52 protein-coding genes and 2 tRNA genes (2 of these 54 running past the window's edge) are annotated in these 56,541 nt (G+C 69.6%); 19 read left to right on the top strand and 35 right to left on the bottom strand.

Features of this window, described 5'->3' with window-relative positions:
- Window positions 1-1,427 carry the 3' portion of a Stk1 family PASTA domain-containing Ser/Thr kinase gene (gene pknB / locus LZP97_RS20655; RefSeq protein WP_010595472.1) on the top strand. Its footprint begins 487 nt before the window's first position, so 1,427 of the gene's 1,914 nt are visible here — the last part of the coding sequence; the start codon falls outside the window, past its left edge; its stop codon occupies window positions 1,425-1,427.
- 28 nt (window positions 1,428-1,455) lie between these two features.
- On the opposite strand, the gene LZP97_RS20650 is transcribed toward pknB, so the two are convergent.
- Both LZP97_RS20650 and LZP97_RS20645 read right to left on the bottom strand, forming a co-directional pair.
- Complete coding sequence (locus LZP97_RS20650; protein ID WP_010595471.1) at window positions 1,456-2,112, bottom strand: aminodeoxychorismate/anthranilate synthase component II; 657 nt, start codon at window positions 2,110-2,112, stop codon at window positions 1,456-1,458.
- A gap of 20 nt (window positions 2,113-2,132) precedes the next feature.
- A complete protein-coding gene (locus LZP97_RS20645) occupies window positions 2,133-2,858 on the bottom strand; it encodes a DUF881 domain-containing protein (RefSeq protein WP_010595470.1) in 726 nt (241 codons plus the stop codon).
- Window positions 2,859-2,987: 129 nt separating this feature from the next.
- Here LZP97_RS20645 and crgA point away from each other — a divergent pair, with 129 nt between their 5' ends.
- Window positions 2,988-3,251 (top strand): cell division protein CrgA, encoded by a 264-nt coding sequence (crgA, locus tag LZP97_RS20640; RefSeq protein WP_003936616.1) that lies wholly within the window; start codon window positions 2,988-2,990, stop codon window positions 3,249-3,251.
- 66 nt (window positions 3,252-3,317) lie between these two features.
- A complete protein-coding gene (locus tag LZP97_RS20635; RefSeq protein WP_040273133.1) occupies window positions 3,318-3,770 on the top strand; it encodes a PH domain-containing protein in 453 nt (150 codons plus the stop codon).
- Here the strand turns inward: LZP97_RS20635 and LZP97_RS20630 are convergent.
- On the bottom strand, window positions 3,755-4,681 hold the full coding sequence (locus LZP97_RS20630) for a rhomboid family intramembrane serine protease (protein WP_040273131.1): 927 nt from the start codon (window positions 4,679-4,681) through the stop codon (window positions 3,755-3,757). The genes LZP97_RS20635 and LZP97_RS20630 overlap by 16 nt on opposite strands.
- Before the next feature lie 12 nt (window positions 4,682-4,693).
- Complete coding sequence (locus LZP97_RS20625; RefSeq protein WP_017682271.1) at window positions 4,694-5,221, bottom strand: peptidylprolyl isomerase; 528 nt, start codon at window positions 5,219-5,221, stop codon at window positions 4,694-4,696.
- Between the two features lie 89 nt (window positions 5,222-5,310).
- Between LZP97_RS20625 and LZP97_RS20620 the strand changes: the two genes are divergently transcribed.
- Complete coding sequence (locus LZP97_RS20620; RefSeq protein WP_230831590.1) at window positions 5,311-6,183, top strand: alginate biosynthesis protein AlgP; 873 nt, start codon at window positions 5,311-5,313, stop codon at window positions 6,181-6,183.
- Between the two features lie 12 nt (window positions 6,184-6,195).
- On the opposite strand, the gene LZP97_RS20615 is transcribed toward LZP97_RS20620, so the two are convergent.
- Window positions 6,196-6,363: a hypothetical protein gene (locus LZP97_RS20615; RefSeq protein ID WP_172603563.1), complete on the bottom strand. Its 168-nt coding sequence runs from the start codon at window positions 6,361-6,363 to the stop codon at window positions 6,196-6,198.
- Between the two features lie 237 nt (window positions 6,364-6,600).
- Here LZP97_RS20615 and LZP97_RS20610 point away from each other — a divergent pair, with 237 nt between their 5' ends.
- Window positions 6,601-8,544: an acyl-CoA dehydrogenase family protein gene (locus LZP97_RS20610; protein ID WP_040273126.1), complete on the top strand. Its 1,944-nt coding sequence runs from the start codon at window positions 6,601-6,603 to the stop codon at window positions 8,542-8,544.
- A gap of 92 nt (window positions 8,545-8,636) precedes the next feature.
- Here the strand turns inward: LZP97_RS20610 and LZP97_RS20605 are convergent, their stop codons facing one another.
- The gene (locus tag LZP97_RS20605; protein ID WP_152692998.1) at window positions 8,637-9,929 is read right to left on the bottom strand and encodes a lipase family protein; all 1,293 of its coding nucleotides are present in this window, start codon (window positions 9,927-9,929) and stop codon (window positions 8,637-8,639) included.
- A 180-nt stretch (window positions 9,930-10,109) separates the two neighbouring features.
- Between LZP97_RS20605 and LZP97_RS20600 the strand changes: the two genes are divergently transcribed.
- A complete protein-coding gene (locus LZP97_RS20600; protein ID WP_010595463.1) occupies window positions 10,110-10,790 on the top strand; it encodes a hypothetical protein in 681 nt (226 codons plus the stop codon).
- 205 nt (window positions 10,791-10,995) lie between these two features.
- Window positions 10,996-12,177, top strand: a complete 1,182-nt coding sequence (locus tag LZP97_RS20595) for a hypothetical protein (RefSeq protein ID WP_010595462.1) — start codon at window positions 10,996-10,998, stop codon at window positions 12,175-12,177.
- Between the two features lie 9 nt (window positions 12,178-12,186).
- Here the strand turns inward: LZP97_RS20595 and LZP97_RS20590 are convergent, their stop codons facing one another.
- The 4 genes from LZP97_RS20590 to LZP97_RS20575 all read right to left on the bottom strand — a co-directional run bounded on the left by LZP97_RS20590 (window position 12,187) and on the right by LZP97_RS20575 (window position 15,560).
- A complete protein-coding gene (locus tag LZP97_RS20590; RefSeq protein ID WP_010595461.1) occupies window positions 12,187-13,146 on the bottom strand; it encodes a R2-like ligand-binding oxidase in 960 nt (319 codons plus the stop codon).
- A gap of 147 nt (window positions 13,147-13,293) precedes the next feature.
- Window positions 13,294-14,478, bottom strand: a complete 1,185-nt coding sequence (locus LZP97_RS20585) for a Dyp-type peroxidase (RefSeq protein ID WP_040273121.1) — start codon at window positions 14,476-14,478, stop codon at window positions 13,294-13,296.
- Window positions 14,471-14,980, bottom strand: a complete 510-nt coding sequence (locus LZP97_RS20580) for a copper chaperone PCu(A)C (protein ID WP_010595459.1) — start codon at window positions 14,978-14,980, stop codon at window positions 14,471-14,473. Before LZP97_RS20580 ends, LZP97_RS20585 begins: the two co-directional genes overlap by 8 nt.
- Window positions 14,981-15,059: 79 nt before the next feature.
- Window positions 15,060-15,560 carry a hypothetical protein gene (locus LZP97_RS20575; RefSeq protein ID WP_040273119.1) on the bottom strand — a complete coding sequence of 167 codons (501 nt, stop codon included), beginning with the start codon at window positions 15,558-15,560 and terminating at the stop codon, window positions 15,060-15,062.
- A 191-nt stretch (window positions 15,561-15,751) separates the two neighbouring features.
- Here LZP97_RS20575 and LZP97_RS20570 point away from each other — a divergent pair, with 191 nt between their 5' ends.
- Window positions 15,752-16,363, top strand: coding sequence for a type 1 glutamine amidotransferase family protein (locus tag LZP97_RS20570; protein ID WP_040273117.1), 612 nt, complete (start codon window positions 15,752-15,754; stop codon window positions 16,361-16,363).
- The gene (locus LZP97_RS20565) at window positions 16,360-16,812 is read left to right on the top strand and encodes a MarR family winged helix-turn-helix transcriptional regulator (RefSeq protein ID WP_040273115.1); all 453 of its coding nucleotides are present in this window, start codon (window positions 16,360-16,362) and stop codon (window positions 16,810-16,812) included. Before LZP97_RS20570 ends, LZP97_RS20565 begins: the two co-directional genes overlap by 4 nt.
- A gap of 58 nt (window positions 16,813-16,870) precedes the next feature.
- Here the strand turns inward: LZP97_RS20565 and LZP97_RS20560 are convergent.
- The 18 genes from LZP97_RS20560 to dnaA all read right to left on the bottom strand — a co-directional run bounded on the left by LZP97_RS20560 (window position 16,871) and on the right by dnaA (window position 39,274).
- Window positions 16,871-16,943 (bottom strand) — tRNA-Ala (locus tag LZP97_RS20560).
- A 138-nt stretch (window positions 16,944-17,081) separates the two neighbouring features.
- A tRNA-Ile gene (locus LZP97_RS20555) sits at window positions 17,082-17,155 on the bottom strand.
- A 75-nt stretch (window positions 17,156-17,230) separates the two neighbouring features.
- Window positions 17,231-18,382, bottom strand: a complete 1,152-nt coding sequence (locus LZP97_RS20550) for a DUF3566 domain-containing protein (RefSeq protein ID WP_082061302.1) — start codon at window positions 18,380-18,382, stop codon at window positions 17,231-17,233.
- The gene (gyrA, locus tag LZP97_RS20545; RefSeq protein ID WP_040273113.1) at window positions 18,383-22,168 is read right to left on the bottom strand and encodes an intein-containing DNA gyrase subunit A; all 3,786 of its coding nucleotides are present in this window, start codon (window positions 22,166-22,168) and stop codon (window positions 18,383-18,385) included.
- Window positions 22,169-22,318: 150 nt separating this feature from the next.
- Window positions 22,319-23,251, bottom strand: coding sequence for an MHYT domain-containing protein (locus LZP97_RS20540; RefSeq protein ID WP_017681012.1), 933 nt, complete (start codon window positions 23,249-23,251; stop codon window positions 22,319-22,321).
- Between the two features lie 40 nt (window positions 23,252-23,291).
- Window positions 23,292-24,128 carry an MHYT domain-containing protein gene (locus LZP97_RS20535; protein ID WP_017681013.1) on the bottom strand — a complete coding sequence of 279 codons (837 nt, stop codon included), beginning with the start codon at window positions 24,126-24,128 and terminating at the stop codon, window positions 23,292-23,294.
- On the bottom strand, window positions 24,128-24,682 hold the full coding sequence (locus LZP97_RS20530) for a GTP-binding protein (RefSeq protein WP_003936635.1): 555 nt from the start codon (window positions 24,680-24,682) through the stop codon (window positions 24,128-24,130). The genes LZP97_RS20535 and LZP97_RS20530 overlap by 1 nt, the downstream gene beginning before the upstream one ends.
- 13 nt (window positions 24,683-24,695) lie before the next feature.
- The gene (locus tag LZP97_RS20525) at window positions 24,696-25,070 is read right to left on the bottom strand and encodes a DUF742 domain-containing protein (RefSeq protein ID WP_003936636.1); all 375 of its coding nucleotides are present in this window, start codon (window positions 25,068-25,070) and stop codon (window positions 24,696-24,698) included.
- Window positions 25,071-25,083: 13 nt separating this feature from the next.
- Window positions 25,084-25,500 carry a roadblock/LC7 domain-containing protein gene (locus tag LZP97_RS20520; protein WP_003936637.1) on the bottom strand — a complete coding sequence of 139 codons (417 nt, stop codon included), beginning with the start codon at window positions 25,498-25,500 and terminating at the stop codon, window positions 25,084-25,086.
- A complete protein-coding gene (locus LZP97_RS20515) occupies window positions 25,497-28,556 on the bottom strand; it encodes a sensor histidine kinase (RefSeq protein WP_200903440.1) in 3,060 nt (1,019 codons plus the stop codon). Before LZP97_RS20515 ends, LZP97_RS20520 begins: the two co-directional genes overlap by 4 nt.
- Before the next feature lie 338 nt (window positions 28,557-28,894).
- Window positions 28,895-30,928 (bottom strand): DNA topoisomerase (ATP-hydrolyzing) subunit B, encoded by a 2,034-nt coding sequence (gene gyrB, locus LZP97_RS20510; protein ID WP_010595447.1) that lies wholly within the window; start codon window positions 30,926-30,928, stop codon window positions 28,895-28,897.
- Between the two features lie 163 nt (window positions 30,929-31,091).
- Window positions 31,092-31,994 carry an alpha/beta fold hydrolase gene (locus tag LZP97_RS20505; protein ID WP_040273107.1) on the bottom strand — a complete coding sequence of 301 codons (903 nt, stop codon included), beginning with the start codon at window positions 31,992-31,994 and terminating at the stop codon, window positions 31,092-31,094.
- A 9-nt stretch (window positions 31,995-32,003) separates the two neighbouring features.
- Complete coding sequence (locus LZP97_RS20500; RefSeq protein WP_040273105.1) at window positions 32,004-33,092, bottom strand: PDR/VanB family oxidoreductase; 1,089 nt, start codon at window positions 33,090-33,092, stop codon at window positions 32,004-32,006.
- Window positions 33,089-33,979, bottom strand: coding sequence for a metal-dependent hydrolase (locus LZP97_RS20495; RefSeq protein WP_010595444.1), 891 nt, complete (start codon window positions 33,977-33,979; stop codon window positions 33,089-33,091). The genes LZP97_RS20500 and LZP97_RS20495 overlap by 4 nt, the downstream gene beginning before the upstream one ends.
- Before the next feature lie 88 nt (window positions 33,980-34,067).
- Window positions 34,068-34,616: a DUF721 family protein gene (locus LZP97_RS20490; RefSeq protein ID WP_010595443.1), complete on the bottom strand. Its 549-nt coding sequence runs from the start codon at window positions 34,614-34,616 to the stop codon at window positions 34,068-34,070.
- Entirely contained in the window at window positions 34,613-35,866 is a 1,254-nt protein-coding gene (gene recF, locus LZP97_RS20485; RefSeq protein WP_040273103.1) for a DNA replication/repair protein RecF, read from the bottom strand. Before recF ends, LZP97_RS20490 begins: the two co-directional genes overlap by 4 nt.
- Before the next feature lie 25 nt (window positions 35,867-35,891).
- Window positions 35,892-37,076 (bottom strand): DNA polymerase III subunit beta, encoded by a 1,185-nt coding sequence (dnaN, locus tag LZP97_RS20480; RefSeq protein WP_010595441.1) that lies wholly within the window; start codon window positions 37,074-37,076, stop codon window positions 35,892-35,894.
- 536 nt (window positions 37,077-37,612) lie between these two features.
- The gene (gene dnaA / locus LZP97_RS20475) at window positions 37,613-39,274 is read right to left on the bottom strand and encodes a chromosomal replication initiator protein DnaA (protein WP_017681018.1); all 1,662 of its coding nucleotides are present in this window, start codon (window positions 39,272-39,274) and stop codon (window positions 37,613-37,615) included.
- A gap of 605 nt (window positions 39,275-39,879) precedes the next feature.
- Between dnaA and rpmH the strand changes: the two genes are divergently transcribed.
- From rpmH to LZP97_RS20430, 9 genes are all read left to right on the top strand, one after another.
- Window positions 39,880-40,023: a 50S ribosomal protein L34 gene (gene rpmH / locus LZP97_RS20470; protein WP_006934459.1), complete on the top strand. Its 144-nt coding sequence runs from the start codon at window positions 39,880-39,882 to the stop codon at window positions 40,021-40,023.
- A 21-nt stretch (window positions 40,024-40,044) separates the two neighbouring features.
- Window positions 40,045-40,422 carry a ribonuclease P protein component gene (gene rnpA, locus LZP97_RS20465; RefSeq protein ID WP_026137831.1) on the top strand — a complete coding sequence of 126 codons (378 nt, stop codon included), beginning with the start codon at window positions 40,045-40,047 and terminating at the stop codon, window positions 40,420-40,422.
- Window positions 40,419-40,700, top strand: a complete 282-nt coding sequence (gene yidD, locus LZP97_RS20460; protein ID WP_010595438.1) for a membrane protein insertion efficiency factor YidD — start codon at window positions 40,419-40,421, stop codon at window positions 40,698-40,700. Before rnpA ends, yidD begins: the two co-directional genes overlap by 4 nt.
- Before the next feature lie 70 nt (window positions 40,701-40,770).
- Window positions 40,771-41,877, top strand: a complete 1,107-nt coding sequence (yidC, locus tag LZP97_RS20455) for a membrane protein insertase YidC (protein ID WP_010595437.1) — start codon at window positions 40,771-40,773, stop codon at window positions 41,875-41,877.
- 21 nt (window positions 41,878-41,898) lie between these two features.
- The gene (locus LZP97_RS20450) at window positions 41,899-42,444 is read left to right on the top strand and encodes a Jag family protein (RefSeq protein WP_010595436.1); all 546 of its coding nucleotides are present in this window, start codon (window positions 41,899-41,901) and stop codon (window positions 42,442-42,444) included.
- Between the two features lie 101 nt (window positions 42,445-42,545).
- Window positions 42,546-43,226, top strand: a complete 681-nt coding sequence (gene rsmG / locus LZP97_RS20445; RefSeq protein WP_048771175.1) for a 16S rRNA (guanine(527)-N(7))-methyltransferase RsmG — start codon at window positions 42,546-42,548, stop codon at window positions 43,224-43,226.
- 838 nt (window positions 43,227-44,064) lie between these two features.
- Complete coding sequence (locus tag LZP97_RS20440; RefSeq protein ID WP_010595434.1) at window positions 44,065-45,069, top strand: ParA family protein; 1,005 nt, start codon at window positions 44,065-44,067, stop codon at window positions 45,067-45,069.
- Window positions 45,066-46,139 (top strand): ParB/RepB/Spo0J family partition protein, encoded by a 1,074-nt coding sequence (locus LZP97_RS20435; RefSeq protein ID WP_010595433.1) that lies wholly within the window; start codon window positions 45,066-45,068, stop codon window positions 46,137-46,139. The genes LZP97_RS20440 and LZP97_RS20435 overlap by 4 nt, the downstream gene beginning before the upstream one ends.
- Before the next feature lie 57 nt (window positions 46,140-46,196).
- Window positions 46,197-46,886: a hypothetical protein gene (locus tag LZP97_RS20430; RefSeq protein WP_026137832.1), complete on the top strand. Its 690-nt coding sequence runs from the start codon at window positions 46,197-46,199 to the stop codon at window positions 46,884-46,886.
- Window positions 46,887-46,895: 9 nt separating this feature from the next.
- On the opposite strand, the gene LZP97_RS20425 is transcribed toward LZP97_RS20430, so the two are convergent.
- From LZP97_RS20425 to LZP97_RS20410, 4 genes are all read right to left on the bottom strand, one after another.
- Window positions 46,896-48,080: an N-acetylmuramoyl-L-alanine amidase gene (locus tag LZP97_RS20425; protein WP_010595431.1), complete on the bottom strand. Its 1,185-nt coding sequence runs from the start codon at window positions 48,078-48,080 to the stop codon at window positions 46,896-46,898.
- 128 nt (window positions 48,081-48,208) lie between these two features.
- Window positions 48,209-48,538 (bottom strand): thioredoxin, encoded by a 330-nt coding sequence (trxA, locus tag LZP97_RS20420; protein WP_003936658.1) that lies wholly within the window; start codon window positions 48,536-48,538, stop codon window positions 48,209-48,211.
- 31 nt (window positions 48,539-48,569) lie between these two features.
- Entirely contained in the window at window positions 48,570-49,538 is a 969-nt protein-coding gene (gene trxB, locus LZP97_RS20415) for a thioredoxin-disulfide reductase (RefSeq protein WP_010595430.1), read from the bottom strand.
- 589 nt (window positions 49,539-50,127) lie between these two features.
- Window positions 50,128-51,327: an NADH:flavin oxidoreductase gene (locus LZP97_RS20410; RefSeq protein WP_017681023.1), complete on the bottom strand. Its 1,200-nt coding sequence runs from the start codon at window positions 51,325-51,327 to the stop codon at window positions 50,128-50,130.
- Window positions 51,328-51,408: 81 nt separating this feature from the next.
- On the opposite strand from LZP97_RS20410, the gene LZP97_RS20405 reads away from it, so the two are divergent.
- A complete protein-coding gene (locus LZP97_RS20405; protein WP_010595428.1) occupies window positions 51,409-51,978 on the top strand; it encodes a TetR/AcrR family transcriptional regulator in 570 nt (189 codons plus the stop codon).
- A 12-nt stretch (window positions 51,979-51,990) separates the two neighbouring features.
- On the opposite strand, the gene LZP97_RS20400 is transcribed toward LZP97_RS20405, so the two are convergent.
- The 3 genes from LZP97_RS20400 to murJ form a co-directional block, all read right to left on the bottom strand.
- Window positions 51,991-52,689, bottom strand: a complete 699-nt coding sequence (locus tag LZP97_RS20400) for a hypothetical protein (RefSeq protein ID WP_010595427.1) — start codon at window positions 52,687-52,689, stop codon at window positions 51,991-51,993.
- 51 nt (window positions 52,690-52,740) lie between these two features.
- Complete coding sequence (gene sigM / locus LZP97_RS20395) at window positions 52,741-53,286, bottom strand: RNA polymerase sigma factor SigM (RefSeq protein ID WP_010595426.1); 546 nt, start codon at window positions 53,284-53,286, stop codon at window positions 52,741-52,743.
- A gap of 83 nt (window positions 53,287-53,369) precedes the next feature.
- Window positions 53,370-56,541, bottom strand: the 3' portion of a protein-coding gene (murJ, locus tag LZP97_RS20390) for a murein biosynthesis integral membrane protein MurJ (RefSeq protein ID WP_010595425.1). 653 nt of this gene lie beyond the right edge of the window; 3,172 of the gene's 3,825 nt are visible here — the last part of the coding sequence; its start codon lies beyond the right edge, outside the window — the gene reads right to left on this strand; its stop codon occupies window positions 53,370-53,372.

Genomic DNA, 56,541 nt, shown 5'->3' with positions numbered 1-56,541 from the left:
TCTCCGACGCCGCGAGCCCGATGACGCAGACCGCCGCGGTGATCGGCACCGCCCAGTACCTGTCGCCGGAACAGGCCCGCGGCGAGCAGGTGGACGCCCGTTCCGACGTGTACTCGGTCGGCTGCGTCCTGTTCGAGATCCTCACCGGCAAGCCGCCGTTCCAGGGTGATTCCCCCGTGGCCGTCGCGTACCAGCACGTCCGCGAGGACCCGCCGCTGCCGTCGTCGGTGAACTCCGCCGTCCCGCCGGAGCTGGACTCGGTGATCCTCAAGGCGATGGCGAAGAACCCCGCCAACCGGTACCAGAGTGCCGCCGAGATGCGCAGCGACCTGATCCGCGTGCTGAGCGGCCAGAAGCCCAGCGCACCGATGGTGATGACCGACGAGGACCGCACCACCATCCTCGGGGCCGTCGACGGTGCCGGGACACCCCGCAACGGCGCGGACCGCGGTCCCGCCGGAGCCGCTGCCGGCGGGACCGTGGCGACGCCTCAGCGCTCCCGGGTCCTGCGCAACACCTTGCTGGGCCTGGCGGCGGTCGTGATCGTCGGCATCGTCGGGGTGTTCCTGTGGACGTCGGGCCCGGGATCGAGCGCCGCGCAGATCCCCGTCCCCGACGTGCGCAACCTTGCCGCGGAGATCGCGGAGAGCAGGCTGCAGGATGCCGGGTTCGAGGTCTCGGTGCAGATGAAACCCGACGCCGTGGTCGCCTCCGGGAACGTCGTCAACACCCGGCCGGTCGCCGGAGTCCAGGCCGAGGAGGGCAGCACCGTCACCCTCGAGGTCTCGAGCGGCCCCGAACAGGTGCAGATCCCGCGGCTGGCGGGCATGAACCAGCAGGAGGCGCTGCAGGCCCTGACCGACGCCGGACTGCGCCTCGATCCGAACGTGGCCCGCGCACCGTCGTCGTCGGCCGAACGCGACACCGTCGTCGACCAGAGCCCCGCTCCGGGAGCCGACGCCGACCGCGACAGCGCGGTGCGGGTGACGCTCGGCAGCGGACCCGAGCAGATCCGCGTGCCCAACGTCGTGGGTCAGGCCACCGAGGTGGCGCGCGACAACATCGAGGCCGCCGGTTTCACCGTCGTGGTCGACGAGATCGACTCGAGCCAGCCGGCCGGGACGGTGGTGTCGAGCAGCCCGGCGGGCGGCACCAGCGCGACGGAGGGCGACACGGTCACCATCCAGGTGTCCAACGGCAACCGCATCGAGATGCCCGCGTTGACGAACAGGACGGTGTCCGAGGCACTGGCGGAACTGCGGGCGGCCGGCTGGACGGGCTCGCCGGCCCAGCTCGTGCAGAACCGCGAGGCCACCCTCGACCCGGAGCTGGTGGGTAAGGTCATCGCCCAGCAGCAGCCGCCGGGGTCGGAGATCTCCAAGTCGGAGACCCTCACCGTGGGTGTGGGCGTGCTGGGTATCCGCTGAGCTGCGGCTCGGGTGCCGTGCGGACGGCTCAGGCGACGCCCCCGGCGAGCGCCTGAGCCACTTCCGCCTCGAGACGGGCGACCAGCTGTTCGTCCGGCGCCTCGCCGCACACGCCGAGCCAGTTCGCGAGCATCCGGTGGCCGCCCTGCGTGAGGACCGATTCCGGGTGGAACTGGACGCCGTGGATGGGCAGCTCGCGATGCCGGAGGGCCATGACGATGCCGCTCTCGGTGAATCCGGTGGGGACGAGCTCGTCCGGCAGCGTGTTGGGCAGCACCGTGAGCGAGTGGTAGCGCGTCGCGGTGAACGGATCCGGCAGGCCGGCCAGCACACCGGTGCCGTCGTGCCAGACCGAGCTGGTCTTGCCGTGCAGCAGCTCGGGGGCCCGGTCCACGGTCGCACCGAAGGCGGCACCGATCGCCTGATGGCCGAGGCAGACCCCGAGCAGCGGCGTGCCCGCGTCGGCGCAGGCCCGCACGAGGTCCATGCTCGCACCGGCGCGCTGCGGCGTGCCCGGCCCGGGGCTCAGGAGGATGCCGTCGAACTCGGCCGCGATCCGGTCCGCGGCACCGGTGAGTCGCTCGTCGTCGTTGCGCCAGACTTCGGCCCGCGTCCCGAGCTGCCCCAGGTACTGCACGAGATTGAAGACGAAGCTGTCGTAGTTGTCGACGACGAGGATGCGCATGCGGAAAGGGTACCGACCCGTCAACGCAGCGTTGCTCCGCCCGTGTAGGCCGGTACCGACAACGACTCCGACGACTGCTGCGTGTAGCCCAGCCCGTAGCGCGCCGCGTACTGCTTGTACACGCGGATGCCCGGCTCGGCCGCCAGGGCGGCCTCGAGTCGCGCCGGGTCGCCCAGCGCGGTGATCACGTACGGCGGAGAGTAGGTACGGCCGTGCAGCAACAGGGTGTTGCCGATGCAGCGCGGTGCCGACGTCGCCACGAGCCGCTGATCCTGCATCGCGATCGCCTCGGCCCCGCCGGCCCACATCGCGTTGAGCACGCTCTGCACGTCCTGCTGGTGCACCACGAGATCGTCGGGCGACGCATCCGTCGGATACCTGCCGTCGGCGCCGCGCGGCGCATCGGTGAGGCTCACGGTGACCCCGGGGCCACGCCGTGCGGTCAGGCCGGCCGGATCCTCGAGAGCGACGGTGTCGGCGAGCACCGCGGCGACGTCGTCGTCGGTGGCCGCGGCCTGCGCCTGCAACTCGGTGACGCGTCCCGCGAGGTCGTCGCGGGTGGCGGCGAGCTCGTCCGACTTGGCCTGCGCTGCCCGCACGAGGTCGGACAGCCGCGCGGAGTCGCTCACGCGCAGTTCCTCGCCGTCGGAGACCCCGCGGGTGGTGCCGAGCAGCAAACCGGCGAGCAGGCACACGGCCAGCGCGGCGGCAGTCCACCCGAGCGCGCGGGCCCGGCCGTCCGACACGTGGACCCTCCGTTCCGGATTCTGCGTTAGCGTGTACTCACACTGGTAGTACACGCACTGGTAGTACACGCCAGGTAGCTGCCCAACCTACCTGTCCGCCCCGCGCGGTACCGCACAAACGAGGACGTCATGCCCAAGTCGAAGGTCCGGAAGAAGACCGACTACACGATCAACCCGGTGAGCCGCACCCCCGTGAAGGTGAAGGCGGGACCGTCGAGCACCTGGTACGTCGCGGTGATGCTCGGCTTCATGCTGATCGGCCTGGCCTGGCTGGTGGTCTACTACCTCGCGGCCGAGCAGATCTCGTGGATGAACGACCTCGGCGCGTACAACTTCCTCATCGGTTTCGGGTTCATGATCGTCGGCCTGATCATGACCATGAGGTGGCGGTGAGGTTACAGGAGTGTAGTTCATCCCCACCTGTGGACAAACCTGTGGACGAACTGGGGAAAGCTCCCCGTGTCCGGTGAACAACCCCTGCGCTGGTCCACGCCCCCGCTCGCGATCGTCGCGCTGGCGGTGGGCGGCGTCGTGCTCGCGGTGGCCGCGGCGACGACTCCCGATCCTGCCGGCCGCACCCTCGTCGGGCTCGCGGCCGCGATCGCACTCGTCGTCGCGGCACTCGCGGCCCGGCAGCGCCCGCGGCTCGAGGTGCTTCCCGAAGGCGCCGGACTGGCCGTCACCCGCCTGACGGGACGACGCGAGCTGCCCCGCGCAGCCCTGACGCGGGTACGGATCGTCGCGTATCCGCGGCTCGGCCGGCGGGTCCCCATGCTGGAGATCGACGTGCGCGACACCCAGGGCGACGAGCAACTGCTCATCTTCGGGCGCTGGGACCTGGGTACCGATCCCCGCACGGTGTACGACGCACTCGCGGTGCGGGGACTGGCGCCGGATCAGACGCCGAGCTGAGCCCGCAGGCGCAGGACGGCCAGGGCGAGGACCAGCACGGTGACCACCGTGACGCCCCCCAGCGCGAGCCATCCCGTCCGGACGAAGCGGGCGCGGTCGTCGCCCGCGCCCAGTGCGCGCGGGGCGAACAACAGTGCCGCCGTCGCCGCCGCACCCGCGGCCAGGCCGCCGAGGTGTCCCCACAGGGAGATGCCGGGGATGGTGATGCTGATGACGACGTTGAGGACGACGATCGCCAGCACCGGCGCGGGGCTGCGCCGCAGCCGCATCAGGATCACCGCCTGCGCTCCCAGCAGGCCGAACACGGCGCCGGAGGCGCCGGCAGTGACGGCGCCGGTCTCGAGCAGCATCACTGCCGCGGATCCGCCGAGGATCGACACCAGGTAGACGGCCAGGTACCGGAGCCGGCCGAGGACGAGTTCGGTGTCCCGTCCGATCACGTACAGCGCGAACATGTTGACCGCGAGGTGCAGCACCCCGAAGTGCAGGAATCCGCTGCCCAGCACCCGGATGTACTCGTCGCGAGCGGCGATCATCGGCGGCCACAGCGCCCACTCGAAGAACAGGCTCGACGAGCGCTCGTTGTTCATCACGCTGCCGGACTGGGCCGCGGTGATCGCGAAGATTGCGGTGTTCAGCGCGATCAGGATGTACGTCACGAGCGGGGTGTTCGCCTGCGACCGGACGGGCGCGCCCGCGACGGTGCGGGCCTGCGGGACATCACGTCGAGCGGCCCCGACGCAATCGACGCACTGCTGACCCACCGCGGCGGACCGCAGGCAGTCGGGGCAGGCCGGTCGTCCGCATCGGCTGCACGAGAGCAGGGTCGGGCGATCGGGATGCCGGACGCACCGCGGCTGGGGCGGGTGGCCGCCCCCGCCGGCCGCGTGGCCCCAGCCGGGGTTCGTCATGTTCGGTCTCTCTCAGGAAATGGTGATGCTGTCGATGACGACCGGCTCGACCGGACGGTCCGCACGGTCCGTCGCCGTCGTGGCGATCGCGTCGACGACCTTCCTCGACGCGTCGTCGGTGACCTCACCGAAGATCGTGTGGCGCCGGTTCAGGTGCGGGGTCGGTCCGACGGTGATGAAGAACTGCGAACCGTTGGTGCCCGGTCCGGCGTTGGCCATCGCGAGCAGGTAGCCGCGGTCGAACTGCAGCTCGGGGTGGAACTCGTCGCCGAACTGGTAACCCGGGCCGCCGCGGCCGGTGCCGGTCGGGTCGCCGCCCTGGATCATGAAGCCGTCGATGACGCGGTGGAAGACCGCACCGTCGTAGAACGGGCCGCTGGTCTCGCCCTTGGCGTTCTCGGTCTTGTACTCCTTGGTGCCGTTCGCGAGGCCGACGAAGTTCTCGACGGTCTTCGGGGCGTGGTTGCCGAAGAGCTCGATCACGATGTCGCCGCGGTTGGTGTGCAGAGTCGCGGTTGCAGTCTTTTGAGGTGAAGTCACTCCTCCATCGTGCCATCCGGGTCCGCGACACCGGAGCGGTCCGTCTCTCATACCCCAGGAGTGAGGTTTCGCTGTGCAAAAGTGGGTACATGACGAGTGTGAGCGAGTCCAGAACCAAGAGCGGGTCCGGCACCGGAAGCGAACTCGTGTGCCCCCCGAAGGAATCCAAGGGTGCCGGCGGCTACCTGAAGCTGGCAGGTCAAGGCGCGACGGCCCTGGCGCGGGGGCCGCTTGTCACCGGACTGTTCGTCGCCCGGAAGGGTCTCGACGTCGCCCGGAACATGGCTGGAAACCGGGAGTGCCGCCGCGCACAGGCCGCAGCGACGATCGAGTCCGGTTCCCGAGGCCGGGGCCGCAGGCTCCTGGTGACGGTCGGCGCGCTCGGCGTCGTCGCCGCGGGTGGAGTGGTGTTCTACCGCAGCCGGCTCGGTGATCACCCGCCCGTCGCGCCGGAGCCGCCGCGGATCGAGTCGGTTCCGCCCGTGCCGGTCGCAGCGCCCGAGGCCGTCGCCCCGAAGACCGAAGCACCGAAGACCGAAGCGCCCGCCCCGAAGCCGGCGGAAACACCGAAGACGACGCCCCAGCCGGCTGCGACGCCCGAAGCCGCCGCACCGAAGACCGACGCACCGAAGACCGAAGCGCCGAAGACCGACGCCGCCACACCGAAGCCGGCGTCACCGGCAAAGGCGAAGCCCGAACCGGCCGCGACGCCCGAGGCGGTGGCTCCGAAGCCCACGCCGGCCCCGAAGCCCACGCCGGCGGCCGACACGGCGCCGAAGAGCACAGACGCGGCACCGAAGGGCACGGCCGATGCGGCCCCGACCGGAAAGCATGCGGCCAAGGAGGAACCGGCTCGCAAGCCGGCCCCCGAGCCGAAGAACGCGGCTGCCGGTGGCAAGGGAACCTCCGCGAAGCCGCAGCCGCCGAGTGGTCCTGCCGGGGGACCGAAGAAGCAGGACTGAGGTCCGCCGGGATCACGGGACGGAATCGGATCCGGGGCAGGTCGCGTCGCGCGCGGCCTGCCCTTCTTCGAGCAGTTGTCGTTCGGTGACGCGTAGTTCCAGATCGACGATCCGGCCGGCGACAACGTAGATCAGGACTGTCAGCAGTAGTACGACAGGTACGGACGCAAGGAATTCCATGTCGGCCTCCAGCGGTGGTCCGCGTAGGCGGGAAGGTGGAGGTGCTCGGGTGCGTCGTCGGTGACCACTCCAGCGTACGGACCCGCACGGGGTGCCTGTCGGGACGGCCACCGCGCCGCTCCGTGATCTGTCGCACACCCTCGGGTTACTCGCCGGTACCGATCCGGCGAATATCGTGATGCACGTCACAAAACGGGTGGATACTCGCCGGTAGCAGTCCTATCGGGGAGGCATCACATGGCACAGCAGATACACGCCAGCGAGGAACAGTCGCGCGCTCTCGCAGAGGAGTCCCGCGAGACCAGCTGGCACAAGCCGTCGTTCGCAAAGGAGTTGTTTCTCGGGCGTCTGACCCTCGACCTCATCCATCCGTTCCCGCGGCCCACCCCCGACGAGGAGGCCCGGACCGAAGGGTTCCTGGCAGAGCTTCGCCGCTTCTGCGAGGGTGTGGACGGCAGCCGCATCGAGCGCGAGGCCCGGATTCCTGACGAATACGTCGCCGGATTGGCCGAGCTCGGCTGCTTCGGCATGAAGATCTCCCAGGAGTACGGCGGCCTGGGACTGTCGCAGGTGGCCTACAACCGCGCGCTGATGCTCGTGGCCAGCGCCCACCCGAGCCTCGGCGTCCTGTTGTCGGCGCATCAGTCCATCGGAGTGCCCGAACCCTTGAAGCTGGCCGGGACACCCGAACAGAAGCGCGCTTTCCTCCCGCGGTGTGCGCGGGGGGCGATTTCGGCCTTCCTGCTGACCGAGCCCGACGTGGGTTCCGATCCCGCCCGTCTCGCCTCGACGGCGGTGCCGGTGGAGAACGGCGACGCGTACGAACTCGACGGCGTGAAGCTGTGGACCACCAACGGAGTGGTCGCCGAACTGCTGGTGGTGATGGCGCGGGTGCCGCGCAGCGAGGGCCACCGCGGCGGCATCTCGGCGTTCGTCGTCGAGGCGAACACCCCGGGCATCACCGTCGAACGCCGCAACTCGTTCCTGGGCCTGAAGGGGATCGAGAACGGCCTCACCCGGCTGTACAAGGTGCGGGTGCCGAAGGAGAATCTCATCGGCCGCGAGGGTGACGGCCTGAAGATCGCCCTGACCACCCTCAACGCCGGCCGGCTCGCGATCCCGTCGATGTGCGCCGGTGCCGGCAAGTGGGCGCTCAAGATCGCCCGGGAATGGTCCGGCGCCCGTGTCCAGTGGGGTCGCCCGGTGGGTCGGCACGATGCGATTGCCGGCAAGATCGGATACATCGCGGCCACCACGTTCGCCCTCGAAGCCGTGGTGGAACTGACCGGCCAGATGTGCGACGAGGACCGCAACGACATCCGCATCGAGGCGGCTCTGGCCAAGCTGTGGTCGAGCGAGGTGGCCTGCGAGATCGCCGACGAGTTGATGCAGATCCGAGGGGGACGCGGCTACGAGACGGCGGCGTCGCTCGCGGCCCGGGGGGAGCGGATGGTGCCCGCCGAGCAGCTCCTGCGGGACCTGCGGATCAACCGGATCTTCGAGGGCTCGAGCGAGATCATGCGGCTCTTCGTCGCCCGCGAAGCCGTGGATGCCCACCTGCGGGTGGCGGGTGAGCTGGCCGATCCGAAAGCCACTCTGGACACGAAGGCCCGGGCCGCCGCCAAGGCGAGTGGCTTCTACGCCAAGTGGCTGCCCCAGTTGGTGGCGGGCAAGGGCCAGCTGCCCACCTCCTACGGCGAATTCGGTCCCGTGGCACACCATCTGCGCTACGTGGAGCGGTGTTCGCGCAAGCTCGCTCGGTCCACGTTCTACGGCATGGCCCGGTGGCAGGGTGGTCTGGAGAAGCGGCAGAATTTCCTGGGGCGGCTCGTCGACATCGGCGCGGAACTGTTCGCCATGTCGGCAAGTTGCGTACGGGCGCAGATGTACCACACCGACGGTCACCCCGAGACGGATGCGGCCTACGAACTCGCCGACGTCTTCTGCCTCCAGGCGAAGCTCCGCGTGGACTCGCTGTTCGCCGCGTTGTGGACGCACACCGACGATGCCGACCGGCAGCTCACGGCCGACGTCCTCGACGGCCGCTACACCTGGCTGGAAAAGGGCGTGATCGATCCCAGCGAGGGCACGGGCCCGTGGATCGCCGAATGGTCGCCCGGGCCGTCGGTGGAGCAGAACCTCGCCCGCAGATTCCTCGGCGCCGACCATCCGGTGGTGTGAACGGGCCGCCGGCCGCGCGCGCCCTGGTCAGCCGCGACAGCAATCGCTGTCGCGGCTGACCGTCCTGTCCGCGGATCCCACGCGGCCGTCGGTCAGAAGGCGCCGCAGTTGGACGGTGCGGGCCGCCCGGCGAACCGGTCGTTCAGGTAGGCGACCGCTTCGGGCATGCCCGCGACCAGCGGCAGCGCGTGATTGACGGCCAGGCCCGGCAGGATCGGCGGGGTGGTGTTCGTGGAGAACTGGACAGTGGCGCCGAGGGCGCACCAGTCCGTCGCGAGCCGGTGACCCTGGCCGTAGGGCACGATGTCGTCCATCGTTCCGTGCTGCACGAGTACCGGCACCGACGGCTGCAGGCGTCCGATCCGCTGCGCGGCGATGGCTTCCTTCGCCTCCGGCAACCGGTCGACGACCACGCTCAGCGGCTCGCCCGTGCGGGTGTAGTCGTTCGTGCGCTGGAAGCCGTAGCGGAAGATCGTCTCCGGGGCGCACTGGTTCGCCACCGACTGCAGCATCTCGCGTCCCCGGTCGTTGATCTCGGCGTCGATGAGATCCCGGAGCTCGGGGTAGGCCTCGCCCAGGCCGTTGATCGTGTAGCCGATCACGCCGGTCAGTGCCGTTCCGTCGACCTGGTTCAGCGTGGCCTCGAGGTCCGCGGGCGGCGCACCGGCATAGACGCCCACCAGGTTCAACTCGGGTGCGTAGGTCGGCTGCAGTTCGGCGGCCGCCGACACGGCACCCCCGCCCTGGGAGTACCCCCACAGGCCGACCGGCCCGTCGGGGGTGACGGACGCGGCGGGCAGGCTCTGGGCCGCCCGGACCGCATCGAGCACCGCGTGCGCCTCCGCGAGGCGGTTGACGTAGGTGTGGTGGCCCGGCGTCCCGAGACCGTCGTAGTCGGTGACGACGACGGCGATGCCCTGCAGCAGCATGGTGTTGATCGACAGCAGTTCGTACTCGGTGAACAGGTCGAGCGGCGGGGTGTAGGACACGAGCGAGTTCAGCTGCTTGGACGGCGCACACTGGTCGCCCTGGCCCTGGGTGCCCGGCGCGATCGCGACGAGCGGCCGCGGACCGGGACCGTTCCAGGGCAGCGACGGCTCGAGGTAGGTGCCGCCGACGGCGTTGGGGTCGCCGTTCGCATCGTGGCTGCGGTAGAGCAGCCGGGTGCCCTGTGCCGGGAACACGCCCTGCGGCGTCGGGACGCGGACGGCGAGGTCGGACGGTCCGCTGCGGAGTACGGCGCCGGAGGCGCCGGCCAGGTCGAGCGGAGGATCGTAGAAGTTCGCGTCCGCGCCCGCCGTCGCCGGCGCCGCGAGCATCGTTCCCGTCAGCGCCGCGGCCGTCGCCGCGGCGCCGACCCATCGTCGGGCGCGCCCCATCCCCATCCCCATCCCCACGGTCCCTTCACAGGTCGATGTCCGTGTGTCGGACGACACAAGCGGTACGCACTGTAACAGCTAACTTGCCGGCGCGTAAGTGCGCATTTCGCATCTTGTGACCCGCACACGAGGTCGCGATCCGTCGTTTGTGCCCCCGCATCGCCGCTGGTCGGAGACAATCCGGGCATGACCGCGGAGCGCAGCGAACCGCACCTGCACCGGCTGACCACCCCGCACGCCGCCGCCGCCGTCGGGATCGTGTTCGCGGTCCTGTTCACGACGAGCATCGTCCTGATCCGTCAGGCGATCCCGGCGGACCCCTTCGGCACGACCGAGTGGCTGGACGCCGGCCGCTCACGGCTCACCGTCGCACTGATGCTGTCCCAGTTCGCCTGCATCGCGTTCCTGTGGTTCATCGGTGCGCTCCGGCACCGGCTGGGCGACCTCGAGGACCAGTTCTTCTCGACGGTCTTCGTCGGCAGCGGCCTGTTGTTCCTGGCGCTCATCCTCGTCACGATGGCCAGTGCCGGCGGTCTGCTCCTGGCGGACCAGGCGGCGGCCGTCCCTGCCCAGGAGTCGGCCGCCTTCGCGCACGCGCTGATCCTGCAGATCAGCAACGTCTACTCGATCCGGATGGCCGCGGTCTTCATGATCTCGCTGGCCACCATCTGGATGCGCACCGGGCTGATGCCCCGATGGCTGGTCGCCCCCACCTACCTACTCGCTCTCGTCCTGCTGTTCGCGGTGACCGAGGCGCTGTGGCTCACCCTGGTCTTCCCGGCCTGGGTGGCCGTGATCAGCCTGTTCCTGCTGACCCACGCCCGGCAGGCGTTCCCGCCCCGGCGGACGATCCGGCCGAGAACCTGACAGGTGCCACCCCCGCCGGATGCGAGAGTATCCGTCCGCAACTGCCGCAGCCTCGAGACCCTGGGTGCGCACGGGCGGTGCTGATCTCACGCGCGAATCCTAGTGGTCCCTGCAAGATCCCGCGCGATGCTACGGCGCGGCTTCCCCGGCCGTAGCCGAGTCGGTAGCAAGATGTACGCCGATCGTTGTCTACAGGAGGTTTGACATGGCTGTGGGAGTCGGTCTCCGGATCGGGAGCGTGGTGTCCACCGCGGTCCTCGCTTCCAACGACCCCGGCAGTCCCGATCCTGTCGTCATAGCCCGGGACACCGTCCTGCACATCGACTCCGACGGCACCACCGTCCTCGGCGGCGCCCCGCATCCGGCCGGCGAGGCCCGCTACCTGTCGGGATTCCTCGGCCGGGTCGGCGATCCCGCCGGCGTCACCGCCAGCGACGGACGCATCTACCGGGCCGAGGACTCGATGGCCACGGCAATCGCCTGCCTGCTGCACGAATGCCCCCCGCTGCCACCGGACAGCGGACCCGACGGCGGCCTGCCGAGCGTCACCGCCACCTACCCGTCACGGTGGGACCAGTCCACCGTGGCCGCACTGCGGGCCGCGCTCGACTATGCGGACCTGCGGCACATCGCCCTCGTGTCGGACGCCGAGGCGGCCGCGACGTGGTACGCCTCGGAGATCTCGGAGACCCCGGGACAGCTCGTCGGCATCTTCCACGTCGACGACGGCGGCTCGACCGTCAACCTCGTGCGTTCCGGCGTCTCGGCCGGCAAGGCGTTCCGGTTCGCCGCCAAGAGCGCCCCGTCCCCCGCGGCCCAGCTGGCCACCGCCCTCGGCGCCTTCGGCTGGCTTTCGCACAATCTGGACGCCGTCGTGGTGATGGGCGACGGGTTCGTCGCGCGCGACCGCTCGCACGTGCAGTCCATCGCGGACAGCCTCGCCGCGAAACTCGGGGTACGCACCCTCGTCGGACCCGGTCCCGAGCAGACCGCCGCCCTCGGGGCCGCCATCCTCGCGGCCGGCTTCACACCCGCACGCGTGGTCAAGGCGCGGATCGGACTGCCCCCGTCGTACGACGTCACCGATGTTCTCACCGGTGGCATTCCGCGCATCCGTGAACTCGAGGCGGCCGAGCGTGCCCGGGCCGAAGCGGCGGCCGAACGAGACAGGGCAGCGGGCGCACCCGCGAGCCCCGCACCCGTTCCCGCGACGACCGGCGCCGACCACCGATCCGGCGACGCGCGGCCCGAGGACGGCGACGCCGACGACACCGCCGGCGCGACGCTCACCTCCACCGCGACGCCGCCGAGCCGCAACTACTCGGCGATCGGAGCCGTGGTCGCGGTGATCCTGTTGCTGGCCTTCGCGGCCGTCGCGCTGCTCTGACCGCCCGGTTCAGTTCTCCGCGAGGCTGGTCAGCACCGCGGCATCCTCCGCACCGAACTTGTCCTCGAGGACCTCGGGGCTGTAGTCGAGATCGATCTCCTCGACGGGCCGGCCCCGGGCGGATTCGATGGCCCCGAGCCGTCGCTGGGCGCGGTCGGCGGCGTAGGAGACGAACTCGTCGGGATCGAGACCGAAGGGCTGTTCTTCGAACTGGTCGTTGACCCACTGGATCATGCCGAGCGCGAGCGGCAGCAACTCCCCCATGCGCTGCTGCACGACATCCCAGTTCGAGTCGTCGGCGGCGACGTGGCGGCGGCACGTGAAGGTTCCCCATGCCATGTGCCGGCGTTCGTCGTCGCCGATCCGGCGCACGAGTTCCTGCATCCCGGGCAGGATCCCGCGTTTCGTGCACACCTTCTGCCAGGCGTAGTACCCGGTGAGGGCGAGGCTGCCCTCGATGACGTGGTTGTAGGTGACGCTGGCGCGGACCTGGCTGGCGGGGCTCGGATCGGTCTCGAGGACACGCAACGAGTGGGGCAGTTCCTCGTAGAACAGCTGCCGGTAGTAGGGGTTGTCCGCGACGTAGGGGTGCAGGTCCGCGGTCAGGCCCACCGCGTCCATCCACAGCCGGAAGACCTGGGTGTGCTTGGCCTCCTCGAAGCAGAACTGGGTCAGGTACATCTCGTCGCCGAGACGGCCCTCGGCGGCCATCGCCCGCAGGAACGGCTGGATGTCCTGGGTGACGGCTTCCTCACCGGCCACGAACTGTGCGACGAGATAGGTGGCGCTGCGGTGCTGCTCGCTGTTGAGCTCGTTCCAGTCGGCGGCGTCGCGGCTGAAGTCCAGATCGAGCGGATCCCAGAACTTCGCGTTGCCCTTCGCGAACAGCCGCAGCGGGAAGGCGTCCCAGTGCAGTCCCCCCGCGCGCAGGGTTCCGAAGCCCTGACGTTCCGGCAGTGCTGTAGTCATGAGCGTGCCGCCTTTCCTCGACCCGGATGGACGCGTGTCCTGACGGTAGCGCCATTTCGGCCGGGTGTGACGGGAACCATACAAACTGTAGGTACGGCGGTGCCCCGGCCGGGATCCCACGCGGATCCCGGCCGGGAGCAGGCTCCGTCAGCCCTCGAACAGGGTGTCACCCGGGTATCCCCCGGGACCGAATCCGGGTGGGACGGCGAACACCGCCGACCCGACCGGGGTGATCCACGGGTTCAGCGCGTCGTGCTCGGCGAGCCGCTGTTGCACCGGGACGAACTGCGCGTCCACGTCGGCCTGGTACGCCGCGAACAACAGTCCGGCGCCGTCCGGGTCGTCGTAGTTGTAGCCGCGTCGCAGGAACTGCTCGTTCGCGTTCCGGGGCCGCGCCCGGGCGACGTGCGATTCCGGAGGGATCACCGGAATGCCGTGGACGTCGGTGGCGGCGAAGTCCGGATCGTCGTGCTCCCGGCTGCCGGTCAGCGGCGCCCCGGCGGCCAGGTCCCGGCCCACCGCGAGCTCCCGGGCGGGCCGGTCGAGCTCGTCCCACGTGTCGAGTTCCATGCGGATTCGCCGCAACACCAGGGACGTGCCCCCGGCCAGCCAGGCCGGGGCGCCGGGATTCCACACCTGCCGGTCGAAGTCCGTGCTTCCCGCGGCCGGGTTGACGGTGCCGTCGACCTGACCCATCAGGTTGCGCATCGTGGTCCCGGTGGGCTTGGTGCCCACCGCGTTGCGGAATCCGCGCTGGATCCAGCGCACCGTGGCCAGCGATCGCACGCTCTTGGCGAGCGTGCGAGTCGCATGCGAGACGGTGACCGGGTCGTCGGCACATACCTGCAGCAGGAGGTCACCGCCCGACCAGCGCTCCTCGAGGCGATCGATCGAGAACGCCGGCAGCGGCCGCAGCCACTCCGGCCGCTGCGCCTCGAGACCGGCCGCGTCGAACACGGCAGGGCCGAATCCGACCGTCACGGTCAGCCGCGCGGGATCGAGGGCGAGTTCGGGCTCGGTGTCGCCGAGGGCGGGACTGCCCCCGGCCAGCCGGCGACCGTCCTCGGCCCACACCTTCATGATCCCGACCAGCGCGCGACGGTCGAGTCCCGGACGCAGATCCAGCGCGACGAAGGCGGCGAAGGCCTGCGGGTCGGTGTCGATGCCGGCCTGGTGCACGCCGTGGAAGGCGACCGTGCGCCCACCGGTGGGCTCGGGCTCCCGCGTGGCGGCGTACCCGAGACCCGTCCCGACTCCGGCCGCGCCGATGCCGGCGGCGCCCAGGACGGCGGCGCCGCCACCGAGGAGACGCCGCCGGCTCAGCTCAGCCACCGTGGTTCGCCCCCGCGCCGGCGCTCGGCTGGTAGTTCTCCTGCGCGCCGGAGAAGTCGCGGACCTGTGCGGTGAACTCGGTCGTCGAGCCGTCCTCGAAGGTCAGCTCGAAGGTCACTTCGGTACCGGGCAGGACCGGCTCGACGAGGTCCATCAGCATCAGATGGTCGTTGCCGGGGGCGAGCGAATGGGTGCTGTGGGCGGGAATGACCAGTCCGTCCGCCTTCTCGCGCATCACCATGGCGCCGCCGTCGCCGGCCGCCATCTCGTGGATCTCGGTCCGGGCCGAACTGGGGCTGGCAGCGGAGACGATGTGGATGTCGGTGTCGCCGGTGTTCTCGAGTTCGGCGAATGCACCGGTCATGCCGGATTCGGCGGCCTTCGCCCACGCCGAGGAGACGGTGAGCGAGTCCGCGGACGCGGCGGCGGGCTCGTCGGACGAGCATCCGGCGGCGAGCAGGGTCGCGGCCGCGGCGGCAGCGAGGAACAGGGTCTTCTTCATGGGGATTCTCCGTTATCGGTCCGAGGGCGCACGGGTGCGCGCGGTCACCGCGGGGCGCGGTGACCGAGAGGGGTCGGGTTCAGACCGTGACGGGAGGGCCGCGAGTGCCGAGACCGGCGGCGACGAGCAGTCCCCGGCGGAGCCGGGGACGGTGGACGACGGGCGTCCACGCGGGGACGGCGACGGGCGCCGGCGCGAACGACATGGGGACGACGCGGACGAGGGCGGCCAGCCCGACCCGGCAACCGTGTTCGGCACCGTGGACGAGTAGCGCCGCGACGACGATTGCCCCGGCGTGCGCGGCGAGCATGCCCGGACCGGGGACGTGGACGTGCCCCGCATCGAGGGAGAGGGCGCCGTGACCGACCACCTGACCGGCGGCGAGCACGCCGACGATCGGCACGCGAGTGCCCGCGGCGAGCAGGCCCACCGTCATGGCGGCCGCGAGCAGCAGGACCGCCGGCGCCTGCCCCGGGACGGAACCGCCGGCGAGGGCATGGGCGGCGATGCTCACCGCACCCGACATGCCGCCGACGAAGGCACCGCGCACGCGCGCGACGACTTCGTTCTCGGCAGACATGCAGCCAGGATACGCGCCCGTTACTACGGGGAGTAGTAACAACGCTCACAAGGGGGCGCCCGCCAGGGAGTCCGACCCGACCCGCGGAGAGCCCGGCGGTGCACGCGGTGCGTGGCTCGTCGTTTCACGTGAAACCAGCCGGCGCACAGTCGCCTATTGACAATATGCTGTCATATTGACAGCATATTGTCATGACTGAGACCGTGCATGTGGCCGTGTACAACACCTTCGCCGATTGGGAGGTCGGCCACGCGATCGCCCATATCAACAAGCCTCTCTGGCACAAACACCCCGGCCGGTACACCGTCGCCACGGTCGGCACCACGCTCGAACCCGTCACCACCATGGGCGGAATCCGCATCCTTCCCGACACCACCCTGGACGAGGTGCGGCCCGACAACAGCGCGATGCTCGTCCTGGCGGGCAACGACATCTGGAACACCGAGCAGTTCACCCCCTTCGCCGACCGGGCGCGTGAGTTCCTCGAGGCCGGGGTTCCGGTGGCCGCGATCTGCGGGGCCACGGGCGGGCTCGCCCTCGCCGGCCTGCTCGACGACCGCGCGCACACGAGCAACGCCGCCGAGTTCCTGGCCGGGCTGGGGTACGCCGGCGGCGACCTCTACCGCGACGAACCGGCCGTCACCGATCGGAATCTGATCACCGCGAGCGCCACCGCCCCCGTCGAGTTCGCCCGCGCGATCCTCGAACGCCTGGAGGTGTTCGAACCGCACGTCCTCGAATCCTGGTTCAAGCTCTACGGCCGACGCGACCCCGCCGGCTTCTACGAACTCATGGCCGGATGAGCGAGCGCCCGGAACAGGAACTGCTCAGCGGCCTCGCCCTGACGTCGTTCCGGCTCAACGGTCAGTTCCTCGAGGTGGCCGAGACGCTGGCACGTCCGTCCGGTCTCACGGCGGCGTGGTGGCAGGTCCTCGGTGCCGTGCTGCACGATCCCCTGCCGGTCGCCGGCATCGCCCGGGCGATGGGGATCACCCGTCAGAGCGTGCAGCGGATCGCCGACCTGCTGGTCGAGCGCAGCCTCGCCGAGTACCTGCCCAACCCCGCCCATCGGCGCGCCAAGCTCGTCACGCCGACCCCCGCGGGCCGTGCGGCGGTGACCGGGATCGATCCGGCGCACGCCGCCTTCGCCCGGCGCCTGGCCGATGCCGTGGGCGAGGAAGGTCTGGCCGCCACGCTCACCGCGATGCGGCAGCTCTCGGCGGTCCTCGACGAACTCACCGAGCAGGTGTGAGCACAGACGACGGCAGGCCCGGACATCGGTGCTGTCCGGGCCTGCCGTCGAATCGTTGTGGAGCCTAGGAGATTCGAACTCCTGACATCTGCCTTGCAAAGGCAGCGCTCTACCAACTGAGCTAAGGCCCCGTCTGCCGCCTCAGCGGGCGGTGACCTCGTGCCATTCGTCCTCGCTCCGCAACATCCGGGCGAGTCCGACGGTCACCAGCACCACGGTTCCCACAAGGAGAAGAACCTTCATGCTCGCTGCCCTTTCGGCACGGGGAGTGGGCCTAGGAGGACTTGAACCTCCGACCTCTTCGTTATCAGCGAAGCGCTCTAACCGCCTGAGCTATAGGCCCTCGAACCGAGTTGGAACACTACCCCACCGAGCCGGGAAGTCCAAAATCGGCTCGGTGGGGACTCGTTTCCCCAGCTCAGTCCGGGTCCGCGAGGGTCACCTGCACGCCGCCGACGAGGTCGGTGCACAGGTTGTAGATGAAGGCCCCCAGAGTGGCCAGGGCCGTGAACAGGATCGTGTTGACCAGCCCGATCACCGTCGCGTACCCGAAGACCTGACCGGCGGTGATGAGGCCACCGCCACCGGTGTCGGACACCATGTCCGTGAACGCGCTGTTGAGCCGTTCCCACACGCCCATGCCTTCGAGCACGCCGTACAGCAGGCCGACGGCGACCATCCACACGAAGAACAACGAGACGGAGATCACCGAGGAGATCTTCAGCATCGACCACGGATCGATGCGGCGCACCTGCACCGTCGCACGCAACGGCTCGCCCGCGACCGGAGCAGCCGTCGCGACCGGAGCAGCCGGTTGCGCGGCCGCCGGCTCTTCGACCGGCGCGGACGGCAGCGGATGCTTGACCGTGGACAGATCCGGCAGATCCTTCGCCAGGTCCTTGCGTTCGATGTGCCGCGTCGGACCGTCGATGACGGCGGCCTTCGTCTTGGCCGCCGATCGGTCCGCGCCAGCCGTGGGCGCGTTCATCGAGGCGGCCGCGGTGCCGGTGACGACCGGCCGGGTCGGGGGCGTCGCGGCGCCGGGCCGATTCCCGGCCGGATTTCCGCCGGAACGAGCCGCCGGCTGCTTCGTCGGGCCCGGCTGCTGTCCGCCCGGCTTCTGCCCGCCCGGCTTCTGTCCGCCCTGCTGCGCCGATCCGGCCGGATCCGCCCCGGGGCGCGCAGCGGACTTGTCACCGGGCGTCTCGCTCGGGGTGGGCACCGCGGGACGTCCGGTCGAGGACGGTGCCTGACCCGGACGGGCCAGGTTCGTCTGCGGCACGTTCTGCGGGGTCTCCTGCTGGTTCCCGCGCTGCCACGGAGGGGTGGGAGGCCCGCCCGGACGTTGCTGCCCGGGACGCGACGTCCCGCCCTCCGCCATCGGGGGCTTGGCCGTGCCGTCCGCCGGCGCGCCCGGGTTCGCTCCCGCCCCGGGGTTCCGGGCGGCACCGCCCGACGGCGTCGCTCCGCCGGCCGGCTTCCCGGGCACCTCTCGTCCGTTCTGACCCTTCGGCGGCTGCGCGGGCGGCGGACCCTGCTCGGCGCCGTTCGGTCCCTGGGGAGTGCTCACTTACGACTCCTTCGCTTCGAGTGCGGCGCTCTCCTCGGGCTCGTCGGCGTTGCGTGCGATCGCCAGCAACGTGTCCCCCTCCCCCAGGTTCATCAACCGCACACCCTTCGTCTGTCGGCCGGCCTTGCGCACCTGCTTCGCGGGGGTCCGGATGACGCCACCGCCCGAGGTGATCGCGTACAACTCGTCGTCGTCGTCCACGATGAGCGCTCCGACCAGAGTGCCACGCTTGCGGTCGTACTGAATGGTCAGCACGCCCTTGCCGCCGCGTCCCTGCGCCATGTAATCCTCGATCGGGGTGCGCTTGGCGTATCCACCGGACGTCGCGACCAGCAGGTACGTGCCCTCACGGACCACGTTGAGCGAGAGCAGGGCGTCGTCCTCGTTGAACCGCATGCCCTGGACGCCCGAGGTCGCCCGGCCCATCGGCCGCAGCACCTCGTCGCTCGCCACGAAACGGATCGACTGTCCCTTGGCGGAGACCAGCAGCAGATCGTCGTCCGACGAGCACAGCACCGCACCGACCAGTTCGTCGTCGCCGCGCAGGTTGATCGCGACGATGCCGCCGGACCGGTTGGAGTCGAAGTCCGACAGTCGCGACTTCTTGACCAGGCCGTTGCGGGTCGCGAGCACCAGGTAGGGGGCGTCCTCGTAGGACTTGAGCCGGATGACGCCCTGGATCCGCTCGTCCGGCTGGAAGGCCAGCAGGTTGGCCACGTGCTGGCCGCGCGCGGTGCGGTTGGCTTCCGGCAGCTCGTAGGCCTTCGCCCGGTACACCCGGCCCTTGGTGGTGAAGAACAGCAGCCAGTCGTGCGTGGACGTCACGAAGAAGTGCTTGACGATGTCGTCCTGCTTGAGATCGGCGCCCTTGACGCCCTTGCCGCCACGCTTCTGGGACCGGTACAGGTCGGTCTTGGTGCGCTTGGCGTAGCCGGTCTCGGTGATGGTGACGACGACGTCCTCGCGGGCGATGAGGTCCTCGTCGGAGACGTCCCCGTCGGCCGCGACGATGCGGGTGCGACGGTCGTCGCCGTACTTGTCGACGATCTCCTTCAGCTCGTCCCGCACGATCGCGCGCTGACGCTCGGGCTTGGCGAGGATGTCCTTGAGGTTGTCGATCTCGAGCTCGATCTCGGCGAGTTCGTCGACGATCTTCTGCCGTTCCAGGGCCGCGAGACGACGCAGCTGCATCGCCAGGATCGCGTCGGCCTGGATCTCGTCGACGTCGAGCAGTCCGATGAGGCCGGCGCGTGCGTCCTCCACCGTCGCCGAGGCGCGGATCAGCGCGATGACGTCGTCGAGCGCGTCGAGCGCCTTCACGAGACCGCGCAGGATGTGGGCCCGTTCCTCCGCCTTGCGCAGCAGGTACCGGGTCCGCCGGACGATGACCTCGATCTGGTGGGTGACGTACAACCGGATCATCTGGTCGAGCCGCAGGGTGCGCGGCACGCCGTCGACGATCGAGAGCATGTTGCAGCCGAAGCCGGTCTGGAGCTGCGTGTGCTTGTAGAGGTTGTTCAGGACGACCTTCGCGACGGCGTCCCGGCGGACGGTCACGACGATGCGCATGCCCGCACGGTCCGACGACTCGTCGTGGATGTCGGAGATGCCGGCAATCTTGCCGTCCCGGACCTGCTCGGCGATCGAGGTGATCAGATTGTCCGGGTTGACCTGGTACGGCAGTTCGGTGATGACGATCGAGGTCTTGCCCCGGGCGTCCTCCTCGATCTCCACGACACCGCGCATCCGCACCGACCCGCGGCCGGTGGTGTATGCGTCCTTGATGCCCTGGCCGCCGACGATCAGGCCCGCGGTCGGGAAGTCCGGGCCCTTGATGCGCTCCATGACGGCGGCCAGGGTGGCTTCCTCGTCGGCCTCGAAGTTCTCGAGCGCCCAGTAGATCGCGTCGGCCACCTCACGGAGGTTGTGCGGCGGGATGTTGGTGGCCATGCCGACCGCGATACCGCCCGAACCGTTGATCAACAGGTTGGGGATACGGCTGGGGAGAACCACCGGCTCGAGCGTGCGCCCGTCGTAGTTCGGTTGGAAATCGACTGTCTCGTGGTCGATTTCGCGCAGCATCTCCATCGCGAGCGGGGTGAGCCGGCACTCGGTGTTGTGGCTGACGAATCCGTTGGTGACGAACGCGTGATCGTCGGTGTCGACCCGCAGGCTGTAGACCGGCTCCACGTCGCCCTCGGCGACGAAGGCCACCTCGGCGTAGTAGAACCGGCCGTCGGTCAGCTCCTCGGCGATGGCTCGGGCATCGGGTTCCGTGATGTGCGACGCGATCTCGTCACCACGGTGCTCCCAACGTTCGATCCGATCGACGTTGTGCCGCCGGAGCCAGTTGACGTTCGCCGGATCCGTCGCGCCGTGCGTACGGAGGAACGCCGCGAGACCGGGGACGTAGTCCGTGCTCATGGAGCGTGCCGCCGCCGCGGGGCTGCTCGACTCCGCCGCGGCAAGGACCTGCTCGAGCTTGCGCTGCTTGCAGCCGACGAAGCCGATACGTTCGGCGAACAGGCGGGCGTCACGCCGATTGGTGACGGCGACCTTGTATTCACCGGTCGCGTGCCGATACCGGCGGCTGACGACACCGAACTCCAACAGCAGCTGCTGCACGTCCTTCGCCAGTTGCAGGCTCCGCGTGGAGTACGACACCTGCACCGTGTTGCGTGGTAGCGACGAGCACGATCCGTCGCCCTCGAACAGGGCACCGAGGAAGATGCGCTTGAGTGCTGTCGGCGACTCCCAGATGAAGTCGGGAACGCTCTTGCGGTCGCTGCGCTGACCGATCACACCCGCCAGCACGCTGCGCCGCAGCATCGTCAGGTCCTGGACGTCGAGCTCGTGCAGTGTCGAACCCGACTTGATCACCCGGCTGTAGACGTAGCGCCGGCCGCCGACGACCCGATCGAACGCATCCACGACGCGATCGAAGAAGTCCCGGTCGAGGTTGTTGAACCCGGCGCGGTTCTCCGAGACGAAGCCCTCACTGACGAACGCACCGAGCAGCAGTGCGGCAGCCGCCTCGTACTCGTTGTGCCTGCCGTGCTCCTCGGCGGAGGGAACACGCTGCAACACCACCCGGTCACCGCTGCGGATCTCGTCCAGCAGCTTCCACAGCAGGGTGGGAACACCCGCCACATCCACCAGGCAGAGCACCGGGTGATTGGCAGTTCCGCGCATCTCGTAGCCCTCGACCGTGCTGAGGGTGTATGTGCGATGGGTGCCCGAGTGGAACAGCATCTCGGCCATCACCGGGTTGCCGTGACGATCGAGAACCTTCAGGTCGATCTCGTTGTCGCTGTCGGGCTCGACGCCGGGCAGGATCTCCGAGATGCGGATGCTCTGGCCGTGGGGCATTCGCACGAGCGTGTCGCCCGGCACGCAGTACCGCATCGCGGCTGCGCCGTCGTTACCGCGGGACCCGAAGTTGCCCTGGCCGTCGACGAGCGGGTAGCGCATCGACCACGGCTGCGCGAGCCGCACGAGTGTGTCGTAGATCGAGGCGTCGCCGTGCGGGTGGTAGTTGCCCATCGTCTCGGCGACGGCACGTGCCGACTTCACGTAGCCGCGGTCCGGGCGGAACCCGTTGTCGTACATTGCGTACAGGACGCGGCGGTGCACCGGCTTGAGACCGTCCCGCACATCGGGCAGGGCGCGGCCCACGATCACGCTCATCGCGTAATCGATGTAGCTGCTCTGCATCTCCTGCTGGATGTCGACGGGCTCGATGCGGTCGTGCCCCGGCCCCTCCGGCGGCAACGTGGTGTCGGTCATGAGCTCCTTCTTCTACTCGGCTCGAACGCCGCGGACTTCCGTCCGGCGCGCGTCTCGCAACCACCCGAGTCTATAGGTGCAGGTCAGCTCGCACACCGACCGATGCGGCGATTCCGCTCGGCCGGTCCGTCCCGGCGTCCGAAATTTCCTTCACGAGCGCCCCGGAACGGAGGCGTCGTCGTCGGTGGCCCAGCGGGCGAACTCCTCCTCGAGTGCCATGTCACCCCGGCTGGGGGCGAGCAGCAGCGCGGCGATCGGCACGGCGAGAACGGCGATGCCGAGCACGAAGGAGGGGAACAGCAGTGCGGTGACGGTCCGGCCCGACGGCAGCGGGACGGTCGGATCGACCTCGACGCGCACGCCGGCCATGCCGGTGTAGTGCAGTGCGACGACCGCGCAGCCCATGAGCAGGGCGGCCGGGACGCGGAGCACCCATCGATCCGCGGTCTGCGCGAGCCACAGGGCGACCGTGGCCGCGACGACACCGATGGCCACCGAGGCGACGACGAAGCTCGGGTCGTGCTCGAGCGAGCCCTGGATCCGGATGGCCCACATGCCGCTGTAGTGCATGAGGCTGACCGCGAGTCCCATCCCGAGGCCGCCGACGAGCAGGCGGGCGAAGGACGGCACGCGGTTCACCCACGCGGCGCGGGAGCTGACGAGCCAGAGCCCGAACCAGGTGGCGGCCACCGACAGCGCGACGGAGAAGACGGTCGGCCCCAGGGCGTACCGAACTGCGGTACCGGGAATGTCGAAGCCCATCATCCCGATGAAGTGCATGAGCCAGACGGCCACACCGCCCACCGACAGGGCGGCCATGGCCATCCAGCGGCGATGGCCGCGGTCGGTGGGCGCGGTCAGCGACTGACGGGCGCAGGAGAGACCGACGAACGATCCGACGACGGAGGTGGCATAGGCGAGGAAGAACACCCACATCCCCATGGAGAAGTGGTGCATTTCGTGGGACATCGTGACCTTCCGAGCACGGCGCGCGAAGCGGTCCGTGCTCGTGGTGGCGCGCCTCACCGAATCGATACGGGCTGCGACTCCGCCCCCCTCGACAGCGATCGGAGCGTATCGCATCGATGTAATTCGGGAGGGTCCCGGTCCCGCCCCCGTCCGATCAGGCGAGCGGACTGCGCGGGTCGACCGGACGGTGTTCCCGGGCCCACGCCTCGGCCTCGGCCTCGAGGGCCGCCGCCACCCGATCGGGAGCCATGAGCAACGCCATGATCGGCACCGTCAGGATCAGCATGCCGAGCACGAACACCGGGAAGAGCACCGCGAACACCTCGACGCCCGACGGCGCCGCCGTCGACGGATCCACCGTCACCCGCACCCCCGCCATCGCGAGGAAGTGCACGCCGATCACCGCCGCGCCGGCGACGATGCTGCCGACGATCCGCATCCACCGGCGGTCGGCGACCGTCACCAGCCACAGGATCATCACCGCGGTGAGCCACGCCGCTACGACGGAGGCCGCCACATAGGTCGTGTCGTATGCGACGGTGCCCTGCAGTTCCATCGCCCACATGATCGAGTAGTGCACGCCGGCGATCCCGGCACCGAGGACCAGCGATCCGCCCAGCAGCCGTACCGTCGCGGCACCGCGCGACGGCCGGACACGGCGTGACACCCGCTTCGGCTGCACGACCACCATGGCGACGAACGCGGACACCAGCGCCACCGCCATCGAGAAGACGATGCCGGGCAGGTCGTATCGAATGATGCTGCCGTCCACCGTGAAACCGGCCATCGGCAGGAAGTGCGCCAGCCACACCCCGACGCCACCGGTCGAGAGCGCAGCCCGCATCAGCCAGTACAACCGTGACCGTTCGGAACCGGCCGTCAACGACTTGCGGGCACTGGCCAGCCCCACGAGCAACCCGATCGCCGCCGTCACGTACGCCAGGACGAGCACCCACGTGCCCATGCCGAACAAGTGCACGTGTGTGTCCATCAGGGCGCTACCGGCTGGTGCAGCTTGCGCAGCGCGTACTCGGTCACCGTCACGAGTGCCGACTTGGCGGACTCGCGATCGCGCGCGTCGATCGAGACGATCGGCACGTCCGCCGACACCGCGAGGGCCTGACGAATGTCCTCGGTCGGGTAGCGCGGGGCGTCGTCGAACTCGTTGATCGCGACGATGAACGGCAGGTTCCGGGCCTCGAAGAAGTCGACCGCCGCGAAGCTCTCGTCCAGACGCCGGGTGTCGATGAGCACGATGGCCCCGATCGCACCTCGGATCAGGTCGTCCCACATGAACCAGAACCGGTGCTGACCCGGCGTGCCGAACAGGTACAGCACGAGATCCTCGGCGAGGCTGATCCGGCCGAAGTCCATCGCGACGGTCGTGGTGGCCTTCTGCGGTGTCGCGCTCAGGTTGTCGACGCCGTCGCTGGCGTTGGTGACCAACGCTTCCGTGCGCAGCGGAACGATCTCCGAGACCGCCCCCACCAACGTGGTCTTGCCGACGCCGAAGCCCCCGGCGATCACGATCTTCGTCGAGGTCACCCGCTTCGGGGAGTTAGAGTTCGCGAAGTCCACTGAGGACCCTTTCAATCAGCTCACGACGCTCCGCGTCGCTCGAATCGTCTTTCAGGGTGGCCAGGATCCGTACATGCCCGGCTTCGACGAGATCCGCCACGAGTACGCGCGCCACCCCGATCGGCACACCCACCCGCGCCGCGATCTCGGCGACCGACGGGGACTCCCTGCACAACGCCACGATCGTGGCGTTGATGTTGTCCAGGTCCCGGGCACGGTCGTCCGTGCCCGGGAGGACCTGGATCAGTGCCTCCAACGCCAGCTCGACCGCGGGGCTGGTCCGCCCCGAGGTCAGTGAGTACGGCCGGACCAGACTGGGCTGGGCCGGCGGCGACTCCGCCTTGCGTTCTTCCATGGCCACCTCGACGTCAGGACCCCAGACCGATGCGCGGAGTGGCCTCGACCGATGCCCCCACACGATCGACCAGGAGTGCCATCTCGTAACCGACCTGCCCGATGTCGCACTCCGAGGCGGTCAGCGCCGCCAGGTGCGAGCCGTCGCCCACGCTCATCAGCAGCAGGTAGCCGTGCTGCATCTCGACGACGGACTGGAGCACTCCGCCGCCCTCGAAGAGCTGGGACACGCCGTTGGACAGGCTGGCGAGTCCGGACGTGACGGCAGCGAGCTGCTCGGCACGGTCGACGGGCAGGTGTGCGCTGGCCGCCATCAGGAGGCCGTCCGCGGACACGAGCACGGCGTGGGAGACGCCGGGAACCTCGCGCGCGAAGTTCGACACCAACCAGTCCAGAGGACGAGTCACGTCGGATCCATGGTCAATGTTCATCGAACTCCCTGTTCGTCGGTCTGGGTGGACGCGTGCGCGGAGGCCCGCCCGTTGCGAACCCCTTGCTGGTGACGGCTCAGGTTGGCCCGGATGGCCTCCGGGTCGCGCCGCCGGACAGCCGGCACGGATCCGGTCGCCGGCGAGGCGACCGCACCGGGCACCAGCCTATGACCGGGTGCACGCCGCGGGAGACCCGCGGTGGTGAGTTGCTCCACCGGAGCCTGCGCAGCCTCCTGGGCGGCCCTCCACCCGGCATCCGCCCGTGAGTTCCACTCCGGACGGCGGTCCTCGGGCTGACTCGTCGGATCGACGAGCCAGCTCGACATCATGTCGGCGAAGATCGGCGTGCCGGCACCGGGATGCGGACGCAAGGTGTCGACATCGGGACGCGGCTGGAAGAACGACGCCGTCTTGGCCGGGTTCGTCCGGTACCGATGCCGGGAGGCGCGACCCGGTTGTCCGTCGGCCGCTTCGTCCCGAGCTGCGGACGGTTCGGAATTGCGTTGCGCAAGCGCGGATTCCGATGCGGCCGGCGGTATCGGCAGACCGGGGGTGCTCCCCGGCCGGCGCTGCGGCAGACCGTTGCCCGGCGCACCGTTGCCCGGCGCACCGTTGTTCGGCGCACCGCTGCCCGGTGCACCGTTGTTCGGTGCGGCCGCCGGCTGGGGCGAGATACCCGGCGTGGCGCCCGGCCGGCGCTGCGGCAGACCACTACCCGGAGACCGGGGCGCCGCCGGGGCGGGAGCAGGAGCGGACGAGACCGTCTCCGTGCGACGCGACGGCAGGACCGGTGTCGGACCGGGTTGACGCCGGGGCAGGTCGGCCAGCGGCGTGGGCTGGCGCTCCGGTGCGGCACCGGGCTGACGCTGCGGCAGACCGGGAGTGGAGCCGGGCCGGCGCTGCGGCAGCCCCGGAGTGGCACCGGGCTGACGCTGTGGCAGACCTGCGGCCGACTCCGCGGCGACGGGTGCCGCCTGTCGCTGCGGCAGTGCGGATGCCGGCTCCCGCTGCGGCAGTGCGGATGCCGGCTCCCGCTGCGGCAGTGCCGATGCCGGCTCCCGCTGCGGCAGTGCCGATGCCGGCGCAGGAGCGCGTTCCGGCGCGGCCGGGACTGTGACATCGCGGGGTGGCCGCGGCGCGAGGGTCTCGGCCGGACGGCCGTCCTCCCCCGTGCGCGGCTGCGGCCCGGTCTGCGACAGGGCGAGCGGCGAGACGAGGAGCACGTCGGGAATGTGGACGCTGGCGGTGATGCCCGGGTTGCGCGCGGTGTCGAACGTCGGGCGCAGCCGCACGGTGAGGCCGTGTCGGGCCGCGAGGCGCGAGACCACGAACAGACCCATGTGACGGGCGGTGTCGGGACCGACCTCGCCGCCGAGAGCGAGACGCTCGTTGATCGCGTCGAGTTCCTCGGCCGGGATACCGATACCGCGGTCGGCGATCTCGACGAGCAGACCACCGTCGACGGCGCGCGCGAAGCTGAACGTCACGGTGCTGTCCGGCGGCGACGCCCGCAGCGAGTTGTCGACGAGCTCGGCGAGCAGATGCACGATGTCCGTGGCGACTGTACCGCTGAGGGCGCCTTCGGGCGTCGAGCCGATCTGGACCCGCTGGTAGTCCTCGACCTCGGACATCGCGGCACGGAGGATGTCACCGAGCTGCACGGGTGCGGAATGACCGCGCCGCATCCGGGTTCCGGAGAGAATCAGCAGGTTGTCGCCGTTACGGCGCATGCGCGCCGCCAGGTGGTCGAGCCGGAACAGGCTCTCGAGCCGGGCCGGATCCTTCTCCTCGTACTCGAGCCGTTCGATGAGGCCGAGCTGCTGCTCGACGAGCGACTTGCTGCGCCGGGCGAGGGTTTCGAACATGTCGTTGATCTGCAGGCGGAGGTGGGCCTGCTCGCCGGCGAGGCGCAGAGCCTGCCCGTGCATGTCGTCGACGGCGCGGGCGAGCTGGCCGATCTCCTCGGTCGTGTGCACCGGGACCCGGGTGAACTCGATGTCCTCGACGTTGTCGCCCACCTTGATGCGGTCGATCGCGTCGGGGAGTTCCTGCCGGGCGACCTTGAGCGCGCCGTAACGCAGGCGCCGGATCGGGCCGACGAGCGACCGCGACACCAGGAGCGCCAGGACCAGGGCGGCGAGCAGGGCGCCGAGCACGATCGCGGTGTCACGCAGAGCGGCGGAGCGGGTGTCGGAGGCGCGGGTGAGAACGGTGCTGCTGATCGCGTCGGATGCTTCGTCGATGAGGGTGCCGTAGACCTCGACACTCTCCAGCAGCGACGCACGCAGGTTCAGGATGGGCAGGGGGCCGGCGCCCGCGGCGTCGATCATCGCGGTGCGCTCGGCGACGCCGCTGCGCAGCTCCTGGATCTGCGCATCGGACGCCGGGTACGACCGGGCGAGCGTCTCGAGCATGGCCAGCTCGGATCCGGACGCGGACACCAGCGTGGTACCGGGCTGGTCGGGGTCCCGCAGGATCGCCACGATGCCCATCACCTGGTCGAAGAGGTAACGCTGGGACGCCCAGGCATCGACGAGGCGGGTGCCCTCGGCGAGCACGGACGGATCCTCGATCGGCTCGACGATGGCTTCGACGATGCGGATCAGATCCTTACGGATGGTGTTGGTCTGCTCGTTGAGCTCGGGAAGCGGGATGTCCCCGGCCGCGATGCGGTCTCGCAACGACTCGGCGGCGGCCACCGTGCGGGTGAGGTCCGCGGCGATGACCGGATCCAGCTCCGGATTCCGGGACACCGCCCGGACGCGTTCGAGCGTCGCGTCGAGATTCTCGATCTCGTTCGTGACGCCGGTCCCGGCAGCCAGCGTCGCGGAGGCGGTACCGAAGGCGGTACCGAAATCGACGAGGTCGGGCACGACGGCCACCTGGTCGGCAGCGGACGAGAAGTGGACCGCGTTGGAGAGCTCCTGCTGCACGCGCAGTCCGCCCAGGACCATGGCCACGGTCACGGGAACGGCGAGAACGGCGGTCACCTTCCAGCGAAGGCCCCACCCTTCGATGTTCCACCACCGCTGCCGAGGTGGCGATTCGTCACTCATCTTTCCAGCTCACTTTCCACCCGGTTTCCGCCGCCGACCCACACCCGCGCCACACCGCTCGGCGTCGAGGAGGTGCGTCTGCGGGTGGAGTGGTCGGAAGAGACGTTCCTGAGTGCACGCACCATATCCGCCCGAGTGCGGATCACGAAAGGAGCACGATCACTCCCCGAACCGGCGGCAGTCGTGTCTCGAAGCGGTCGACGCGCCGAAAACTCTACCGACCAGTAACATTCGCGGCCCCGGAACGGGCGGCCGACGCGCCGAAGGGCGGCGAAAGCGTTCGTGTGAACCTCGTCACACCACCGCTTTCGCCGCCCTTCCGCGCCCGCGAGACCCGGTCAGACGTCCAGGAAGCGGACGTCCTTCGCGTTACGGGTGATGAAACTGCGACGTGCCTCCACGTCCTCACCCATCAGCACGCTGAACAGTTCGTCGGCGGCCGCCGCGTCGTCGAGCGTGACCTGACGGAGCACGCGCACGCTCGGGTCCATGGTGGTCTCCCACAGTTCCTTGGCATTCATCTCGCCGAGGCCCTTGTACCGCTGGATGCCGTCGTCCTTGTTGATCTTCTTGCCGGACGCGAGGCCACGCTCGAGCAGGCCGTCGCGCTCCCGGTCGGAGTACGCGAACTCCGGCTCGGAACGCTGCCACTTGAGCTTGTACAGCGGGGGCTGCGCCAGGTAGACGTGCCCGTGCTCGACCAGCGGGCGCATGAATCGGAACAGCAGCGTCAGCAGCAGGGTCGCGATGTGCTGGCCGTCCACGTCGGCATCGGCCATCAACACGATCTTGTGATAGCGCAACTTCGAGATGTCGAACTCGTCGTGGATACCGGTACCGAAGGCGGTGATGATCGCCTGGACCTCGTTGTTCTTGAGGACCCTGTCGATGCGCGCCTTCTCGACGTTGATGATCTTGCCGCGCAGCGGCAGGATCGCCTGATACATCGAATCGCGGCCCGACTTGGCGGAGCCGCCGGCCGAGTCGCCCTCGACGATGTAGATCTCGGACTTGCTCGGATCGTTGGAGCGGCAGTCCGCCAGCTTGCCGGGCAGGCCCCCGAGATCGGTGGCGGACTTGCGCCGGACCAGCTCGCGGGCCTTACGAGCGGCGACGCGGGCCTGGGCGGACGAGACTGCCTTCGTCACAATGGTCTTCGCGTCGGCCGGGTTGGCCTCGAGCCAGTGCGACAAGTGCTCGTTGCAGGCCTTCTGCACGAACGACTTGACCTCGGTATTGCCGAGCTTGGTCTTGGTCTGACCCTCGAACTGCGGTTCGCCGACCTTGACCGAGATGATAGCGGCCAGACCCTCACGGATGTCGTCGCCGGTGAGGTTCGGATCCTTGTCCTTGAGGAGCTTCTTGTCCTTCGCGTACTTGTTGACCACCGAGGTCAGCGCCGCACGGAAGCCCTCCTCGTGGGTGCCGCCCTCGTGGGTGTTGATCGTGTTGGCGAAGGTGTGGACCGACTCGGAGTAGCCCGAGTTCCACTGCATAGCGACCTCGAGTTCGTGGCCGGTGCCCTTCGCGGTGAAACCGACGACCGAGTTGTGGATCGGCTGCTTGGTGCGGTTGATGTGCCGCACATAGTCCTCGAGGCCGCCCGGGTAGTGATAGACGCGGACCTTGACCTTGTGCTGCTGCTCGATCTCGGCCTGTTCCTGCTCCTCGGCCTTCTTCGGTGCCTCGGCGAGCTCGCTGACGACCTCGTCCGTGACCTCCTCCGGCGCGACACGCTCATCGGTCAGCGTGATCGTCAGGCCCTTGTTGAGGAAGGCCATCTCCTGCAGTCGCCGCGCGACCGTCTCGAAGTTGTAGGTCGTGGTTTCGAAGATGTCCGGGTCCGCCCAGAACCGGACGGTGGTGCCGGTGGCCCGGGTGGGCTCACCCTTGACCAGCGTCCCCGGCTTGGAGGACTGGTAGGTCTGCTCCCAGTGGTACCCGTCGCGGTCGATCTCGACCTCGAGTTTGGTGGACAGCGCGTTGACCACCGAGATGCCGACGCCGTGCAGACCGCCGGACACCGCGTAGGCGTCGGAGTCGAACTTGCCGCCCGCGTGCAGCTGCGTCAGCACGACCTCGACGGTCGGGACGCCGGAGGCGTGCATCCCGACGGGGATACCGCGGCCGTCGTCGACGACCTGCACGCCGCCGTCCTCGAGGAGGGTCACCTCGACCTTGGTCGCGTGGCCGGCCATCGCCTCGTCGACCGAGTTGTCGACGACCTCCCAGATCAGGTGGTGCAGACCGCGCTCACCGGTGGATCCGATGTACATGCCGGGGCGCTTGCGCACCGCCTCGAGCCCCTCGAGGACGGTGATGGAGGAAGCACCGTAGTCACTGTTGCTCTTGTTCGACTTCTGGGCAGCCACGAGTTGGTAGCTCTCCTTCTTCCGCCTGGGCCTCGCGCACACGCGCGCATTCGGATTCATCCTACTGCCCGGAACCGTACTTGCCCCGTCCGACACAGAACGGGCCGTCGACGCCGCTCACCGGCCCGCAGGCGCGGCGTCGCGGGGGCGGGAAGGTGAATCGCTAGAGCGCGGGAGTTCGGACAGTGTGCCGCGCTTCGACGTCGCGCACGAAGCGCGCGGTGGCGGCCGCGAGCTCCGAGGCATGCGAGCGGGGCGACCAGTGTCCGGCGTCGAGCGGTTCCCGGCGCAGATCGGTCACCCACTTCTCGGTGTCCTCGTACCCGACCGGCCGCACCGCCCGGTCCCGCAGCCCCTGGATCAGCTGCACGGGCACGTCGGTGCGCCGCTCGCGCGGCGCACGCAGGCGCCGGCGCAGGTTCGCCCGGTACAGCTTCAGCCCGTGCACCATGTCGTCGGCCAGCGTGGGCGCGACCGGCCCGATCAGGGCCGGATCGGAGCGGTCGAAGAATCCGACGAATCCGGGCCAGTGCCGCGAGAACCACCACCGGAGGGCCGGCACGGGCAGGCCGGGAGTCTGGAACAGCACCGTGTAGGCCGACGCCACAGCCTGCTCGAGCGGGCCGAGCGGGCGCCGATCCCGCAGCCGGCGGCGCATCCACGAAGCGAGATGGTCGAGGTTCGGCCCGGACACCGAGGTGTAGGACGCGATCCGCTCGGCCGCCCCGGGTTCGCACACGGCCTCCCAGCACAGCACCGCTCCCCAGTCGTGCCCGAGCAGGTGCACGGGCACGCCCGGGCTCACCGCGTCGAGCACCGCGAACAGGTCCGCGGCGAGCAGCTCGAGCCGGTAGTCCGCGACGTCGCGCGGCACGGTCGAGACACCGGCGCCGCGGTTGTCGAACCGGACGATCCGGAAGTCGCGGGCCAGCTCGGGTACCACGCGGTCCCACAGGGCGTGGGTGTCGGGCCAGCCGTGGACCAGCACCAGCGTCGGCCCCGCCGGGTTGCCCTCCTCGACGACGTGGAGCCGGACGTTTCCGTTCGTGACGGTGCGAGTGGTCATGCGTTCTCCTCAGAGATCGAGTACGAGCCGGCCACCGTCGGCGCGCGAGACGCAGACGAGCATCTCCTCGCGACGTTCCTCGGGGGTGAGCCGGTTCTCGCGGTGGTCGGGGGTGCCGGACAGGACCCGCACCCGGCAGGTTCCGCAGAAACCCTGGCGGCACGAGTAGCCGATGCCGGGCAGGCGCCGGCGGATGATCTCGAGCGCCGATTCGTCGGCCGGAACGTCGAGTACCTCTCCGGTGCTTGCCAATTGGACCTCGAACGGCCGGCCGGCGACCACGGGCGGGGCGCCGAACCGCTCGAAGTGCAGGGCCGACGCCGGGGTGGCGTCGATGCCGGCGCGCACGGCGTCCAGCATCGGGGTGGGCCCGCAACAGTAGACGGCGCCGCCGGCGGGAGCACCGGCGAGCAGTTCGGCTCCCGTCGGCGTGCCGAACTCGTCGTCCGGCCGCACGAAAACCCTTGACGGGTCCCATGTCCCGATCTCGTCGAGGAACGGCATCGCGGACCGGGTCCGGCCGGTGTAGACGAGCCGCCAGTCCATCCCGGCGCGGTGTGCGGCGCGGGCCATCGCCAGGACGGGGGTGATGCCGATCCCGCCGGCGACGAACAGGGCCGGGCCCTCGGCGACGAAGGGAAACCCGTTGCGCGGACCGCGCACGGCCACGAGGTCACCCGGTTCGAGAGCATGCATCTCGAGTGAGCCGCCCCCACCGCCGGGAATCCGGCGGACCGCGACGGTGTATCGGCCGCGGTCCTCGTGATCCCCGCACAGCGAGTACTGTCGCCGCCGCCCCGACGGCAGATGGAAGTCGAGATGGGCGCCCGGGTGCCATGCCGGCAACTCGGCGCCGTCCGGGGCGCGCAGCGTCAACCGCACCACGTCGCCGTCGGCCGTCACGGGAGCCCTCTCCGCCACAAGCAGATCCACCTGCCGATCGGCGTCGGCGGCTCCGACGGCACCGGTGTAGTCGAGCGTCGTGACGAGGCTGAGGTATCTGTCCACGACGGATCCGAGCACGCCCATCGCCCGGTCGGGGCGGTTCCGGCCCCGCAGGTCCGACGGGCGACCGTGCCGCGACAGCAGTCCGGTCATCGGGCCGCCGCCCGGGCCGCGGGCGAGGACGCCAGGTAGCGGACCGCCTGGGCGGTCGAACCCTCCTGGCTGGGGTGGTACGAGCGGCGGAAGTACCGCGACATGCGCCGGCCGAGGTCCACGGGCCCGGGCAGCGTACCGCGTCGACTGGCCGCGGACCAGTCCGAAAGATGAGGTGCGCGAGCATGTCCGGGCGCACCCGCCAGTGCGGGGTCGTGAGCCATCAGGAAGCGGGCACCGCGGATCCACAGCCACACGAGGACCGGGGTGACGATGAGCTGCGTGCGGATCCGGCGCGCCTCCCCGGGGTCGAAGTAGCGCATCACGTCGTAGGCGACGCTGCGATGCTCGACCTCCTCGGCACCGTGCCAGCGCAACAGGTCGAGCATGGTCGGATCGGTGCCCGCCGCGTCGAGACCCTTCGCGTTGAGGACCCAGTCACCCAGGAACGCGGTGACGTGTTCGACGGCGGCAATGAGGGCGAGCCGTTCGACGAGGTAGTTCTCCGCCCGCAGTCCCGTGAGCGGCCGCCGGCCGAGCAGCCGTCCGAACAACCACCGCATCTGGTCCGTGAACGGGGTGGGGTCGAGACCCTTCGCCTCGAGTTGCTCGAGTACTCCCTGGTGGGCGTTGGAGTGCACCGATTCCTGACCGATGAATCCCACGACGTCGTCGCGCAGTTGTTCGTCCCGGATGAGCGGCAGCGCCTCCTTGAACGTCTCGACGAACCACTCCTCCCCCGCCGGCAGCAGCAGGTGCAGGACGTTGAGCACGTGGGTGCTGAACGGATCGCCCGGCACCCAGTGCATGGGCAGGGCGCTCCAGTCGAACTCGACGTCGCGGGCCTGGAGCAGCACCCGGTCCGGTTCGGTGAGCGATGGGGACATGGACGTACCTCCCGATGCGGAGTGTGGGACAGCGCACAACCGGCACGTTTCAACGTAACATCGGGTTACAGATAAATCCAGGGCGGGTTCAGCCGTACGTGTCCCGCGGGCCGCGGCCGCGGACGTGCCGCTCCCCCTTGCGCCAGCTCGGCGCCGTCGGCCCCGTGATCCGCAGTTCCTCGACCACCCCGTGCCCGACCGCGGCGGCGATCTTCGCGAGGATCTGCGCCTGCATCATGCGCAGCTGGGTCGCCCATGCGGTCGACTCAGCCGAGACGTGCAGCACCTTGTCGCGCAGCGTCGTCGGCGTCGCGTGCGAGGCGATGTCGTCGCCGACCACGCGCGCCCAACTCCCGAGCACGGTGCCCTCCGACACGCGTCCCGTCCATCCCCGCTGCTTGGCGATCGCATTGGTCAGCGCGCCCAGCGGCTGCGGATCCCGCTCGTCGGGTCCCGGACCGGACCAGCCGCGGCGGCGGCGCCGCGGTCGCAGCGCCCCGCGCGAGGCGCGTCCCTGCCCCACCGACTTGCCGCTCGCCTGCGCTGCCGCCCGGGCCTCCTCCAGTGCGCGACGGGCCAGGTCGATCCCGCGCAACGGCGGTTGAGACGGCTGTTCGTCCGGGTTCTCGATGCTCATCGCAATGCTCCGTCCACGGTTCCGTCCAGATCCGGCGGTGCGGGATCGCCGCCGTCGAGCGGGGTCAGCACCGAGAGCCGGCCCCGGTCGGTGTCCTCGGCCCGCACCCCGAACCGGACCGCGGCCAGCTCCGCCGGCACGTCCTCCGGCACCGCGGCGGTGACGAGGACCTGCTCGGCCGAGGCCGCGACGGCGGCGAGCGCGGTGCGGCGCCGCCGATCCAGCTCGGCGAACACGTCGTCGAGCATGAGGACCGGGTCCGTGCCGTCGGCCCGCAGGAGCGAGAACGCGCCCAGGCGCAGCGCCAGCGCAAACGACCAGGACTCCCCGTGGCTGGCGAAGCCCTTGGCCGGCTGGTCACCCAGAATCAGGTCCAGCTCGTCGCGGTGGGGCCCCACCAGGCACACGCCCCGCTCGATCTCCTTCGTCCGCGCCTGCGCCAGCCGGGTCAGGAACGCGTCCTCGATCACGTCCCGGTCGTCGGATCGCGGCGTGCGGCCCGGGTCGGCGAACTCCGGCGGCAACGCCTCGCCCACCGTGCTGCGGTAACGGAGCATCGCCGGCCGCGACTCGGGGGCGATCGACCGGTATGCCTCGGCGACGTGGGGGGCGAGTTCGTGCAACAGGGCGATGCGCGCCGCGAGCAGCTCGGAACCGTGCGTCGCGAGATGACCGTCCCACACGTCGAGCGTCGCCAGTGCGTTGGACCCGTCGCCGGACCGGCTGCCGCGGCGCAGCGCACCTCCGGCCGTCTTGAGCAACGCCGACCGCTGTCGCAGCACCTTGTCGTAGTCGGCACGCACGCCGCTCATCCGCGGGATGCGGGTGGCGAGGAGCTCGTCGAGGAACCGGCGCCGATCCCCCGGATCACCCCGCACCAGGGACAGGTCCTCCGGCGCGAACAACACCGTCCGCACAATGCCGAGAATCTCCCGCGGGCGCCGCGTCGGCGACTGGTTGATCCGGCCGCGGTTGGGCCGGCCCTCGTTGATCTCGACGTCGATGCCCAGTTCCCGGCCGCCGTTGACGACGACGGCGCTCACCACGGCCCGCGACGTCCCGGTCCGCAGCAGCGGGGCATCACCCGAGACCCGGTGCGAGGTCAGCGTCGACAGATAGCCGAGCGCCTCGAGCAGGTTGGTCTTGCCGTGTCCGTTACGGCCGAGGAACACCGTCGGTCCGGGCGCGAGATCGAGCGAAACGGCTTCCCAGGAACGGAAATCGCGTAACGAGAGGGTGCGAACGTACACAGGCCGACCGTTTCCTCCCTCCGGGTCAGCCCGGCAGGCGCACCGGCATCAGCAGGTAGGTGTAGTCGCTGTCCGGGGCGGCGAACGTGCCGGAGGCGTCGGGCTCGGGCGCCTCGTCGAGCGCCGGTCGCAGCACGGCGGGACGGCTCGGCGTGGTGAAGCCGAACGACACCTTCTCGCTGTGCAGCGAGCCGAGGCCGTCGAGCAGGTACCCGGGGTTGAACGCGATGATCAGCGGCTCGCCCTGGAACTCCGCCGCGAGCGACTCCTCCGCGCGGCCGGCGTCGTCGCCCCCGGCCGACAACAGCAGGCCGCCCTCGGTGAATTCGAGGCGCACCTGCGCCCCGCGTTCGGCGACGAGCGCGACGCGCTTGATCGCGTCCACGAGCGGCGCGATCTCGACGGTGGCCATCGCGGTGTGCTCGGTGGGCAGCAGCTGGCGGAACTTGGGGAACTCGGCGTCGAGGAGGCGGGTGGTGGTGCGCCGGCCGTCCGCGACGATACCGAGCAGGCCCTCGGCGCCGACCGACGAGCCGGCCCCCAGCGCGAGCTGGACGGGCGAGTTGGAGGATCCGCCAACGGTTTTCGCCGACTCGGAGAGCGTCTTGGCCGGGACGAGCACGGCGGCGCTCGCCGCCTCGACGGTGGGCATCCACTCGATCTTGCGGACCGCGAGACGGAACCGGTCGGTGGCCGCGAGCACCATGTGGGTGCCGTCGATCTCGACCCGGATGCCGGTCAGCATCGGCAGGGTGTCGTCCTTGCCGGCCGCGACGGCGACCTGGCTGATCGCCTCGGCGAACATCTCGACGGGCAGCGAACCGGTCTGCTGCGGCAACTCGGGCAGCTGCGGGTAGTCCTCGACCGGCATCGTCGGCAGGGAGAACTTCGCGCTGCCGCAGTTGATGAGCACTCGCGTTCCGTCGAGCACCACGTCGACGGGCTTGTTGGGCAGTGCACGGGTGATGTCGGCGAGCAGGCGGCCCGAGACGAGCACCTGCCCGGACGTGATCACCTCCGCGGAGACGTGGACCTGTGCGGAGACCTCGTAGTCGAATCCGGAGACGGTCAGTCCCTGCTCGTCCGCGCCGAGGAGGACGCCACCGAGCACCGGCACCGGCGGTCGCGACGGAAGACTGCGCGCAACCCACGCGACGGAGTCGGCAAAGTCCTCGCGAGCGACACGAAACTTCATGCTTCCAAGCTCCATCGCCCCGCGGATCCTTTCGCTGTTCCTGGCTGTCGATCGATTCAACGAAGTCTGGCACAAGGCCCCGACACCGACGTCGGCAGCGGGGACGTCGCTCCACGGTATGCGCTCGTCGATCAGTTGGAAAGCCGGAGGCTCGAGGGGGACAGGGCTCTCGAGACCCTGTGCACTCGAGTCCTCCACAGCCCTGTTTTGAAAGAGAAGTCTTCGAGAAAAAACACAGAAGTAGTAATAGGGGTTGTGGAATCTGTGGACGGACGACCGTCTACGCTGGTCGGGCGGGCTTCTCGAGACCCGGACTCTCGAGGATGAACTCGAGGAATTCTCGAGGACGGATGTGGACAGCTCGAGAGTGTTCAACATCGGTACACCGTCCGTCCACAAAGATCCCACGTTGTACACACCGTTGTCCACAGGTGTGAGTCACCGTCGAATCGTCTCGAGAATCACGCCCGCAGCCGCCCTCTGGCCGGGTTCCGGGCACGAAGAAGGGCCCGGACACGATCGTCCGGGCCCTGTGTGCCGAGTCGGCGAGCTCAGCGCTTGGAGCGTTGCTTGATGCGTGCGGTCAGCTCCTGGACCTGGTCGTAGACCTTCCGTCGCTCGGTCATCTCCTTGCGAATCTTCTTGTCCGCGTACATGACCGTCGTGTGGTCCCGGCCGAAGGTCTGCCCGATCTTGGGCAGGGACAGGTCGGTGAGCTCGCGGCACAGATACATCGCGATCTGCCGGGCCTGGGCCAGCGGTCGGGCCTTGCCGGGCCCGCACAGGTCGTCGATCGAGGTACCGAAGTACTCGGCTGTCACCGCCATGATGGTGGCGGAGTTGATCTCGAGAGCCGTCGAGTCCGGGATGAGGTCGCGGAGCACCACCTCGGCCAGGGTCAGGTCCAGCGGCTGCCGATTGAGCGACGCGAAGGCCGTGACCCGGATCAACGCCCCCTCGAGTTCCCGGATGTTGCGCTCGATCCTGCTGGCGATCAACTCGAGGACGTCGTGGGGCACGTCCAGCCGGTCCATGCGCGCCTTCTTGCTGAGGATCGCGATGCGGGTCTCGAGTTCGGGCGGCTGGACGTCGGTGATCAGGCCCCACTCGAACCGGGTCCGCAGGCGTTCCTCGAGCGTCGCGAGCTGCTTCGGCGGACGGTCGGACGACACCACGATCTGCTTGTTCGCGTTGTGCAGGGTGTTGAAGGTGTGGAAGAACTCCTCCTGGATACCTTCCTTGCCCTCGATGAACTGGATGTCGTCGACGAGGAGGATGTCCGTCTCGCGGTACCTGCGCTTGAACGCCACCTTGCGGTCGTCGCGCAGGCTGTTGATGAAGTCGTTCGTGAACTCTTCGGTGGAGACGTACTTGACCCGCATCCCCGGGAACAGGCGTTGCGCATAGTGGCCGGCGGCGTGCAGCAGGTGCGTCTTACCCAGGCCGGAGGCGCCCCAGATGAACAGCGGGTTGTACGCGCGGGCGGGAGCCTCGGCGATCGCCACCGCGGCCGCATGGGCGAACCGGTTGGACGCTCCGATCACGAACGTGTCGAACGTGTACTTAGCGTTGAGGCTGCTGCTGCCGGTCGGGGACGCGGTGGCCGGGGGCGGCGGCTGCGTGAAGTAGGACGGCCACGACTCCCGGACCGCGGTCATCGCCTCCCGGTCGTCGTCGACCTCCTCGAGTTCCCCGGTGTCGACCTCGAGCATGCCGTGGTCGAGGGAGGAGGGGCGGCGCCGCCGGAAGGGGTGTGCCATGTCGTGGCGCTCGGACTCGCGCGGGCGGGACTCGAGCGGGCGGGACTCGAGTGGGCCGGCGACGATGGGCCGCGTGTCGAACGAGTGCGGCTCGGGCGAGCGGGGGTCCGGCGGCAGACCCTCGAGGGGCAGCGTGTCCCGCGGCACGGCGTACGGGTCCTCGGCGGGGTCGTCGACGGTCGCGGACGGCTCGATGCGGACGCCGAGTCCTTCGACGCGATGCCCGAGGGTGCGGTGGAGCGCACGGAGGATCGGCTCGCGCAGATCCCGCTCGATGGCCTCCTGCGCGAACGAGGACGGAACCGACAGCAGTGCGAATCCCTGTGCCAGCGTGATCGGCTTGACCAGGGCGAGCCACGCCTTCTGGCCCTTGCTGAGGCCCTCACCGTCGGCGGTCAGCTCCGCGACGACGTCCGGCCACACGTCGGCCAGCGCGTTCGGCTCGTCGTTCACGTCGCGTCCTCCCCAGTTCTCTCGATCCGAATTCCACACGATTATCCACAGATGTGGACAACCACAGGGTGGCGCCCTGTGGATGAGGCTGGGAGTTGTGGAGGCCGAGGCGGACGGGTGAGCAGGTGCGAGGGCCGGCTCGGATCCGAAGTGCCCAGTGTGACATGTCTCGAGACGCCCGGCGCGCGTGGCCCGGGCTAGCGACTGCGGGCGCGGGTTCCCGCCCGGCCCGGCGGCCGGGCGCAACGCCGGTGCCCGCGGAGCAGTCGGCCCTGATCACCGCGGTGGTGGGCGACGAGGAACTGCCCCGGCGAAACCATGAACGGGAGCGTACCGGAGCATGAACGGGGTCACGCGACTTCGTGTTGCGAACGTGACGCGGGGGGAAAATGGCATGCGGCGTGTCGTCTTGCGTGTGCCGCGGCGCCGCGGTTTGATTTCGTGCTTGCCGCCGAGTAGCCTCGAACAGTCACTCATACAGCAGTGACGGATCCGTGCTGCCACGCAGTGTTCTCTTTTCGCGTACGGCACGTGTTCATGCGATTTTCGTACACGTTGGACCGAGGACGCCGACCGGCGTCACAGAACTTCGAGGAGTGTTGACCGTGGCCAAGGGCAAGCGGACGTTCCAGCCGAACAACCGACGCCGCGCGCGCGTTCACGGCTTCCGTCTCCGGATGCGGACCCGTGCGGGCCGCGCGATCGTGTCGGCGCGCCGGCGCAAGGGCCGCACTTCGCTCACCGCCTGATCCCGATTCCGGGAGCTCGGGGTGCTACCTGAGCCGTATCGCCTGCGGCGCCGCGCGGACTTCTCCGAGACAGTCCGTCGCGGCCGCCGGCAGGGACGGCGAGACCTGGTCGTGCACGCGATCGAGCGGGAGCAGGCCGAGCTGGTGGTGAGTTTCGGCGGTCCACGGTTCGGATTCGTCGTGAGCAAGGCTGTCGGGCCGGCGGTGATTCGACATCGAGTCGCACGCCGGCTTCGTCATATCTGTGCGACGCTCGTCGACGAGGTTCCCGTCGGCGCAGACGTCGTCGTGCGGGCTCTGCCCGGTGCCGCCTCGGCGTCCTCACGGGAACTCGACCGGCAGGTTCGCTCCGGTCTCGCCCGCCTGGGCCTGGTCGCGACGGCGCGGCGGCCGGAATGAACGCGGGCGAGGTGCTGCGGTCGGTGCGCTCCGCGCCGGCGCGGATGTTGATCTTCTGCATCGAGCTCTATCGCACGTACGTGTCCCCGACGCGCATGCCGACCTGCCGTTTCACCCCCACCTGCAGCGAGTATGCCGTCGAGGCGTTGCGTACCCGCGGGTTCGTGGTGGGCGCCGTATTGACGGTCGTCCGCCTGCTCAAGTGCGCACCCTGGCACCCTGGGGGCTGGGATCCGGTGCCCGAGCGGCGGCATCGATCGGTCGACCGGGATCCCTGACCGGCACTGAAGACTTCGGACCGACGCCGCTGGGTGGCGACCTTGGACGACCTGAGGAGTACATAGAGCCGTGCTCGACTTCATCTACTATCCCGTGTCCTGGATCCTCTGGGTCTGGCACAACGCTTTCACGGCACTGCCCGGACTGGAGCCCGACGACGGCGCGACGTGGGCGCTGTCCGTGGTCTTCCTCGTCTTCACGCTGCGCGCGATCCTGTACAAGCCGTTCGTCAAGCAGGTCCGGACGACGCGGCAGATGCAGGAACTGCAACCGCAGATCAAGGCGCTGCAGAAGAAGTACTCCAACGACCGGCAGCGGCAGGCCGTCGAGCTCCAGAAACTGCAGAAGGAACACGGCTTCAACCCGCTGATGGGTTGCCTCCCGGTCTTGCTGCAGGCGCCGGTGTTCATCGGTCTGTTCCACGTGCTGCGCTCGTTCAACCGCACCGGTGAAGGCTTCGGTCAGCTCGGGCTGTCGCCGGAGGAGAACGCGCAACTCGGCAACTATGCGTTCAGCCCGGAGGACGTGCAGTCGTTCCTCAGTGCGCGCCTGTTCGGTGCACCGATCTCGGCGTGGATCACCCAGCCCGAGGCATCACTGGTGGCATTCGAGCCCTTCGGCGGGATCCCCTCCCGGCTCGACATCGCGCTCGTCGCGATCCCGCTGATGATCGTGGCGGGCATCGCAACGCACTTCAACTCCCGTGCCTCCGTCGCCCGGCAGAGCGCGCAGGCCGCGGCCAATCCGCAGGCCGCGATCATGAACAAGCTGGCGCTGTACGTGTTCCCGCTCGGCGTCATCGTCGGCGGTCCGTTCCTGCCGATCGCCATCCTGCTGTACTGGGTGAGCAACAACATCTGGACCTACGCGCAGCAGCACATCGTCTTCCGCAAGATCGACCAGGAAGAAGAGGCCAAGAAGCAGGCCGCGATCGCACGCCGCAGCGACAACGCTCCCAAGCCCGGTGCCCGTCCCGATCGGACGACGAAGAAGAAGACTGCCTCCACCGGTGTCGAGGACGCTGCGGGTGCCCCGGAGGTCTCCCTGGAGAAGACGGCCACGGACGACGCGTCCGGCGGTGCCACGCCGTCCGCCCCGCCGTCCGGATCTCCCAAGAACGCGGCCGGATCGAAACGCCCCGGCGGCTCGAAGAACTCCAAGCGCAAGCGGCGCTGACCGAAGAAGAGAGAGCGAATCATGGCCAGTGACCTGGACAAGGCACAGGAGGATGCCGACGTGACCACCGAGACGCCGGATCTCGACGCGGATTCCGACTCCGAGGACGATCTGCTGGTCGAGGAGGGCGAGATCGCCGGTGACTACCTCGAGCAGCTGCTCGACGTGCTGGACTTCGACGGCGACATCGACCTCGACGTGGAGGGCGATCGCGCGGTGGTGAGCATCGACGGCGGTAAGGACCTGTCCAAGCTCGTCGGTCGCGAGGGCGAGGTGCTCGACGCCCTGCAGGAGCTCACCCGCCTCGCCGTGCAGCAGGTCACCGGTGAACGCAGCAAGCTGATGCTCGACATCGCGGGATGGCGGGCCGGCAAGCGGGCCGAACTCAGCGCGCTCGGCACGGCCGCCGCGAAGCGTGTCCTCGAGACCGGGGAGCGCGAGGAACTGACTCCGATGACGCCCTTCGAGCGCAAGATCGTGCACGACGCGGTGGCCAGGATCGACGGTGTCTCCAGCGAGAGCGAGGGCGCCGAGCCGCAGCGTCGGGTCGTCGTCCTCAAGGACTGACGGACAGCAGTCCGACCGGACAGCAGTAAGGAGGGAGGGATCTCGGCGCGCGACGTCGGGATCCCTCCCTTCTCTCGAGGCGAGGTTGTCGCCGGGAGAGGATGTTTCACGTGGAACAGGACGAGGGACGCATCCGCGAGATCGCCGTTCGCGTCTTCGGTGAGCGGCTCGGTCTCGCGGAGCAGTATCGGGATTCGCTCGCGACCGACGGTGTGGAGCGTGGACTCATCGGGCCGCGCGAGGTCCCCCGACTGTGGGATCGTCACCTGCTCAACTGCGCCGTACTCGGTGAATTGATCGACGAGGGCGAACGTGTCGTCGACGTGGGTAGCGGTGCCGGTCTCCCGGGCATCCCCCTGGCTATCGCCCGTCCCGATCTGCACGTGATCCTCGTCGAGCCGTTGCTGCGCCGGTCGGTGTATCTGGCGGAGTTCGTCGAAGCGCACGGCCTGACCAATGTGCTTGTCATTCGCGGTCGTGCCGAGCAACCCGGCGTCGTGAAAGAGGCCGGAGGGTCCGACGTCGTCACCTCCCGAGCCGTGGCTCCCCTGGCGAAACTCGCCAAGTGGTCGCTGCCGCTCGTGCGCGAGGGTGGGCGGATGCTGGCGCTCAAGGGTTCCAGCGCGGCGGAGGAGATCGCGCGCGACCGCGACGAACTGGCTCGTCTCGGCGCCGGCAACCTCGAGGTCCTCGAGTGCGGCGTGGGGCTGCTCGAGACACCCACCCTCGTGGTGAAAGCCGAGCGGATGCCGCGGCCGACTCGGCGGCGCAAGAAGCACTGATCCGGTTTCACGTGAAACCGACCCGCACTCTCGAGTGCGGCGCCCTCTCGAGGATCGCACTCGAGGAGATGAGCGACTCGAGGCACTCGAGGCGGACAGGGTGTCGGGCAGTGCGCCCCCGTCGTCCCCGGCGGCCGCCATACCCGGATGCCGGGCCGCCCGCGGCTCGAGACCTGCGGTGTCCCTCTCCTATCGCGTCCCTCTCCTGTCGCGTCCCTCTCCTGTCGCGTCCTTTCTCTGTCGCGTCACGGTCCTGTCGCGTCGTCACCGGCCGATCCCCGCCGAAATCCGCTCCGGTGTGCCCGGTCCTGCCCGCAACTACCGCGGGCTGGCCTCTCCTGCAGCACGAGTCACCGAAGTTGTTGTCCTCCTTGACTTTTAGGGTCGACGGCACGGCAGCGCCAGGACGGCGAATCCTCTTCGGCACACACCCTTCCCTATACCCTCGGCCAAATCGTCACTGTGACAGTAGCTCCCCCTTCACATCGAGGCGGTCGCGAGTGCGACGCGTTGTTTCACGTGAAACCTGCACTTTTCGGTTTCACGTGAAACGGTGGGTTTCCCGTGAAACGAGATTCGTCGGCGACGTCGTCGCACTCCCGCGGAAGGCGGATGGGATACTGAATCGAAACGAGGAAAGGGAGTGGGCCGGGAACGGTCGCCAACCCTCGCCGGCGCACTCCACCTTCCGAGTTCGGGCATCAGTCACTGCGCCTCGGCTCACTCCACCCCCCGTGGGACCGAAACGGTGACCGGCCGCGGTGGTCGAGCGCGGATCACCGGCGTGGTGTCGCGAGGGGGATGTACCGTGCGGGTGTCGACAACAAAGGAGCGGTCAATGTCGGGTGGATCTGAATCCGCTGTTTCACGTGAAACCGAGACGCAGAGGACGACGGCAGCCGCGTCCGGGTCCGCCGAGGACGAGTTCTCTCCGATTCCGTACGAGGGACTCTCGCCGCTGGATACGCCGATCGGCGCCGCTGCGCACCGGGCCAGCCAGGTGCTGCACCCGAGTTCCGTGAACGCCCTCCCCAAACCGGCGCACCGTCGAGTGATCACGATCGCGAACCAGAAGGGCGGGGTCGGCAAGACCACGTCCACCGTGAACCTCGCCTCCGCCCTCGCCGTCCAGGGGCTGACCGTCCTCGTCGTCGATCTCGATCCCCAGGGCAACGCCAGCACCGCGCTCGGAGTGCCACACCACTCCGGCATCCCGTCGAGCTACGAGGTGCTCCTCGGGGAGGTCAAGGCGGCCGAAGCCGTCCAGCAGAGCCCGCACAGCGAGCGCCTGTTCTGCATCCCGGCCACGATCGATCTTGCGGGCGCCGAGATCGAACTCGTCTCGATGGTGGCGCGCGAGAACCGTCTGAAGAACGCTCTCTCCGCAACTGCGCTGGGCGACCAGGACTTCGACTACATCATCATCGACTGCCCGCCGTCGCTGGGTCTTCTCACCGTCAATGCGCTCGTCGCGGCGAAGGAGGTGCTCATTCCCATCCAGTGCGAGTACTACGCGCTCGAGGGCGTCGGCCAGTTGCTGCGGAACATCGAACTGGTCCAGTCGCACCTCAATCCCGAACTGCACGTCTCCACCGTGCTGCTCACCATGTACGACGGCCGCACGAAGCTCGCCGATCAGGTGGCGGAGGAGGTGCGCGCCCACTTCGGCAGCGCGGTGCTGCGCTCCGTCATCCCCCGAAGCGTGCGGGTCTCGGAAGCTCCCGGGTACGGGATGACCGTCCTCGACTACGATCCAGGTTCGCGCGGCGCGATGAGCTACCTCGACGCGGGGCGTGAACTGGCGGCACGTGGGTACCGGAACGAGAAGCAGGGGAACGAATGAGCGCGACACGCAAGGGCGGGTTGGGCCGGGGTCTGGCGTCGCTGATTCCGACCGGCCCGGCGGCCGCCCCCGGTCTCGGCAACGCTGCGGCGGACGTGATCATCGGCGACAACCGCAAGACCGCGGCCGCGGAGACCGCGTCGAAGAAGGCTGCTGCCACCGCACCGGCGAGGTCCGGGAGCAGCCGGACCGAGGGCGCGAAAGCCGTGGGCGACGGCGGTCCGGCGCCCACCGACGCTCCCCTCCCCTCCCCCGCCGGCGCGGTCTACCTCGAGATCGACACGGACAAGATCGAGCCGAACCCGCGACAGCCCCGCCAGGTCTTCGACGAGGAGGCGCTCGCCGAGCTCGTCCACTCCATCCGCGAGTTCGGGCTCATGCAGCCCATCGTCGTGCGCAGGATCGACGGCGAGCGATACCAGCTCGTCATGGGTGAGCGCCGGTGGCGTGCCGGTCAGGAGGCCGGCCTCGCCACCATCCCGGCGATCGTCCGTGAGACCGACGACCAGTCCCTCCTGCGCGACGCGCTGCTCGAGAACATCCACCGCGTCCAGCTCAATCCGCTGGAGGAAGCCGCGGCCTACCAACAGCTGCTCGAGGAGTTCGGGGTCACCCACGAGGAACTCGCGGCTCGCATCGGACGATCGCGTCCCGTGGTGACCAACATGATCCGGTTGCTCAAGCTGCCGATCCCCGTCCAGCGGCGGGTGGCGGCGGGTGTGCTGTCCGCGGGGCATGCCCGCGCCCTGCTGTCCCTCGAAGCCGGGTCCGACGCGCAGGAGGTTCTCGCGGCGCGCATCGTCGCCGAGGGCCTCTCCGTCCGCGCCACCGAGGAAGCGGTCATGCTGGCGAATCGCGGCGACGGGAAGGACCCCGCACCGCAGCAGCGTCGCAAACCCATCCAGATGCCCGGCCTGCAGGACGTCGCGGAGCGCCTGTCCAATTCCTTCGACACCCGTGTCACGGTCAGCCTCGGCAAGCGCAAGGGCAAGATCGTCGTGGAGTTCGGTTCGGTCGACGATCTGGAGCGGATCGTGGCGATGATGGAAACTCAGGCCGACCCCTCTTGACGCCTCGGCACGTCAGGACGACAGTCGAGGATACGGACATGGAGGCTGAGTAACCCAGTGTCGACTCGAGTCACAACACTCACCCTGGGCGGACTGGACCAGCTGTCGGCACACGCCCGACGCTGTGTGTTCTGGGAGATGGATCCCGCGGCGGTACGCGACGCGGGCGGATTCTACGATCCGGAGTTCGAGAAGGAAGCGTGGCTGTCGATGGTCATGCTCCAGTGGGGTTCCTGCGCCCAGGTCGCCACGCTCGACGACAAGCCCGCCGGCAGCGCGTTCTATGCCCCACCGAACATGGTGCCGCGCGCCCACCTGTTCCCGACCTCCCCGGTGAGCGCCGATGCGATCCTGCTGACCACCGTCCGGATCGAGCCGCTCGCGGAGGACAGCGACCTCGGCGCGGGACTGATCCGCGCCGTGATCTCCGACCTGGTCCGCCGCAACGTGCGCGCGATCGAGGCCTTCGGGTACCGGTCCGCCGGCGAGGAGGAGAGCGATGTCCCCGGCGCAACGGCGGCCCGGGACTGCTCCCCCGCCGAATGCATGATCGAGGCCGGATTCCTCGAGGACATGGGGTTCGAGGTTGTCGCCCCCCATCACCGCTTCCCCAGGCTGCGACTCGAACTCGATCGCGATCACGAGTGGAAGATCGGCGTGGAAGCGGCCCTGGACCGGCTGCTCGAGGAGGCCGCACTCACCGTCGCGGGCATCTCGGACCGCACGCCCGTCGGGGCGGCCCGCTGAGCGAACCGCTCAGCGGGTCTCGGTGATCGACAGTTCCTCGGCGAGCAGTTCGGCGAAGGTGTACGTGCCGGTGGGCTGATCGTCCTGCCCCAGGAGGTAGAGGCGCTTCACGGAGATGAGAATGGCCTCGGCGATGATGTCCCGCGAACGGGGGTTGGCCAGGACCGAGGCATCCTGCGCGTTCGTGAGATATCCGAGATCGAGCTGCACGGTGGGCATGTTCGTCAGGCGCAGCAGATCCCACGTGCGGCCGTGGCTGCGGCAGTCCCGCAGGGCCGTGCGTGCCGTCACTTCGCGTTGGATGAATCCGGTGAGCACCTGGCCGATCATCGACTCGGAGCCGTGCGCGTTGCCGTAGTGGAAGCTTGCGATGCCGCTCGCGGCCGGGTTGGGGCTGCTGTCGCAGCGGAGGGAGATCATCAGATCGGCGCCGAACGCGTTGGAGGTTCCGGCTCGCTCGATGTTCGACGGATTCGCGTGGTACGGCCGGGAGAGGAAGGTCTCCATTCCCGTCGCGGCCATGCGGCCCTCGAGGCGTCGAGCGAGGTCCCACAGGATGTCGGCCTCGGAGATGTCGCCGTGTGGGCTGCGCACGATGATTCCGTGGTCGCGCCCGCCGAGGCCGGGGTCGATGACGATGCGTTTGCCGCTCAGATGCGGACCGGACCGGCGGACGATCTCCTCTTCGCTGATGGCGTGCGGAGACCCACCGGTGACGCGGGTGCCGAGCAGCTCCAGCGAGCGGAGGGTCTCCGGGCCGCAGATACCGTCGGGCGCGAGACCGATCTCCCGCTGGAAGGAACTCAGCGCCTCGTGGGTGCGCGGTCCGAAGTAGCCGTCGACCCGGTCCACGTAGAACCCGAGGTCCTGTAGGCGCCGCTGCAGGGTTGCGACGTCGTCGCCGTAGAGCGGGGCGGAGAGCTGATAGATGAGGGTGCGGGCGCCGAGCCGGTACGAGGCTTCCTTCAGCGACCGGTACGTGGCGGGACCGACGATGCCGTCGACGAGCAGACCACGCTGCTGCTGGAACGCACGCACCGCGCTGTCGAGGTCACGGTCGAACACCGCATCGGAGCCCACCCAGCTGTCGCCGGCGGCGACGTCGGACTCGCCGTGCAGAAACCCGAGGCCGGTGAGGGTGCTCCGGATTTCGGCGACGGCAGGGCCATGGTCGCCGTAGCGCAGTCGGTGCATGTCTCGGCCCTTTCCGTGCTGCTGACCTGCTGTGCCCGGTGTTCCACCAGACCATCGTTCGATTGTCGCAGATACGCCCGGACCACGAATAATCCGGGCGCATCCGTGTCGACGTGGAAAACGGTGATTCAGAGTACGTCGGCGAGGTCGCGGAGGAGGGCCGCCTTGCCCTTCGCACCGACGATGGTCTTCACCGGCTTGCCGCCGGAGAACAGGATCATCGTCGGGATCGACATGACCTTGTAGTCGCGCGCCGCAGCGGGGTTGGCGTCGATGTCGAGCTTGGCGATCTTGAGCTTGTCGGAGTGCTCCCCGGCGATCTCCTCGAGAACGGGAGCCACCATCTTGCACGGGCCGCACCAGGTGGCCCAGAAATCGACCAGTACCGGCTTGTCGGACTGCAGGACGTCCTCGACGAACGAGGCGTCGGAGATGGTGACGGTGTTCTTGTCGGCCACGATTGCTCCTACTCGATGAAGGGGGAAGGGATCAGTATCCGGCGTTGACGGTGATCGGGTGGTGGTCCGGCAGTTCGGCGAGCCAGCGCTCGGCGTCGAGCGAGGCGGAGCAGCCGGTGCCGGCGGCGGTGATCGCCTGGCGGTAGATGTGGTCGACGAGGTCGCCGGCGGCGAACACACCGGGCAGGTTGGTGGCGGTGGTCGGCTGCTGCACCTTCACGTAGCCGGCGTCGTCGACGTCGACCTGTCCGCGGACGAGTTCGCTGCGGGGATCGTGGCCGATCGCGACGAACATGCCGGTCACCGGGAGAGTGCTGCGTTCGCCGGTGACGGTGTCCTCCAGGACCAGACCGGTGACGGAGGTATCGCCGAGCACCTCGACCGGCTTGGCGTTGGTGACGATGCGGATCTTCTCGTTCGCGCGGGCGCGGTCGAGCATGATCTTGGAGGCGCGGAACTCCTCACGACGGTGGACGAGGGTGACGCTGCGGGCGAAGCGGGTCAGGAAGGTCGCTTCCTCCATGGCGGAGTCGCCACCGCCGACGACGGCGATGTCCTGGTCGCGGAAGAAGAAGCCGTCGCAGGTGGCGCAGGCGGACACACCGCGTCCGAGGAGCTGTTCCTCGCCGGGGATGCCGAGGTAGCGGGCGGCGGCGCCCATCGCGAGGATGACGGCGCGGGCCTGGTAGGTCTGTCCGTTGGCGACGACCTTCTTGACGTCGCCGGTCAGGTCGAGTTCGTCGACGTCCTCGGAGCGGATGTCGGCGCCGAAACGCAGGGCCTGCTCACGCATCTGATCCATCAGGTCCGGCCCCATGATGCCCTCGCGGAAGCCGGGAAAGTTCTCGACTTCGGTGGTGGTCATCAGGGCGCCGCCGAACTGGGTTCCTTCGAACAGCAACGGCTTCAGTTCGGCACGGGCGGCGTAGATCCCGGCGGTGTATCCGGCCGGGCCCGAACCGACGATGACAAGGTCGTGGATCGTGGAATCAGTGGTCATGCGAGCCTTCCGGTGTCTGCTGGTGCTTCTGCTGGTACTTCTGCCTGCTGGTACTTCGATGACGGACGAGCCTGAAGGCCCGTGACCGGGACGTCAGTGGTCCACAACATGGGTCAACACCAGGGTAAGGGGTGTTGTTCCTCGCGTGCCGTGCGTCACGCCACAGTCAGGCGTATTCTGCCCCGCTGCCGGTGGAGTGGTGGCGGGAGCCCTGGCACACAGAGGTCGAATCGTCACGTTGACGATATGGACGCTGTCAGCTCTTGCCGTCTCGTCCCGGGCATCGGGTCCTCTCCCCTCCCCCACGCGCGACCCGATGCCCGGCATGTCGACGACCGCCGATCATGTCTCCCGGGAGTCCGGGCGCTCGTACCGTCCGAGCACGGGCCGGGTCTGCACGGGATCGGGTGTGCACGGGCCGGGTGAGTGGGGTGGCGCCACGAGGTACGCGGTCGGCGCCCGGCGGGTGCCGCACCGGCGGCGCGACCCGCTGCGCACGCGGCGCATCGGGTTCGATTCCGGAAGCGCGAATCTCGTGCGCGAACGCCGGGTCCCGGATCGTCGGCCCCGCATCGCCGTTCAGCGTCCGTCAGGCGCGGTGCTCCACGTCGCGCAGGGCTTCGCGCACGACACACCGGGTGCCGGTGTAGATGGTCGGCATGCACTTGTTGCAGTGGATGCACAGCCCCTCGCGCACGTGTTCGTCCCGGAACTTGTTGACGAGAGACGGGTCCCGCAACAGCGCCCGCCCCATCGCGACGAAATCGAATCCCTCGTCGAGCGCGTTCTCGATGGTGTCGATCCGGTTGATGCCGCCGAGGAGGATGAGCGGCATGCTCAGTTCCGACCGGAACTGCCGCGCCATCGGGAGGAAGAACGCCTCCTCGAACGGGTAGACGGGGAAGAGCCTCGGTCCGTAGAACCGCAGCCCCAGTCCGACGAGCCTGGGCTGGGACGCGACGAACTCGGCCATCGGGACGTCGCCGCGGAAGAAGTACATGCCGTTGAGCAGCGAGCTGCCGCCCGTGAGTTCCATTGCGTCGATGTGACCGTCGGATTCGATCAGCCGCGCCATCGGCAGGCTCTCGTGGAGCCACAGTCCCTTCGGGACGCCGTCCGTCATGTTGAACTTGACGATGACGGCAACCGAGTCACCGGCTGCCTTTCGGACGGCCTCGAGAACGCGCCGGGGCAGCGCGGTTCGCTTCTCGAGACTGCCGCCGTAGCGGTCGCTGCGCTTGTTGAGATTCGGGCTGAGGAACGAGCTGAGCAGATAGTTGTGTCCCAGATGCACCTCGAGCGCGTCGAATCCGGCCTCGACGGCGTAGCGGGTCGCGTTCTCGTAGTCGGCGACGACCTGATCGAGTTGCTCGAGACTCGCGCCCCGCACCAGGCCCATCGCGGGGGCGCTGATGCGGGTGGACGGGGCGAGGGTCTTCGTTCCGTTGGAGATCTGGTTGGCGACGAGGCCGGCGTGACCGATCTGCGCCGAGGCGAGAGCGCCCTCGGCGTGCACGGCGTCGGTGAGTCGCCGGAGGCCGGGGACGGTGTCGCGGTCGAGGACGACGGTGTTGCGATGCACGCGTCCGCCTGGGGCGACGGCGCAGTACGCGACGGTGGTCAGGGCGGTGCCACCGCGGGCGACCTCGGCATGGAACTCGACGAGTTCGTCGGTGACGCGACCGCCGGGCATGACGCCTTCGAATGTCGCGGCCTTGAGGATGCGGTTGCGCAGGGTGAGCGGTCCGAGCCGGGCGGGCTCGAACACGGCAGGTCGCGACGAGGTCATGCCCCTACTTTCGATGCCAGTGGTTCTGTAACGTGTTGCAACTATAGTGCCGCGGCGTGCCGTGCGCCACAATCACCGGTGATGACCACATCCGACCGCTCCCCCACGCCCGCCGGCCGCCCCCGCGATCCGCGCATCGACACCGAGGTCCTCGCCGTGACCCGTGCGATGCTGCTCGAGGTCGGCTGGGAGCGCCTGAGCCTGCGCGGGATCGCGGCCCGCGCCGGGGTGAGCCGGGCGGCGCTGGCCCGGCGGTGGCCGTCCAAGGCGCACCTCGTGCTCGACTCGATTCTCGGCTCCGCGCCGGACCTGGCACCGATCCAGGGGACGGACCGTCGGGGCTGGATCGAGTGGGTGGTCCAGGGCAGTGCGGACCTGTTCGCCCGCCCCGACGTCCGCGCTGCCCTGCCCGGGCTCGTCGCGGCGCTCCGTGATCACGAGGATCTGCGGAACACGCTGTGGCGCAACTTCAGCGGCCCGAGCGCGGCCCTGTTCTCCGACGGCTCCGCCCGCGCCGACCTCGACGCGCGCGCCGTGCTCGTCCTTGCCGCGGGCGCGGCGATGTTCGCGAGTGTCGTTGCGGCCGAAGATGATACGTCGTCCCTGCGGACACGGATCCTCGACCTGCTGCTGCCCGCCGCCGACGAGTGAACTCGTTGCGTCTCAGCCGATCCCGTGGACAGCCAGGGTGGCCGGATCGGAGGCGCCACACCCGGTACCCACCACCAGCGCCGTCAACCGCGGCGACGCGGGATCGCCCAGGACCAGTGCCACCGCCTCCCGGCCGTCGAACCGGATCGTGCGCGATCCCAGTAGTAGTCGTGACTCGTCGATCCCGTTGGCGTCGAGGCATTCTCGGAGGGCTTCCCGGTCCGACAGAGGACCGGTGTCCGACGAGCCGATCATCGCGCGCCACGTCGCCGGATCCAGTACGTCGGTGTCGGGCGCGACGGTGTCGGGAGCGACGAGGGCAGGCGCAGCTGTCGATGCCGGAATCTCCGGACGGTCCGCGCCGCGGGCGACGACGGCGAATCCGATCGCCACCGCGGCCGCGGCCGCGGTCCCGATGCCGGCCGCAGCGAGCCGTCGGCGGCGACGCGCGGCGGCGTCGGCGGTCAGCGCCGTATCGATCCGGGCCGCGACGTCCGGCGGGATCGACGGCCCCCCGCCGTCTTCGGCTTCACCGAGAGCCCGCAGACGGCGGCCGACGGAGTCGAGCGCGGCGATCACCGTCATGGCGTCCGGATCCCGCCGTACCGCCGGCCACAACCGGGCGGCGACATCGTCGTCCAGAACACCGGCGTGCAGGTCGGCGAGCAGGTCGGCAGAATACGGCGGCTGCGGCAGCTCGTCCTCGGTCATCCGCTGTCCTCTCCGCCTCGGGTGCCCTCACCAGGATAAGACGGTCACCGCTCACGATCGGTTCCCCGTCTCCCGCAGGTCGCCGAGAAGCACCGCGAGCCGACGACGCCCCCGCGCGCACCGGCTCTTGACGGTGCCCTCGGGGACGCCGAGCCGTCGGGCCGCCTCGCTCACCGGCCGGCCTTCCACGTCGACCGCGACGATTGCGGCGCGCTGCTCCGGTGGCAGGGTGCACAGCGCCGCCTCGATGTCCAGCGCAATTTCCCGCTCCGCGATGCGATTTCGTTCGTCGCGGATGTCGGTGTGGTCGTCGTACAGCGGAACGGTCGGTCGTGCCCTGTTGCGCCGGATGCGGTCCAGGCACGCGTTCACCACGATGGTGTGCAACCAGCTGCGCACCGCCGCGTTGTTCCGGAACTTCCCCGCCGTGCGATGCGCCGACAGCAGCGCCTCCTGCAGTGCGTCCGCTGCATCCTCCGGCGAGTAGCTGGTGCGGCGCGCCACCTGCCACAGATGGTCGTAGTGCCGTTCGAGCAGGTGCGCGAACGCACGTCGGTCCCCCGCCACGTGCGCCGCCAGCAACTCGGCGTCGGACATGGCAATTCCTGCGATCCCCCCCAAAATTCGCACGCGCGGATGGTAGCCGATCGAGGTGGGCTACCGGGGGGTGCGAGTGCCGGCTACTCGGCGGCGGTGAACGTCACCTCGGCGATCGAGCTCTTGTTGCCGCCACCGGACGTGCTCAGGCCCGTGATCCACACCAGCACGTCGGAGGTGCGTCCCTCGGACTCGACCGGGATCTCCGTGACGCCGGAACGCAGTGTCGCCGAACCGATCACCTGGGTCTGGTCCAGGGACGCCTGGTCCGACGGCGCGCTGCGGATCTCGACCTTCGTACCCGGGCTGTCCGATGTCACCGACACCGACGAGAGCGCCGCCGGCTCGGCGAGCGCCACCATCAGGCCCACTCCGTTCTTCAACGCGGGAAACGGCTGGAAGTAGGCATCGGTGCTCCACTCCGTCGAGGGATCGCCGTCGATCGCCAACCGCGCCGTCGCCGGCGAGTCCGGAGTGCCCTGGGGGGAGAACACCGACACCGCCGACGCCGCCACCGGGCCCGCGGCCGCGGCCGGCGCCGGCGCCTGGGCCACCGGTTCCGACGGGGCCTCGGTGGTCGGGGTGAGTCCGAAGTCCTGACTCGTGAGCGGCTCGTCGGAGCTGCCCCCCGCGAGCAGGTTCGCGATCCACCAGCCGATCAGGGCGAGCAGCACCACGGTGGTGATGCCGAGCCCGACGAGCGCGAACAGCATCCGCTCCGACCGCTTCTTCTCCTCCGCGAGGGCCTCGGGGTCCGCGAGCGCGTGGTTGGTGGCGCCGGGACTGCGCTGCCCGAGCCGCAGCGCCGGGATCATGTCGGTCTTCTGGTCCACGACCGAGGCCTGGCCGAGGATGTGCTGCACGGTGGCCGCCGTCCGGATGCCGCCGTCGGCCGCGAGCGCGCGCACTGCGACCGCGGAGATCTCGAACGGCACCTCCGGCCGCAGCGCGCGGGGTTCGACCGGGGTGCCCTCGGCGGTCAGGTCCGCGGGGCGCATGCCGCCGATCGTGCCGCCGGTCTGGGCCGGGGGCTGCTGCCCGGGCGCGGCCTGCTCGGGCAGCGGCCAGCGCGCGGTGATCAGGCCGTACAGGCCGGCGCCGAGGCCCCGGACGTCGGAGGTGACGTCCGCGTCGGCGAAGGTGGCGGGGAAGGCCAGCACCGCGTCGCCGGCGACACTGATGCGGATCCGGTCGGGGTGGTCGATCGAGAGGGCGCCACCGCCGCGGTGCGCAGCCTCGGCCGCGGCCGCGAGGGCCTGCACCGCGCGTGCCGCACCGAGCGGGGACGGCTCGGTGCCGGACATCTCGCGCAGCGAGCGACCGGGTGTCCACTCGGCGACGACGATGCCGCCCGAACTGCCGCGGACCACGTCGAGTACCCGGGCGAGCCCCGGTGAGTTGATCCGTCCCAGGCGCAGCGTGCGCGAAAGGATCGCCTGCGGACCGTCGGGACCGGTGACGTCCCCGGCGCGCTGCTCGGCGTCGACGAACGTCAGCGCCACCTCACGGTCGAGCTTGACGTCCTGCGCCTGCCAGAAGCGCAGACCGCGCGCGCCGCCGTGCGGGGCGAGCAGACGGTAGCGACCGCCGGCGACCGACGCGCCGGGGATCAGCTTCGGCCCGCGCATCGGGGTGCGCGGAGCGGACCCGGGCACCCGCAGGGGCGGCAGCTGGGGCGAGCCGACGGGGACGACGCCGGTGTCGACGTGAGGATCGCGCTGCGGCCGGCCGGCGCCGGACCGGCCGTCGGCCGCACCGTCGGCGGACTTGCGGGACGAGGGGGAACGATCGGGCGTGCCGGCCTGCGGGGACCGCGTGCCGTCGGCGTCCGTGGACACCGAACCGGGATCGGTCGATGCGGACTCATCGACCGTGGACTTACCGGTAGCGTGATCGTCGCTCACCCTCACTCCTTCTTGTTCGACTCGCCCGCCCCGGAGGTAGCCGGGAGGCCGTCCGGCATCCGCGAACCGGCGCGATCCGTCCCGGGCGGTCCGAACCTGCCGTCGACCAGGGTACGGGAGTTGCCCGTGTGCATCGATGTGGCTCGGCAGGTTCCGGAGCGCGGGAAGCACCTCGGTGACCGCGTCGTAGGGGGCCACCCCGTAGTCGCCGTAGTCCAGTCGTGGCAACACGATGGTCTTCTCCGCCTCGGACTCCCGGGCCGCCTCGAGTTCGGCGATCTCGTCGGCATCGGCCTCGGCGATCTCCGGTTCGACCGGCGTGCGACCGCGCAGCGCATCGACCTTGCGCCGGACCGCCGCGGTGATCGCCAGGATCTCGGGCACCTTCAGCAGCCACATGACCGTGAGAGTCACCAGCAGCATCAGCGCGCCGGTGATCGCGACGCGCACCATCGAGCCGACGCCGCCGAACCGGTCGCTGAGCGCACCGAGCCGCAGCAGCCGATCGGCGATCAGCATCACCACGGCGCCCGCGGCCGACGCGGTCACCACGTGCCACAGGGTCCGGCCCACGTTCGCCATCCGCAGATCGCCGAGGGCGCGGTGCAGCAGGAATCCGCCGATGCCCGCCCCGACCGTGAACGCCAGGCCGGTCGCCACGCCCAGCAGCAGCACCACCTGGTCGTCGTTGCGGGCGACGACGGGCGCGAGGGCGGACAGGGCGACCTTCACGGCGGTGATGCCGAGGATGATCCACGTGGGGGTCCACGCCTGCTCGCGCGCGTAGAACACGCGCAGATGGATGAGGACGAGGGCGTACGGGATCAGGGTGAACGCCGACCAGCTGACGGCCTGGCCGAGCCGTTCGGCGTTGCCCTCGCCGAAGCTGCCGTAGCCGTACAGGGCCGTGCCGATCTGCGGGCCGGCGACGGTGAAGAACACGACGATCGGGATCAGCGCGATCATCGTCAGCCGGGTCGCGACCGACAGGTCGTCCACCACGGCGGGGGTGTCCTCCGCGGCGGCGTTGCGGCTCAGCCGCGGCATGATCGCCGTGAGCACCGTGACGCCGAGGACGCCGTACGGCAGCTGCAGCAGCAACCACGCGTTGTTGTAGATCGCCGGACCGGCCGCGTCGGCACTCGACGAGACGTGGGTCGCGAACACCATGCCCGCCTGGCTGATGAGCACGTACAGCACGATGGCTGCGCCCATGCCGCCGAACTGGCGCAACCGGTCGTCGAGCCCCCACAGCGGTTTGAGGCTGATCCCCTCGCGGCGCAGCGCCGGCACCAGGGACATCGCCTGGGTCACCACACCGAGGGTGACGCCGCAGCCGAGCAGGAGCAGG

The organism is Rhodococcus sp. DMF-1, from assembly GCF_021441945.1.
In the GTDB taxonomy this organism is placed as follows: domain Bacteria; phylum Actinomycetota; class Actinomycetes; order Mycobacteriales; family Mycobacteriaceae; genus Rhodococcus; species Rhodococcus ruber.
Note: the sequence above shows the minus strand (reverse complement) of the source record. Positions and strands in the feature narration are given on the sequence as shown.

What these genes read in the sequence shown, in the direction of transcription:
- LZP97_RS20650 (WP_010595471.1), bottom strand. Translation starts at nt 2,112, where the DNA reads ATGCGCATCCTCGTCGTCGACAACTACGACAGCTTCGTCTTCAATCTC.
- crgA (WP_003936616.1), top strand. Translation starts at nt 2,988, where the DNA reads ATGCCCAAGTCGAAGGTCCGGAAGAAGACCGACTACACGATCAACCCG.
- LZP97_RS20630 (WP_040273131.1), bottom strand. Translation starts at nt 4,681, where the DNA reads ATGACGAACCCCGGCTGGGGCCACGCGGCCGGCGGGGGCGGCCACCCG.
- LZP97_RS20620 (WP_230831590.1), top strand. Translation starts at nt 5,311, where the DNA reads ATGACGAGTGTGAGCGAGTCCAGAACCAAGAGCGGGTCCGGCACCGGA.
- LZP97_RS20615 (WP_172603563.1), bottom strand. Translation starts at nt 6,363, where the DNA reads ATGGAATTCCTTGCGTCCGTACCTGTCGTACTACTGCTGACAGTCCTG.
- LZP97_RS20610 (WP_040273126.1), top strand. Translation starts at nt 6,601, where the DNA reads ATGGCACAGCAGATACACGCCAGCGAGGAACAGTCGCGCGCTCTCGCA.
- LZP97_RS20605 (WP_152692998.1), bottom strand. Translation starts at nt 9,929, where the DNA reads ATGGGGATGGGGCGCGCCCGACGATGGGTCGGCGCCGCGGCGACGGCC.
- LZP97_RS20600 (WP_010595463.1), top strand. Translation starts at nt 10,110, where the DNA reads ATGACCGCGGAGCGCAGCGAACCGCACCTGCACCGGCTGACCACCCCG.
- LZP97_RS20595 (WP_010595462.1), top strand. Translation starts at nt 10,996, where the DNA reads ATGGCTGTGGGAGTCGGTCTCCGGATCGGGAGCGTGGTGTCCACCGCG.
- LZP97_RS20590 (WP_010595461.1), bottom strand. Translation starts at nt 13,146, where the DNA reads ATGACTACAGCACTGCCGGAACGTCAGGGCTTCGGAACCCTGCGCGCG.
- LZP97_RS20580 (WP_010595459.1), bottom strand. Translation starts at nt 14,980, where the DNA reads ATGAAGAAGACCCTGTTCCTCGCTGCCGCCGCGGCCGCGACCCTGCTC.
- LZP97_RS20575 (WP_040273119.1), bottom strand. Translation starts at nt 15,560, where the DNA reads ATGTCTGCCGAGAACGAAGTCGTCGCGCGCGTGCGCGGTGCCTTCGTC.
- LZP97_RS20570 (WP_040273117.1), top strand. Translation starts at nt 15,752, where the DNA reads ATGACTGAGACCGTGCATGTGGCCGTGTACAACACCTTCGCCGATTGG.
- LZP97_RS20565 (WP_040273115.1), top strand. Translation starts at nt 16,360, where the DNA reads ATGAGCGAGCGCCCGGAACAGGAACTGCTCAGCGGCCTCGCCCTGACG.
- gyrA (WP_040273113.1), bottom strand. Translation starts at nt 22,168, where the DNA reads ATGACCGACACCACGTTGCCGCCGGAGGGGCCGGGGCACGACCGCATC.
- LZP97_RS20540 (WP_017681012.1), bottom strand. Translation starts at nt 23,251, where the DNA reads ATGCGATACGCTCCGATCGCTGTCGAGGGGGGCGGAGTCGCAGCCCGT.
- LZP97_RS20535 (WP_017681013.1), bottom strand. Translation starts at nt 24,128, where the DNA reads ATGGACACACACGTGCACTTGTTCGGCATGGGCACGTGGGTGCTCGTC.
- LZP97_RS20525 (WP_003936636.1), bottom strand. Translation starts at nt 25,070, where the DNA reads ATGGAAGAACGCAAGGCGGAGTCGCCGCCGGCCCAGCCCAGTCTGGTC.
- LZP97_RS20520 (WP_003936637.1), bottom strand. Translation starts at nt 25,500, where the DNA reads ATGAACATTGACCATGGATCCGACGTGACTCGTCCTCTGGACTGGTTG.
- LZP97_RS20515 (WP_200903440.1), bottom strand. Translation starts at nt 28,556, where the DNA reads ATGAGTGACGAATCGCCACCTCGGCAGCGGTGGTGGAACATCGAAGGG.
- LZP97_RS20505 (WP_040273107.1), bottom strand. Translation starts at nt 31,994, where the DNA reads ATGACCACTCGCACCGTCACGAACGGAAACGTCCGGCTCCACGTCGTC.
- LZP97_RS20500 (WP_040273105.1), bottom strand. Translation starts at nt 33,092, where the DNA reads ATGACCGGACTGCTGTCGCGGCACGGTCGCCCGTCGGACCTGCGGGGC.
- LZP97_RS20495 (WP_010595444.1), bottom strand. Translation starts at nt 33,979, where the DNA reads ATGTCCCCATCGCTCACCGAACCGGACCGGGTGCTGCTCCAGGCCCGC.
- LZP97_RS20490 (WP_010595443.1), bottom strand. Translation starts at nt 34,616, where the DNA reads ATGAGCATCGAGAACCCGGACGAACAGCCGTCTCAACCGCCGTTGCGC.
- dnaN (WP_010595441.1), bottom strand. Translation starts at nt 37,076, where the DNA reads ATGGAGCTTGGAAGCATGAAGTTTCGTGTCGCTCGCGAGGACTTTGCC.
- yidD (WP_010595438.1), top strand. Translation starts at nt 40,419, where the DNA reads ATGAACGCGGGCGAGGTGCTGCGGTCGGTGCGCTCCGCGCCGGCGCGG.
- LZP97_RS20450 (WP_010595436.1), top strand. Translation starts at nt 41,899, where the DNA reads ATGGCCAGTGACCTGGACAAGGCACAGGAGGATGCCGACGTGACCACC.
- rsmG (WP_048771175.1), top strand. Translation starts at nt 42,546, where the DNA reads ATGTTTCACGTGGAACAGGACGAGGGACGCATCCGCGAGATCGCCGTT.
- LZP97_RS20440 (WP_010595434.1), top strand. Translation starts at nt 44,065, where the DNA reads ATGTCGGGTGGATCTGAATCCGCTGTTTCACGTGAAACCGAGACGCAG.
- LZP97_RS20435 (WP_010595433.1), top strand. Translation starts at nt 45,066, where the DNA reads ATGAGCGCGACACGCAAGGGCGGGTTGGGCCGGGGTCTGGCGTCGCTG.
- LZP97_RS20425 (WP_010595431.1), bottom strand. Translation starts at nt 48,080, where the DNA reads ATGCACCGACTGCGCTACGGCGACCATGGCCCTGCCGTCGCCGAAATC.
- trxB (WP_010595430.1), bottom strand. Translation starts at nt 49,538, where the DNA reads ATGACCACTGATTCCACGATCCACGACCTTGTCATCGTCGGTTCGGGC.
- LZP97_RS20410 (WP_017681023.1), bottom strand. Translation starts at nt 51,327, where the DNA reads ATGACCTCGTCGCGACCTGCCGTGTTCGAGCCCGCCCGGCTCGGACCG.
- LZP97_RS20405 (WP_010595428.1), top strand. Translation starts at nt 51,409, where the DNA reads ATGACCACATCCGACCGCTCCCCCACGCCCGCCGGCCGCCCCCGCGAT.
- LZP97_RS20400 (WP_010595427.1), bottom strand. Translation starts at nt 52,689, where the DNA reads ATGACCGAGGACGAGCTGCCGCAGCCGCCGTATTCTGCCGACCTGCTC.
- sigM (WP_010595426.1), bottom strand. Translation starts at nt 53,286, where the DNA reads ATGTCCGACGCCGAGTTGCTGGCGGCGCACGTGGCGGGGGACCGACGT.